Origin of the sequence: Micromonospora sp. NPDC049081, assembly GCF_040648835.1 — a bacterium.
Lineage (GTDB): Bacteria > Actinomycetota > Actinomycetes > Mycobacteriales > Micromonosporaceae > Micromonospora > Micromonospora antibiotica.
The window spans coordinates 374,232-431,733 of sequence record NZ_JBEZEK010000002.1; the positions used below are offsets into that span (position 1 = coordinate 374,232).

The window sequence follows — 57,502 nt, forward strand, 5'->3', positions numbered from 1 at the left end:
GACCCACCGACCCACCGACCCCGGATTACATCCGCTCTCGGTCCCTATCCCAATTCCTATCCCGGTCCCGGTGACCGGCACCGATCCCGCCGTCAGCCACTGATCCCGATCCCGACCCGTCGGTCGTCGGCGGTCGGAGCGGCCCCTTCTTTTCGTGGATGGTGTTCATCAATGCTCTGCATGGCCTGTCGGCCGGAGTGGCGATTCGTCTACGTCATCAGCTCGACAGGACGCCCATGAGACATCAGCGGGGACGGCTATAGGGGGATCGATCTGCCGATCTACCGCTCGCCGGCCGGCCCTCTGGTCTGCCTACCGGCCCTCCTCCGGCCCGCGCCGGCCCACCGGCCCGCGCCGGCCCACCGGCCCGCGCTGGCCTACCGACCCCCGCGCTGGCCTACCGACCCCCGCGCTGGCCCACCGACCCCCTTGCCGGCTGGCGGGGCTGGCCCGCCAGCCCGCCAGCCCTTGCCAGCCCGCTGGGCTACGTAACCGGAGGGTCCGGGCGAAGAGCCGACGGCGTCCGTAGGCACAGGCAATTCCGAGGGCGTGGGCCGTGACCGGCTGTGGGGCGGGCGGAACAAGCGCGGGATGAAGCAAGGGAGGCCGGGGCAGGGGAGGCCGGGGCAGGGGAGGGCGGGCGGAGCAGAGGGCAGGCTGGGGACGGGGAGGCGGGCAGGGGCGGTGACGGTGAGGATGCGGCCCGTGATGTGGGATCCCGCACGTGGTCATTGGCCCACCTCCGCAGGGTGTGGGAGCATGGCTGCATGACCGCCGCTGTCGTCCGCCGCTTCGTGGCCCGTCGCCACGTCGACTACGGCCGCGTGCGCAGCGCGATCTGTCCGGCCCACTGACGACGCCCGACTCATTCGTCTCGGGCGCGTGTTCCGCGCCGGCCGTTCCGACACCGTTGTCCTCGGCCCTTCCCGGGCCGGCTGCCGCCGCGAGCGCGCTCCCACCGAGGCACCGCAGAGACAACGGAGGACGCCGCGATGGCGGTCAGCAGCACCCCGGCCCGTCCCGGGACCCCGACGGCCACCGCCGTTCCCGCCACCCGTGCCCCCCGTCGTCCCCGTGGCGAGGGACAGTGGGCCCTCGGCCACCGTGAGCCGCTCAACCCCAACGAGCGGATCAAGAAGGACGACGACCCGCTGAACGTCCGGGCCCGGATCGAGAACATCTACGCCCACGGTGGTTTCGCCTCCATCGACCCACAGGACCTGCGCGGCCGGTTCCGCTGGTGGGGCCTCTACACCCAGCGCAAGGCCGGAATCGACGGCGGGCGCACCGCCGTGCTGGAGCCGCACGAGCTGGAGGACGAGTTCTTCATGCTCCGGGTCCGGGTCGACGGCGGCCAGCTCTCCCTGGCCCAGCTCCGGGTGATCGCCGACATCTCCCGGGAGTTCGCCCGGGACACCGCCGACATCACCGACCGGCAGAACATCCAGTACCACTGGATCCGCGTCGAGGACATGCCGGAGATCTGGCGTCGGCTGGAGTCGGTCGGCCTGCAGACCACCGAGGCGTGCGGGGACTGCCCCCGTATCGTGCTGGGCAGCCCGGTCGCCGGGGTCGCCGAGGACGAGGTGCTCGACCCGACCCCCGCGCTCGACGAGATCGTCAGCCGGTACGTCGGCGACAAGGCGTACTCGAACCTGCCCCGCAAGTTCAAGACCACGATCTCCTGGCTGGTCGACACCCCGTACGAGGCGAACGACATCGCCTTCCTCGGGGTGGAGCACCCGGAGCACGGCCCCGGCTTCGACGTCTGGGTCGGCGGCGGCCTGTCCACCAACCCGATGCTGGCCAAGCGGCTCGGCGTCTGGGTGCCGCTGGCCGAGGTGCCGGACGTCTGGGCGGGGGTGGTCGGCATCTTCCGCGACTACGGCTACCGCCGGCTGCGCAACCGGGCCCGGTTGAAGTTCCTGGTCGCCGACTGGGGCGTGGAGAAGTTCCGCGAGGTGCTGGAAAAGGAGTACCTGGGCCGTACCCTGCTCGACGGCCCGGCCCCGCAGCTGCCCGACAAGCCGGTCGACCACATCGGCGTGCACCGGCAGCGCGACGGGCTCAACTACGTCGGGGCCGCCCCGGTGGTCGGGCGGGTCTCCGGCGGGCAGTTGACCAAGCTCGCCGACGTGGTCGAGGCGCACGGCAGCGACCGGGTGCGGCTCACGCCGTACCAGAAGCTGCTGGTGCTGGACGTGCCGCCGGCGCGGACCGAGTCCCTGGTCGACGAGCTGCGCGGGATCGGCCTGGAGGCCCGGCCGTCGGCCTGGCGGCGCGGCACCATGGCCTGCACCGGCATCGAGTTCTGCAAGCTGGCCATCGTCGAGACCAAGGCGCGCGGCGAGGAGCTGGTGGCCCGGCTGGAGGAGCGGCTGCGCGACTTCGACGCCGACATCTCCATCCACCTCAACGGCTGCCCGAACGCCTGCGCGCGCACCCAGGTCGCCGACATCGGCCTCAAGGGGCAGCTGGTGGTCGGCCCGGACGGCCGGCAGGTGGAGGGCTTCCAGGTGCACCTCGGCGGCGGGTTGGGGATGGCCCAGGGCCAGACCGCCGGATTCGGCCGCAAGCTGCGTGGCCTGAAGACCACCGCCGACGAGCTTCCCGAGTACGTGGAACGACTGGCCCGCCGCTACCTGGCCGGCCGGACCGAGGGCGAGACGTTCGCCAACTGGGTGATCAGGGTCGACGAGGAGGAACTCCGATGAGCGAAACCCGATCCGCGCCGCTGTACTGCCCGTACTGCGGCGAAGAGGACCTGCGGCCGAACGAGGCCGGACACGGCGCCTGGGAGTGCCACGCCTGCGCCCGGGTCTTCACCGTGAAGTTCAACGGCCTGCTGAGTCGGGCGGTGGCCCGGTGACCCGCCTGCTGTCCGCCACGGGCCTGGGCCTGGTCGGTTCCGGCGGCCCGAAGCTGACCGATCCGGCCCGCCGTGACCCCGCCCGGCGTGACCCGGCCGAGTTGCGGGCGTTGGCCGAGCGGGCCGGCCGCGAGCTGGAGGGCGCCCCGGCGCTGGAGATCGCCCGCTGGGCGGCCGACACCTTCGGCGACCGGTTCTGCGTGACCAGTTCGATGGCCGACGCCGTGCTCGCCCACCTGGTGTCCCGGGTCGCCCCCGGGGTGGACGTGGTCTTCCTCGACACCGGGCTGCACTTCCCGGAGACGCTACGGGTCCGCGACGAGGTGGCCCGCCGCCTGCCGGTGAACGTGCGTTCGATCCGGCCCCGGCAGACCGTCGGCCAGCAGGACGGCGAGTACGGCCCCCGACTGTTCAACCGCTCCCCGGACGACTGCTGCCAGCTGCGCAAGGTGGAGCCGCTGGAGCGGGCCCTGTCCGGTTACGACGCCTGGGCCGCCGGGCTGCGCCGGGACGAGTCGCCGACCCGGGCGAACACGCCGGTGGTGACGTTCGACCCCCGGCGCGGCAAGGTCAAGGTGAACCCGATCGCCGCCTGGTCGCAGGCCGACGTGGACTCCTACATCTCCCGCTACGACATCCCGGTCAACGAGTTGCTCGGCCGGGGCTACGGCTCGATCGGCTGCTGGCCGTGCACCCGCCGGACCAAGGCGGGGGAGGACCCCCGGTCCGGCCGGTGGGCGATGTTCGAGAAGACCGAGTGCGGTCTGCACCTCTGACCGGCCCGGAGCGCGTTCCGGTGGCCGGCGTGGGACTCACCACGCCGGCCACCGGCCTGTCCGGTGCCGCCGTCGCGCCCGCCGTGGTGCGGCCCGGTGCCGCCGTCGCGTCCGGCGCGGCGCGGCCCGGCTCCGGGGTGCCGGTGGTGCTGGTGGCACACGGCAGCCGGGACCTGCGGGCGGCGGCGGCGACCCGGGCGTTGGCCGGTGCCGTCGAGGCCGCCCGGCCGGGCACCCCGGTGTTGCCCAGCTGGTTGGACCACACCGATCCGGGGCCGACGGAGGTGCTGCGGGGGCTGGCTGCCGCCGGTCACCGGACGGCGGTCGTGGTGCCGTTGCTGCTCACCGCCGCCTACCACCGTCGGGTGGACGTCCCGGCGGCGGTCACGGCGGCCCGGCAGGTCGGGCCCGGGCTGACGGTACGGGTGACCGACGTGCTCGGTCCGGCCGACGGGACGGTGGACGCGGGGCTGCTGGCCGGGCTGGCCGGCCGGTTGGCCGAGGCCCGACCCGGGCCGGTGGACGCGTTGGTGCTGGCGGCGGCGGGCACCCGGGATGCGCGGGCCCGTGGTTCGGTGGGGCGGGTCGCCGCCGCCCTGGCTGACAGTTTCGGGGTGCCCTGCACCGTGTCGTACGCCTCGGCTGCCCCGCCGACCGCCGACGTGGCGGTGACCCGGCTGCGCGGGGCGGGTGCCCGTCGGGTGGCGGTGGTGGCGTACTTCCTGGCCCCGGGGCTGTTCCACGACTCGGTGGTGGCGGCGGCCGACCGGGCGGGTGCGGTGGCCGTCAGCGGGCCGTTGGACGACTCGCCGGAGTTGGTCGACCTGGTGCTGCGCCGGGTCGACGCCGCCGCTGCGGAGTGATGTGCGTCACTGCCCCGACGCTACTTTCCGTGATTGCGCCGACACCGGCATTTCGGTCCGCTTGATCACGCAGAGTGTGGAAAGCAGAACGCCCCGGCGGGGTGTGAACCCGGCCGGGGCGAACAGCGTGTGATGGTTTTCAGGCGGAGTGAGCGCGCAGCACCCGGAGCCCGCCACGGCGCTTGACCGCGCGGCGCTCCTCCTCGCTCATCCCGCCCCAGACGCCGGCGTCCTGACCGGACTCCAGTGCCCACTGGAGGCACTGGTCGGTCACGGAGCAGCGCCGGCAGACGGCCTTGGCCTGCTCGACCTGAAGAACAGCCGGGCCGGACGTCCCGATCGGGAAGAACAGCTCCGGGTCCTCGTCGCGGCAGACGGCATTGTGACGCCAGTCCATGGCGGCAACACTCCTCATTCTGGATGGATGGCAGATAACGCTGGTGCTTTTCTTATTTGCGTCCGCAGTGCCGGTCGTCACGGTTCGCGTACGACTATTCAGCATTGCGTGAGCAGACTCGTTCAGCGCCTGGGCCTGCTGGAACTGCTCAACCGGCCGAGCATGTCCTGGCAATGTCCCGGTAACTCAAGTTCGCTTGTGAATACTTTCACGAACGAACGCGATGTCAAGGGGTGACGCTCGGAAAAACTCCGCTCGGTGAGCAAGCTCACGACCCTTTTGTCGGGTTCTCAGGCTTCCCTGTTACCCGGCGTACCACAGTCGAGGATCAATATAGTACAGTCCGCGTGACATTGCTGACATTTCCGGCACTCCTCCTCGGTGTGGCGGCCACCGCGCCGCGCGGTGTCCCGACCGCTCGACCTAGGGCGTTACCCGAGACCTAGCAGATTACTCTCAGTGCGCCGGAAACGGAGGTGAATCTGACTTTGTGTCGCTCGCCGAGGTAGTCCCCGTCCAGCTGGAAGGCCTGCGGACGGGCTGAGACCAGCGTGAACTCCTCCAGATCGTGCAACCGCAGCACCTGCTTGCCGCGCGGATCGGGGTGTCGGGACAGCAACTGAGTCACTGTCCGTGTCGTACTGGCGACGCGCAGCTGACGTAGCGCCAGCACGTCCAGCCCGAGATCGAACGACGCCTCCGGGTTCGGGTTGACCTCCCGGTCGCCCAGGTACGTCCACGGCGCGGTGTTCTGGATGATCACCGTGCCCAGCTCGCCCTCGGCCGGCTCCCCGGGCCGCTCCAGGCTGATCGCCGGATGCCGGCGGTGCGCACCGAGGAAGTAGTGACTGAGGGTGGAACGGAAGTAGAGCGACGGCGAGGACACCCGGCCCCGTCGCCGGGCCTGCTCCACCCGGTGGATCACCGCCGCGTCCAGGCCGAAGCCCGCGCAGAAGGTGAAGTAGCGGTCGTCGGCCCGCCCCAGCCCGATCGTGCGGGACCGGCCCAGCCGAAGCCCCTCCAGGATCATGCTGGTGCCGTCCGCCCACTCCCGGGGCAGCCCGAGGGCCCGGGCGAAGACGTTCGTCGAACCACCCGGCACGGTGGCCAGCGCCGGCAACCGCTCCGCCGGGGAGCCACCGGTGCGGATCGTCGGCGGATCGGCGGTCATCAGGCCGTTGACCACCTCGTTGACGGTGCCGTCACCACCGAGCGTGACCACCAGGTCGACGCCCTCCTGGGCGGCCTCCCGGGCCAGGTCGGTGGCGTGACCCCGACGACGGGTGTACCGCACCGACAGGTCTACTTGGCTGCGCAGCGCCCGGACCAGCACGTCCCGGCTGCGTTCGCTGGTGGTGGTGGCCTTCGGATTGACCACCAGGACGGCCCGCATGGCCGGCACTTTACGTGATCGGGCGGGGGTATCGTGGCCCGCGTGACGATCGACTCCGCGCCGGTTCCCGACACCCTGCGCTGGGCGGTACGCCTGCTGCGGGCCGAGGCCGTCGCGCTGGCGGCACTCGCCGGCTGGCTGGTCTGGGCCGACCTCACCGCCACCCGGACCGACCTGGTCTCGGCACTCTTCGTGACGGGGTTCGCCGTCGGCGGGGCGGCGGCGCTCTGGGCGTTGGGTGGGGCGCTGGCCTGCCGACGGGCCGGTGCCCGCGCCCCGGCGATGGTGCTGGAGTTGATGCTGCTGCCGGTCGGCTGGTTCATGATCTCCGGCGGGCTGGGCTGGCTCGGCGTGCCGCTGATGGTGCTCGGTCTCGGCGTCTGCGCGCTGCTGGTCAGCCCACCCACCACGAAGGCCCTGGGCTTCGGCTGACCAACCCGGTGACACCGCGCCCGGCGGCGGGCTCAGTAACCGGAGCGGCGGGTCAGCAGTGAGATGGTGGCCCGGCCGTCGGTCGACTCGGCCGCCGCCGCCGTGGTCAGCGCGGTGAGCACCTTCCAGGCGAACGAGGACTCGCCCGGGAGGGCGGCCCCGCGCACAATCGGCACCGTCACCTCGACGGTCAGCGCGTCCTCGGTGACCGCGAAGCGGCACTCCAACTCGGCGTCGCGGGTGGCGATGGCGAGCAGCATCGCGCACGCCTCGTCCACCGCGATGCGCAGGTCCTCGATCTCGTCGAGCGCGAACTGGAGACGGGCCGCGAGGCCCGCCGTGGCGGTGCGCAGTACGCCCAGGTAGCCGCCGTCGGCGGGCACGGTGAGGTGCACCACGTCGTCGTCGGTCGCTGGCTGGCCGGTCAGTTGAGTCACGCCTCATCCCCCCGGTCCGGGACTCTACCCGGCCGGGCATCCGGACGCGTGGCCGACGTCACCCCTACCGCGGCGAGCGCGCGCAGCGCCGCCCCGTCGAGCCGGTAGGGCACCCACTCGGTCATCGGCCCGGCCCCGATCGAGGCGTAGAACCGGGCGGCCGGGTTCCAGTCGATCATCCACCAGTCGAGCCGCTGGTAACCGCGTTCGACGCAGATCCCGGCGAGGGTGGCGAGCAGCGCCCGACCGGCCCCGGTGCCCCGGTGGGTCGGGCGGACGTACAGGTCCTCCAGGTAGATGCCGTGCACACCGGCCCAGGTGGAGAAGTTGAGGAACCACAGCGCGAAGCCGACCGGCTGGTCGTCGTCGTCCACGGCGACGTGCCCGAACAGGGCCGGTGCGGGGCCGAACAGCGCGGTGTCCAGCTGCGCCGTGGTGAGCCGGCACCGGTCGGCGGCCCGTTCGTAGTCGGCCAACTCGTGCACCATCGCGACGACGGCCGGCACGTCCTCAGGACGTGCCGGCCGTATCGTCGGTGCCGTGGCGGGCACGGTCACGCCTGCTTGGTCTCCCAGAAAATCTTGGAGATCTCGTCGATCTTCTGGAGCAGCTCGTCGGCCTTGGCCGGGTCGGTCGCACCCTTGGCGCCGGCCGCGCCGGCCGCCTTGGTGGCCTCGTTGAACAGCTGGTGCAGGTGCGGGTACTTCTCGAAGTGCGGCGGCTTGAAGTAGTCGGTCCACAGCACCCACAGGTGGTGCTTGACCAGGTCCGCGCGCTGCTCCTTGATCAGGATCGCCCGGGTACGGAACTCCGGGTCGGTGTTCGCCTGGTACTTCTCGCAGATCATTTTGACCGACTCGGCCTCGATCCGGGCCTGCGCCGGGTCGTACACGCCGCACGGCAGGTCGCAGTGCGCGCTGGCGGTCACACGGGGTGAAAGGATGCGGGCAAGTCGCATCAGGGTCCTCCATGGGATGTTTGCGATGATCCGAGCCGACACTACTCCTGAGCACGTCCCCGGCAGGGGCGGAGGGGAAACCTCGTGACGGTCGACGGGTCCGGTTCCCCCCCACGGCTGTCCGCCCCCCTCACCGCCGTGGGCGTGACCGGGCCGTCCATGTCGCCGACCCTGCGCCACGGCGACGCCGTCCTGGTCCGGCGGGGCGGTCGGCCGGTCCGCCCCGGTGACGTGGTGGTGGCCGTCTTCCGGAGCCGCCCGGAACTGCTGGTGGTCAAGCGTGCCGTCCGCCCCCAGGAGGGCGGCTGGTGGTTGCACGGTGACAACGCGCTGGTCACCGACGACTCCCGGGCGTACGGGGTGGCCGACGTGCTGGGCCGGGTGGTGCTGCGCTACTGGCCCCGCCCCGGCCGGCTGGCGACCACGCCGATATGACCCTCCTCACAACCCGGTACGGGTCGGCTGACTATGCTCGGGAGGTGCCCGGGTGACCCCCGTACCGCGTACCGCGTGTCGCCGCTCCGCCTCACCTCGCGCCCTCGCGCCGGCCGCTCCGTCTGCTCGACAGATCCTGGAGTCACCATGTCTGCGTCCACCGTGGATCCCGCTGATCCCGTCTTTCTGCTGCACCGGGGCGGCAAGCTCGCCGTCGCCCCGACGGTCCCGCTGAGCACCCGCGAGGACCTCTCCCTGGCGTACACCCCGGGGGTGGCCCGGGTGTGCGAGGCGATCGCCGCCGACCCGGCCCTGGCCGACGACTACACCTGGGTGTCGCACACCGTCGCGGTGGTCACCGACGGCTCCGCCGTCCTCGGGCTCGGCAACATCGGCGCACGTGCCTCGTTGCCGGTGATGGAGGGCAAGGCGGTGCTGTTCAAGCAGTTCGCCGACGTCGACGCGGTGCCGATCTGCCTGGACACCCAGGACGTCGACGAGATCGTGGCGACGGTGCGGGCCCTCGCCCCGTCGTTCGGCGGGATCAACCTGGAGGACATCAGCGCCCCACGCTGCTTCGAGGTGGAACGGCGGCTCGACGAGATGCTGCCCATCCCGGTCTTCCACGACGACCAGCACGGCACCGCGATCGTGGTGCTGGCGGCGCTGCGCAACGCGGCGACCCTGCTGCACCGCAAGCTCGGCGACCTGCGGGTGACGGTCAGCGGGGCCGGTGCCGCCGGGATCGCGGTCACCCACATGCTGGTCGCCGGGGGAGTGGACCCCGCACAGGTGGTGGTCTGCGACTCCCGGGGCGTCATCGGGCCGCACCGCACCGACCTGACCGCGACCAAGGCGCACCTCGCCGAGACCACCAACGCCGAGGGCCGCCGGGGGGACGTCGCCGAGGCGCTGCGCGGCGCGGACGTGCTGATCGGCGTCTCCGGCGGGCGGATCGCCGAGGCGGCGGTCGCCGGGATGGCCCCGGGCGGCATCGTCTTCGCGCTGGCCAACCCGACCCCCGAGGTCGACCCGGAGGTGGCCGCCCGGCACGCGGCGGTGGTCGCCACCGGGCGCAGCGACTACCCCAACCAGATCAACAACGTGCTCGCCTTCCCGGGGGTCTTCCGGGGCGCGCTGGACGCGCGGGCCACCCGGATCACCGACGGGATGAAGGTGGCCGCCGCCGACGCGATCGCCGGGGTGGTCGACGGGTCGCTCAGCGCGGACGCCATCGTGCCGTCGCCGCTCGACCCCCGGGTCGCCCCGGCCGTGGCGGCGGCGGTCGCCGAGGCGGCCCGCCACGACGGCGTCGCCCGCGCCTGAACCGACCGGTCGCGTGCCGCACGACGCGCCCCCGAGCAGGTGTGGAGGGTCCGGGCCGACGGCCCGGACCCTTCATGAACGATCGTTACGCTGTTACGGTGCGGATCATGCGTGCCGCCTATGCCTCCCGGTTCGACGCCGACAACCCGCTCACCGCGCTCACCGTCGGTGACCGTCCCGAGCCTGCTCACCCGGCCGACGACTGGGTGACGGTGCAGGTGCGGGCCAGCTCGCTCAACCACCACGACCTGTGGTCGCTACAGGGCGTGGGGCTCGCCGACGGTCAACTGCCGATGATCCTCGGCTGCGACGCGGCCGGCACCGACCCGGACGGCAACGAGGTGGTCATCTACCCGGTGCTGCCCACCCCCGGTGACCCGCGCGGGGTCTCCATCCTCTCCGAGCACTACCAGGGCACCCTCGCCGAGCGGGTGGCCGTACCCCGGATGAACCTGCTGCCGCTGCCGGCGGGCCTGTCGGCGACCGACGCGGCCTGCCTGCCGACCGCCTGGCTCACCGCCTGGCGGATGCTCACCACCCGGGGCCGGATCGCCGACGGCGAGGCGGTGCTGGTGCAGGGGGCCGGCGGGGGCGTCGCCACCGCGGCGGTCGCGCTCGGCCTGGCGCTCGGCAAGCGGGTGTACGCCACCAGCCGCGACGCCGCCAAGCGGGAACGCGTCGCCGCGCTGGGAGCGACCGCGGTGGAGCCCGGTGCCCGGCTGCCGGAGCGGGTCGACGTGGTCATCGAGACGGTCGGTGCGGCCACCTTCGACCACTCGTTGAAGTCGGCCGCTCCGATGGCCCGGATCGTGGTCGCCGGCGCGACCTCCGGCCACCTGCCGCCGGTGAACCTGCGCCGGGTCTTCGCCATGCAGCTGGAGATCCTCGGCACCTCCATGGGCACCCCGGACGAGCTGACCGAGCTGCTCGCCTTCTGCGCCGAACACGAGGTGCGCCCGGTGGTGGACAGCGTGGTCCCGTTCAGCCGGGTGGCCGACGCCTTCGCCCGGCTGCGCTCCGGCGAGGTCTTCGGCAAGGTCGTCGTCGACCACACCGCCTGACCGCCCGGCGGTGTCGGGCGGCCTGACTGCCTGACTGACGGGCGGTGCCGGGCTGCCCGACCGCCCGGCGGTGCCGGGCGGCCCGTGGGGCCGGCCGCCGGTCGGGCGACCGGCGCGGTCAGAGGCGGTCGTCGAGGACGGCGACGTCGCCCCGGGCCGCCGAGGCGGGAAGTCGACCCTTGGCGGCCTCGTCGCCGTAGAGGGACCAGCGGAGGAACTCGATCGTGGTGTCGGCGACCACCCGCAGGGCGGGGCCGTCACCGAGCAGCGCCCGACCATGGTCACCCCGGGGCAGGCTGAGCATCGCCTTGGGCCAGGGCACCGCGTCGTAGACGGCCTTGCCGGCGGCGTAGTCGACCACCTCGTCGGCCTCGCCGTGCACGAAGAGCTGCGGGGCGGCGGCCCCGGCGAAGGCGGTGCCCACGCCCAGCCCCGTCCCGGCGAGCACCACCCCGGCCTTGAGCCGCTCGTCACGGCCGGTGGTGAACAGACCGATGGTGGTCACCCCACCGGCCGAGTGGCCGGCCGCGCCCACCCGGTCGGTGGCGAGCCGGCCGCGCAGCGGGTCACCGGCCTTCACGTCCAGGGCCAGCACCTTGTCCAGCACGTACGACACGTCGGCGGGCTGGTTGAGCACGTCGAGGACACTGCCGTCGGTGCCCTTGCCGGTGTGCGGGAAGGTCGGCGCGGCCACCACGAAACCGGCCGCCGCCCAGCGGGTCAGCAGCACCTGGTAGTCGACCGGCCGCCCGTCCAGGCCGTGGCTGAACGCCACCACCGGGAACCGTCCGGTCGCCGCCGTCGCGTCGCGCCGGGCCGCCTCGCCGGCAGTGCCCCGGGCCGGATACCACAGGGTCACCGGCAGCGGGCGGTCGCCGCCCCGGTTGAGCTTGAGCTGTCGTACGCCGACCGCGAACGCCTCGGCCGGCGCGGTGCCGGCGGGGACCCGCGGTGCCGGCGCACTGGTCTTCTGGGGTTCCGGTGGGGCGACGGCGCGGTCGGGGGCCTGCGTCGAGCAGCCGGCCAGGCCGGCGGCGAGCAGCGCGGCGGTCAGCAGGACCGGGATGCGGCGACGGGACATGAACCCGATTGTGCCTCGCCCGCCGGGCCAACCGACCGGCTACGCCCACCCCGTCGGGACGGTCAGCCCGCCGACCCGCCCCGGCCCCGGCCGGTCAGGGCCCACCGGTCGTCGAGGGTGGTGACGCCGGGACGGGCGGTGCCGGTACGCAGCCGGCGGCCGGCGTCCCGGTCGTCGTAGAGGGTCCACCGGAGGAAGTCGGTGGTGGCGGCGAGGACCTCGGCGAAGCCGGGGCGGCCCGGGGTCAGGTATTCGCCGTGGCCCTGCCCGAGCACGCTGAGGAACCCCTTCGGGCCGGTCGCCCGCCGGTAACCGGCCTGACCGACGGTCAACGGCACCACCGGGTCGGCGGTGCCGTGCACGAAGAGCAGCGGGGCGGCCGGCCCGGCGAAGGCACCGGCCAGCCCGCCCCCGGCGATGATCACGCCGGAGCGCAGCCGGGCCGGGTGACCGGAGGTGAACATGCCGGCGGTGGTGAAGCCGCCCGCCGAGTGGCCGGTCGCGGCGAACCGGCCGACGTCCAGGTGCCCGGCCAGCGGGTCACCGGCGCGGGCGTCCAGCCGGACCAGGTGCCGGATCACCCGCCAGGCGTCGGCGGGCTGGTTGCGGACGTCGGCGCGGCTGAACCGGGCCGCCCACCGGTTGGTGTTCGGGTAGGTCGGCGCGGCCACCACGAAACCGGCGGCGGCCCACCGGGTGGCCAGCGCGGCGTGCAGCTCGGGCAGGCTGCGCAGGCCGTGGCTGTGCACCACCACCGGGAACCGGCCCGGGGCGACCCGGCCCCGCTCGGTCGGGTACCACAGCGTCACCGGCAGCGGGCGCGGCCCGGACGGGTCGACGGTGAGGGTGCGGACCGCGACCGGCAGGGCCTGCTCCGGGGCGTGCCGGGCCAGCGGTGGCGGTGCATCGGTGGCGGCGGTGGCCGGGCCGCAACCGGCGAGCAGCGCGGCCAGCACCACGGCGCACAGCCGCCTCACCCCCATGCCTGCACGGTAGGTGGTCGGTGGCCCGGTCCGGCCCCGCCGTCCGGACCGATGGTGGTCACCACCCCGGTCGGTCGGCCTCCACCGCTCAGCCCGCCTCCGCCAGCACCGCCCGGGTCTGCCGGGCGATCTCCCGCTCCTCGTCGGTGCCGACCACGCAGACGCTGACCTGCGCGCCGGTCGGGGAGATCACCCGGTCGCCGGTGCCGGTGTTGCGGTCGGGGTCGACGGCGATGCCGAGCCGCGCCAGCCCGGCCAGCGCGGCGGCCCGCACCTCGGGGGAGTGCTGGCCCACCCCGGCGGTGAAGGTGATCGCGTCCGCCCCGCCCAGCAGCGCGTGGTACGCCCCGACGTAGCCGGTGATCCGCCGGCAGTAGACGTCGAAGGCGAGGACCGCGGCGGGATCTCCGGCGGCCCGACGGGACTGCACCTCCCGCATGTCGTTGGCCCCGGTCAGCCCGAGCAGCCCGCTGCGGTGGTTGAGCAGGTCGTCGATCTCGTCGACCCCCATCCCGCCCTCCCGGCGCAGGTGGAAGATCACCGTCGGGTCGAGGTCCCCGCTGCGGGTGCCCATCACCAGCCCTTCCAGCGGGGACATCCCCATCGAGGTGGCCACGCTGCGTCCGCCGTCCACCGCGCAGGCGCTCGCCCCGTTGCCCAGGTGCAGGCTGATCGTGCGCAGCCGGTCGTACGGCCGGTCGAGCAGCTCGGCGGTGCGCCGCGACACGTACGCGTGGGAGGTGCCGTGGAAGCCGTACCGGCGGATGTCGTGGCGGCGGGCGGTGTCCAGGTCGATGGCGTACGTGGCGGCGGACTCGGGCAGGGTGTGGTGGAAGGCGGTGTCGAAGACCGCCGCCTGGGCGACGTCCGGCAGCAGTTCCCGGGTGACCTCGATGCCGGCCAGGTTGGCCGGGTTGTGCAGCGGTGCCAGCGGCACCAGCTCCCCGATCGCGGCGACGACCGCGTCGTCGATCCGCACCGGCGCGCTGAACCGTCGGCCGCCGTGCACCACCCGGTGCCCCACCGCGGTCAGCCCGGTCAGGTCGAGCCGGCCGAGGATGTCCCGGACGGCGGTGGCGTGGTCGGGCGGGCCGCCACCCGGCTCGCCGACCCGCTCCACGGTGCCGGAGTCGACGGTCGACCCTCCGGCGTAGAGCCGGTACTTCACCGACGACGACCCGCAGTTGAGCACCAGCACCCGGTCGGTCACGACCCCTCCTCCGACGATCCGGCCGCCTGGATGGCGGTGATCGCCACGGTGTTGACGATGTCGGCGACCTTCGCGCCCCGGGACAGGTCGTTGACCGGCCGGCGCAGGCCCTGCATCACCGGCCCGACGGCCACCGCCCCCGCCGACCGCTGCACCGCCTTGTACGTGTTGTTGCCGGTGTTGAGGTCCGGGAAGACGAACACGGTGGCCCGCCCGGCGACCGTGCTCTGGGGCAGCTTCGTCGCCGCGACCTGCGGGTCGATCGCCGCGTCGTACTGGATGGGTCCCTCGACCAGCAGGTCGGGCCGGCGCTCGCGGACCAGCCTGGTGGCGGCGGCGACCTTCTCCACGTCGGCCCCCGCGCCGGAGTCCCCGGTCGAGTAGGACAGCATCGCCACCCGGGGTTCGATGTCGAACCGGGCCGCCGTGTCGGCCGAGGAGATGGCGATGTCGGCGAGCTGGGCGGCGTCCGGGTCGGGGTTGACCGCGCAGTCGCCGTAGACCAGCACCCGGTCGGCGAGCAGCATGAAGAACACGCTCGACGCCACCGAGACGCCCGGCACGGTACGGATGATCTCGAAAGCGGGACGGATGGTGGCGGCCGTGGTGTGGGTGGCCCCGGAGACCATCCCGTCGGCGTGCCCGGTGGCCACCATCATGGTGCCGAAGTAGTTGGGTTGGGCCACGATGTCGTGGGCCAGTTCGGCGGTGACGCCCCGGTGGGCGCGCAGCTGCGCGTACCGGGTGGCGAACTCGTCCCGCCAGGCGCTGCCGGCCGGGTCGACCACCTCCGCGCCGGTCAGGTCGATGCCCAGCTCGCGGGTGCGGCGGGCCACGTCGTCGGGGCGGCCGAGCAGGGTCAGGTCGGCCACCCCCCGGCGGAGCAGGATCTCGGTGGCCCGCAGGATGCGCTCGTCGGAGCCCTCCGGCAGCACCAACCGGCGACGGTCGGCGCGGGCCCGGTCGATCAGGTCGTACTCGAACATCAGCGGGGTGACCCGCGCGGAGCGGGTCACCCGCAGCCGGCGGGCCAGGTCGACGGTGTCGACGTGGCGCTCGAACGCGCCGAGCGCGGCCTCCACCTTGCGCGGGTTGGCCGGGCCGGGCCGGCCCTCGATGTGACTAGACGCCTCGACCGTGTCGTAGCTGTCGCTGGTCACCGAGAGCACGGCGAAGCCGGTGTTGAGCCGTTCGACCAGGCGCATCACCCGGGGGTCGGGCTGCTCGCCGAGGGTGAGCACCACCCCGGCCAGCGAGACCTGCCCGGCGACGTGCGCGGTGCTCGCCGCGACCAGCAGGTCGGCCCGGTCACCCGGGGTGATCACCAGGGCCCCCTCGGTGAGGTGGTCGAGCAGGATCGGCACGTGCGCCGCGCCGACCACGTAGTCGAGCACGTCCCGGCTGAGGGCGGCGGCGTCCCCGGCCAGCAGGGTGGCGTCGAGCGCCGCCGCCACCTCGGCCACCGTCGGCGCCGACACGCTCGGCACCTCCGGGATGGCGTACGCGGGGACCGGCAGCTCCGGCAGGGTCAGCGCCCCGGTCACCCGGTTGGCGATCACCGCCAGCACCGTCGCGCCCAGGTCGGCCAGATCGTGGTACGCCCCCCGCGCCGCCGCCGTGACCGCCTCCGGCTGCTGCCCGAAGCCGTCCACCACGGGCACCACCACGCTGCCGAACTCGGTGGCCAACCGGGCGTTGAAGGCCAGTTCGCGGGGCCCGGCGGCGTCCCCGCCGTCGGCGAAGTCGCTGCCCACCACGATCACCGCCGGGCAGCGTCGTTCCACCGCCCGGTACCGCTCGACGAGCCGGGAGATCAGCTCCTCCCGCCGTCCGTCGGCGACCAGGGCCGACGCCTCGGCGTACGTGGTGCCGGTCAGTTCGTCGTCGGGCAGGTCGATCCGGTAGCGGTCGTGCAGCAGGGCGAGGATCGGGTCGGGGCCGGCGTCGGAGACCAGCGGCCGGAACACCCCGATCCGTTCGACCTGCCGGGAGAGGAGTTCCGCGAGGCCGAGGGCGATGGTCGACTTGCCGCCGCCGGACCCCACGCTGGTCAGGTAGACGCTGCGGGCCACGCCCCCACCCTAGGAGATCACGTCGTCCGCCGCCCGGGACCTTCGTCCCGTACCGGTGCCGCCAAGCGGTGCCGGCCGGTGCCCGCCAGCGGCCGTCGGTGCGACCCGAGTCTCATTCGTGGGACGCGCTAGGAGCTGAGTGATCCTCGTGCCTAAACTCGCATCCCATGACTGCCGACCCTCTGAGCAGGAAAAATGCTCCCTCCGAGAGATCGAAGCCTGAGGGCGCAATTGGCGGTCAGTCGGCTCAGGATCCACATCGTACCAACGGCGTGACGGGTCTCGATGGGCCGACCGTGACGATCAGCCGCGCCGACGGGCCCACCGCGACGATCGCCGCCGTGCCCCAGCTGACCCCCGTCTTCGTCGACCCCAGCGGCCGACGTCACTCCCGGCTGCGCTGGCTGGCGTACGCCCTCGGGTTGGTGGGCCTGATCTACACCGGGCTGGTGGGCGTCAGCTTCGCGGGCGGCATCGCGCCGCACGCGGTGCTCCCCTTCGTCGACGAGGTCGCGCAACCCGAACGGTCGCCGTCGCCCTCCCCGTCGCCCACGACGGGCACCCCGGCCGCCCCCGCCCCCACCGTGCCGCCGACCGTCGCCCCCCGCACGCCCGGGTCGGGAACACGGGCCGCCGTCCCGTTCACCCCGTCCACGGTCCGCCCCACCACCGGCACCGCCTCGCCGTCGCCGAGCGCCACCGGTTCGCCGAGCCGCAGCCCGGCCACCGCGTCGGCCTCACCCCGGCCCACCCGGCCCGTCCCGGAACCGACGACGCCGAACGCCCCGGACCCGACCGACGAACCACCGTCCCTGCCCGACCCGCTGCCCGGCGGCGTCGACGGCGTACGCCTCGATGGTTGAGCCGGCCGTCCGGTCGGGGCGCCGTCGCGTCGTCCGGTCCGCCAGGCGACGCCGGGCGGTGCCACCACCGAGCTGGATCCTGCTGGGTACGGTGCTGGCCCTGCTGGCCGGCGTGCTGCTCGTCGGCGCGTACGCCAACGCGTCCTTCGCCCCGGACCGCCGGGAGAGCACCGCCGGGCAACGGGAAGTGCCCACCTCGGTGGTGACCGGTGGCCCGATCATCAGCGCCAGCAGCGACATGGTCCGCTCCTACCGGCTGCCGCCGCGCACCATCGCGTTGACCTTCGACGACGGCCCCGACCCGGTCTGGACCCGGGAGGTGCTGCGGGTCCTGGACGCCCACCAGGTCAAGGGCACGTTCTTCGTGCTGGGCACCCAGGTCGCCCGGCACCCCGAGGTGGCCCGTGAGCTGGCCGACGGCGGTCACCAGCTCGGTGTGCACACCTTCACCCACCCCGACCTCGCCGAGCTGCCGGCGTGGCGGCAACGCCTGGAGTACGCCCAGACCCAGCTCGCCGTGGCCAGCGCCACCGGCCTGCGGACCTCGCTGGTCCGCTTCCCCTACTCCTCCCACCCGGGCGCCATCGACAACCGGGACTGGCCGGTGATGACCGCCGCCGGTGACCTGGGCTACCTGACGTTGCTCAACGACACCGACAGCCAGGACTGGTCGCTGCCCGGGGTGGACCGGATCGTCGACAACGCCACCCCCGACGACGGGGCCGGTGCGATCACCCTCTGGCACGACGCCGGTGGTGACCGGGCGCAGACCGTCGCCGCCCTCGACCGGTTCATTCCGATGATGAAGCAGCGGGGGTACCGGTTCGTCACCGCCACCGAGGGGTTGAACCTCGCCTTCGCCGCCGCCGGGGCGGACAACCGGGTGGACGCCGCCGTGCCCGCCACCGCCGCCGACCGGTGGCGCGGCCGGATGCTGATCTGGGCGGTGCAGGGCGCCGACAGCATGCTGACCGTGTTCGGCGGGCTCTTCGTCGTCGTCGGCCTGCTCACCGTGGGCCGCACGTTCGTGCTGTTCGTGCTGGCCGGGCGGCACGCCCGACGACGGCGGGCCAAGGGTTGGAGCTGGGGGCCGCCGGTCACCGCGCCGGTCTCGGTGATCGTCCCGGCGTACAACGAGAAGGAGGGGATCGCCGCCGCGGTCCGTTCCCTCGCCGGTGGCGACCACCCCGGCGGGATCGAGGTGGTGGTCGTCGACGACGGGTCCACCGACGGCACCGCCGACATCGTCGACGCGCTCGGCCTGCCCAACGTCCGGGTCGTCCGCAAGCCCAACGGCGGTAAACCCAGCGCCCTGAACACCGGCCTGGCGCTGGCCCGGCACGACCTGATCGTGATGGTCGACGGGGACACCGTGTTCGAGCCCGACGCCGTCCGCCGGCTGGTGCAACCCTTCGCCGACCCGCAGGTCGGCGCGGTGGCCGGCAACGTCAAGGTCGGCAACCGGCGCAGCCTGATCGCCAAGTGGCAGCACATCGAGTACGTCATCGGGTTCAACCTGGACCGGCGGCTCTACGAGACGCTGCGCTGCATGTCCACGGTGCCGGGCGCGATCGGCGGGTTCCGGCGGGAGGCGCTGCGCTACGCCGGGGGGATGACCGACGACACCCTGGCCGAGGACACCGACATCACCATCGCCCTGGGCCGGGCCGGCTGGAAGGTGGTCTACGAGGAGACCGCCCGCGCCTGGACGGAGGCCCCGGCGACCATCGGCCAACTGTGGAAGCAGCGTTACCGGTGGAGCTACGGCACCATGCAGGCGATGTGGAAGCACCGGCGTTCGGTCTTCGACCGGGGCGCGTCCGGCCGGTTCACCAGGCGCTGCCTGTTCTTCCTCAGCCTGTTCGGGGTGCTGCTGCCCCTGCTCGCGCCGGTGATCGACCTGCTGGCCCTGTACGGCCTGTTCTTCCTCGACCGTAAGGCCACGGCGGTGGCCTGGCTGGCCATGCTCGGGGTGCAGGCGGTCACCGCCGTGGTGGCGTTCCGGCTGGACCGGGAGAAGCTGGGGGTGCTGTGGGTGCTGCCCCTGCAACAGTTCGTCTACCGGCAGCTGATGTACCTGGTGATGGTCCAGGCGGTGGTCACCGCGCTGACCGGCGGTCGGCTGGGCTGGCAGAAGCTGCGCCGCACCGGCCTGGAACCGGCCGTCCGCAACGGCTGACCGCCGCCGGTCCCCGGTACGGGGGTGGGCCGTCCGCACCCCGCCGTTCCGCCCGCCCCGGGGCCGGCCCGGGGCGGCCCCGGTCAGTCCTCGTCGAGGTCGTCGAGGCGGGCCAGCCAGGTGGCGAAGCGCTCGATCGGCGTCTCGAACTCGGGGTTGAGGTCGACGAAGTCGCGCAGTCGTTCCCCGAGCCACTCCAGGGTCACCTGCTCGTCGCCGCGCCGCTGCACCAGTTCCTCGATGCCACGATCGGTGAAGTACACCGGGCTCCTCGTTCCTTGCTGACGGGCCCGGCCCGCCCCCCTGACAGGGGGGCGGGCCGGGTGGGTCGGAATGGGTCAGGGGCGGGGCAGGGCGGCGTCGATCAGCCCGGTCTGCTCCACCTCGTGCATCTTGGCCGAGCCGACCGCCGGGGCGGCGGCGGCGGGGCGGGAGATGCGACGCAGCCGGACGTCGGCCAGGTGCTCCAGCAGGTTGAGCGCGACGAAGCTCCACGCCCCCTGGTTGGCCGGCTCCTCCTGCACCCAGGCGAAGTCCTCCGCGTTCGGGTACGCCGCCAGCGCGTCGCGGATCTCCTGCACCGGCAGCGGGTATAGCTGCTCGATCCGGATGATCGCGGTGTCGGTGACGCCCCGCTCCTGCCGGGCGGAGAACAGGTCGTAGTAGACCTTGCCCGAGCAGAGCAGCACCCGCTTGACCTGCTCCCGCGCGGGTGCGGCGGTGTCGGCCAGCACCGTGGCGAAGGTGCCGGTGGTGAAGTCCTCCACCGGGCTGACGCAGAGCTTGTGCCGCAGCAGCGACTTGGGCGTGAACACCACCAGCGGCTTGCGCTTGGGCGACAGGGCCTGCCGGCGCAGCAGGTGGAAGTAGTTCGCCGGGGTGGTCGGGATCGCCACCCGCATGTTGTCCTCGGCGCACATCTGCAGGAACCGTTCGGGGCGACCGGAGGTGTGGTCCGGGCCCTGCCCCTCGTGGCCGTGCGGCAGCAGCAGGGTCACCGCGGAACGCTGGCCCCACTTCACCTCGCCGGAGGAGATGAACTCGTCGATCACCGACTGGGCGCCGTTGACGAAGTCACCGAACTGCGCCTCCCAGCAGACCAGCGCGTTGACGTTCTCCACCGAGTAGCCGTACTCGAAGCCCATCGCCGCGTACTCGCTCAGCAGCGAGTCGTGCACGAAGAACCGGGACCGCTCGCCGTCGGCGGTGAGCGTCTTGAGCGGCAGGTAGTCGTCGCCGGTCTTGGCGTCGACGATCGAGGCGTGCCGCTGGACGAAGGTGCCCCGGCGGGAGTCCTGACCGGCGAGCCGGACGGTGACCCCGTCGTGCAGCAGCGAGCCGAAGGCGATGATCTCGCCGTACCCCCAGTCGATGTTGCCCTCGGCGGACATCCTGGCCCGCCGGTCGAGCAACTGCTGGATGCGCTTGTGCGGGGTGAAGCCCTCGGGGAGGTTGACGTGCGCCTCGCCGATCGCCTTGACCACGGCGGCGTCGGTGGCGGTCGCCACCTGCGGCTCCGGCTCGTCCTCGCGGCTGGGCCGGCTGACCTGGCGCGGGGTGGTGGCGGCGTCGCGGGTGGCCTTGAAGACCCGCTCCAGCTGCGACTGGTAGTCGCGCAGCAGCTCCTCGGCGTCCTCGACGGTGATGTCGCCCCGGCCGATCAGCTCCTCGGTGTAGAGCTTGCGGACCGACCGCTTCGAGTCGATGATCTTGTACATCTGCGGGTTGGACATCGACGGGTCGTCGCCCTCGTTGTGCCCGCGCCGCCGGTAGCAGACCATGTCGATCACGACGTCCTTGTTGAACGCCTGCCGGTACTCGAAGGCCAGCCGGGCGACCCGGACCACGGTCTCCGGGTCGTCGCCGTTGACGTGGAAGATCGGCGCCTGGATCATCCGGGCCACGTCGGTGCTGTAGAGGCTGGACCGGCTGTACTCCGGGGCGGTGGTGAAGCCGACCTGGTTGTTGACCACCACGTGCACGGTCCCGCCGGTGCGGTAACCGCGCAGCTGGGACAGGTTGAGCGTCTCGGCGACGACCCCCTGGCCGGCGAACGCGGCGTCACCGTGCACCGCCAACGGCAGCACGGTGTAACCCTCCAGCTTGAGGTCGATCCGGTCCTGCTTGGCCCGGACGATGCCCTCCAGCACCGGGTCCACCGCCTCCAGGTGCGACGGGTTCGCCACCAACGACACCTTGACCGAGTGGTCGCCGGCCGGGGTGGTGAACTTGCCGTTCTGGCCCAGGTGGTATTTCACGTCGCCGGAGCCCTGGGTGGAGCGCGGGTCGAGGTGCCCCTCGAACTCCGAGAAGATCTTCTCGTACGGCTTGCCGACGATGTTGGCCAGCACGTTGAGCCGGCCCCGGTGCGCCATGCCGATGACGACCTCGTCCAGCCCGTCCTCGGCGGACGCCTCCAGCACCTCGCCGAGCAGTGGGATCAGCGACTCGCCGCCCTCCAGCGAGAACCGCTTCTGGCCGACGTACTTGGTCTGCAGGAACGTCTCGAACGCCTCGGCGGCGTTGAGCCGGTTGAGCACGTGCTTCTGCTCGTCGGCGGCCGGCTTCTCGTAGCGGCGCTCGATCCGTTCCTGGATCCAGCGGCGCTCCTCCGGGTCCTGGATGTGCATGTACTCGATGCCGAGCCGACGGCAGTACGAGTCGCGCAGCACGCCGAGGATCTCGCGCAGCTTCATCCGCTGCTTGCCGGCGAAGCCGTTGACCGGGAAGGTGCGGTCCAGGTCCCACAGGGTCAGCCCGTGCTGGAGGACGTCCAGGTCGGGGTGCTTGCGGATGGTGAATTCCAGCGGGTCGGTGTCGGCCATCAGGTGGCCCCGGACCCGGTAGGCGTGGATCAGCTCGTGCACCCGCGCGGTCTTGTTGATCTGGCCCTCGGAGTCGACGGCCACGTCCCGCATCCAGCGCACCGGCTCGTACGGGATGCGCAGCGAGGTGAAGACCTCGTCGTAGAAGCCGCGTTCGCCGAGCAGCAGCTCGTGCATGACCTTGAGGAACTCGCCGGACTGCGCGCCCTGGATGATCCGGTGGTCGTACGTGCTGGTCAGCGTGATGATCTTGCTGACCGCCAGCTCGGCCAGGGTCGCCTCGCTCATCCCCTGGTAGGGCGCGGGGTACTCCATCGCGCCGACCCCGATGATCGCGCTCTGCCCCTGCATCAGCCGGGGGATCGAGTGCACCGTGCCGATGCCGCCGGGGTTGGTCAGCGAGATCGTGGTGCCGCTGTGGTCCTCCATGGTCAGCTCGTTGCGACGGGCCCGCCGGACCACGTCCTCGTACGCCTGCCAGAACTGCCGGAAGTCCATCTGCTCGCAGCCCTTGATGGACGGCACCACCAGGTTGCGGGAGCCGTCGGGCTTGGTCAGGTCGATGGCGATGCCCAGGTTGACGTGCTCCGGGCGGACCATCGCCGGCTTGCCGTCGACCTCGGCGAAGGAGTTGTTCAGCTCCGGGTGCTCGACCACGGCCCGGACCAGCGCGTACCCGATCAGGTGGGTGAAGCTCACCTTGCCACCGCGCCCCCGGGCGAGGTGGTTGTTGATCACGATGCGGTTGTCGACCAGCAGCTTGGCCGGCACGGCGCGCACGCTGGTGGCGGTCGGCACGGACAGCGAGGCGTCCATGTTCTGCACGATCCGGGCGGCCACCCCGCGCAGCGGCGTGGTGCCCGCGGCGCTGGCCGCCGGTGCCTTCGCCGGGGCGGGCTTCTCGGTCGACGCCGGCTTGCCGGCGGACCTGGTGGCCGACTTCGTGGCGGTGGCCGGCTTGGGGGCGGTGGCCGGCTCCGTGGTCGCGGTCGGTGCGGCAGCGCCGGTCGGCTTCGCGGTCGTGGTCGGCTTCGCGCCGGCCGCCGGAGCCTTCGCTGCCGGTTCGGCCGTGGTGGCTGCGGCCGGCTCCGGCGCTGCGGCCGGTTGGGGCGACGCGGCCCTACCGTCGGCCGGGCGCGGTGTCGCGGCGCCCGGGGCCGGTCGGTAGTCGGTGAAGAAGTCGTGCCAGGCCGAGTCGACGCTTGATGGGTCGGCGAGGTAGCGCTGGTACATCTCCTCGACGATCCACTCGTTCGGGCCGAAACCCGCCAGTGGGTTCTCCTGCGAAGTCTGCTGGGTCGACACGGCCGGTAATCGCCTCTTTCACGCGGGTTTGTGTGTCACGCGGTGCCGCCGTCATGCGAAGTGTCGTGGGACGGAGACGAGTCCCAGGCTACGCCGTGAAAATACGATAGGCATTTCCGCCTCGGCCAGGTGGTCCTTTTCACAAAAATTGTAGGAAGTCAATCAGCTCTTCGTGTCCACCTGGCTCCGGACTGTTCTGATGATCCGGAGCAGAGCCGGCCGGTCACCCGCGCCGGGCGGGCTCCCTGCTCCCATCCGGGCCTCCCGGTTTCCATCCGGGCCTCCCGGCTGGGGGCACCGGGCGGAGACGGAACGACCCGGCGTGACGGTCGTCACGCCGGGCCGGGCCGGTCGGAGCGCGGTCGGTCAGGAGATGTCCCGCCGCCGCATGGTGAGCGTGCCGATCGCGCCGGCCACCACCGCGTACCCGATCAGGACCACCGCGCCCGCCCAGCGGGGCGGGTTGCCGGGGATCTCGGTCCCGCTGACCATCAGCGACGATGCCAGCGACGGCACCAGCACCTGGAGGTCGTTGATCCAGTCACCCCAGCGGGCGGCCAGGATGCTGATCGCGATGGCCGCGCCGACCGCGCCACCCAGGTAGAGCAGGATGCCGGTGACGGTGGCACCGATCTGGCTGCGGATCAGCACCCCGATCCCGACGCCGAGCACCGACCAGAGCAGATAGGCCAGGCCGTTGAGCGCGGTGGCCCGCCAGACCGCGCCGCTGCCGAGCTGGGAGCCCAGGTCGACGCTGCTCATCACCAGTGCCCCGAAGATCAGGTTGAACCCGGTGGTGACCAGCCAGAACAGCACGGCCAGGACGGCCGCGGCGGCCAGCTTGGCCAACATCACCGCGGTGCGGTGCGGCACGGTGAGGAAGGTGGTGGTGACCGTCTGGTGGAAGAACTCGCTGGTCACCACGATGATGCCGAGCAGCATCACGATCATCAGACCGAAGAACTGCCCGTTGGTGTAGACGTTGGCGGCCAGGCTGTCCACCGACTGCGCGGCCTGGATCTGGTCGGCCTGGTCGGCCGGCACGTCGCCGAAGTTGTTGTTGGCCAGCGCGTCGGTCTGCAACCAGTTGATCAGGGCGGTGAGTGCCCACAGCGGCACCGTGATCAGGCCGAAGATCCACCACGTGCTGGTGGTGCGGATCTTCAGCAGCTCGGATCGGACCAGGTTCATCGGATGCCCGCCTTCCCGGCCGTCAGCTCCAGGAAGACCCGTTCCAGGTCGGGTCGTTCCGGGGTCAGTTCGTGCAGCTCGACCTTCGCGGCCAGCGCGGCCCGACCGATCGCCGGGGCCTCCAGCCCGCTGACCAGCAGCACACCGTGCTCGTCGGTCTCCACCGTCGCGGACTGCTCACGCAGCGCCACGGTCAACTCCTCGGCCTGCGGGGTACGCACCCGCACCCGGCCGCCCTGCGCCATCGAGCCGAGCACCTGCTCCACCGGCCCCTGCCGGATCAGCTTGCCGGCCGCGATGATCACCACGTCGTCGGCGAGGAGCTGCATCTCGGACAGCAGGTGGCTGGAGACCAGCACCGTACGCCCCTCGTGGGCCAGCCCCTTGAGGAAGCCCCGCATCCAGCGGATGCCCTCCGGGTCCAGACCGTTGGCCGGCTCGTCGAGGATCAGCACCCGGGGGTTGCCGAGCATCGCGGCGGCGATACCGAGCCGCTGCTTCATGCCCAGCGAGTACCCCTTGAACTTGCGCTTCGCCGCCGGAGTGAGCCCGACCAGGGCCAGCGCCTCGTCGGCCCGGCTCTTCGGCAGGCCCGCCGCCGCACAGATCACCCGCAGGTGATTGATCCCGGTACGACCCTTGTGCGCGCTGGACGCCTCCAGCACCGCGCCCACGTGCCGCAGCGGGTCGGTCAGGTCGGCGTACCGCTGGCCGCCGATCGTCGCCGTGCCACCGCTCGGGGTGACCAGGTTCAGCAGCATCCGCAGAGTGGTCGTCTTACCCGCCCCGTTCGGGCCGAGGAAGCCGGTCACCCGGCCGGATTCGACCGTGAAGGACAGGTTGTCGACCGCCCGTACGTTCTTGTACTGCTTGGTCAGTCCGGACACGACGATCTGGCCGGTGCTGGGGCTCCACTGCCCGTCGGACATCGTTCTCCTCCCGTGCGGCGGCGCCTCGCGCGCCGCAGTCTGCGGCGTCGTTACGCAACGCGCCGCTGACCAGCCTGACTGGCCTGGTCAAGATATGCCATCAGCCCGGGTCGGTAAGTCGTGCTCCGTCTCAGGCAGGAGGCGGTCGTCCTCAGGGACGAGACACGGGCGGCAGCGCCACCCAGGTGGCGCGGGCCCGACCGAGCAACGCGCCGGCGCTGCCGTAGAGGCTGGTGTGCACCACCGCCAGCCGTCCCTCCGCGGTGATCACCTTACCGGTGACCACGCACTCCTCACCCGGTTCGGGCAGCGCGTCGAGCGCCACGGCGATCCGGCCCAGCACGTACGGCCGGCCGGGGGCGATCACCGCCCAGCCCCCGGGGCAGTCCAGCGCCGCCCAGGCGGTCGGTGCGGTCACCCGTCGGGGGGTACGCCACGACGCGGCGGTCCGGCCGTCGGGCAGCCGACCGGGAAAGATCCGCAGCCCGTCCGGGTGCTCCGGGCCGCAGACGTAACAGCCGGGGAAGGGGTGGTCGACCAGTCCCGGGTAGCCGGCCGAGGCGGCACGTGCGGTCACCGGGTCCACCGGGGCGACCGGGTCGGGCAGGTCGCCGGCCGGGCGTACCTCGGCGACCAGGTGCCCGTCGGGGTCGTACACGTCGCCGTCGGTGAGGGTGAGCGGGGTGTCCAGCGGCGGCGGACGACGCAGCGTCACCTCGACGGGCCGGTCCGTGTCGTACGCCCCGGCGAAGACCCCGGCGCTCCACCCGCCGTTGCCCGAACCGGGCGGGCCGTTGTACCGGGATTCGATGATCATCGCCACTCCGCACGTCGTCGTCCGCCCCGGACGGCCGGACGCCCGCAGGCAGCCTCGCACGCCCCGCCCGCACCACGGCACGCGCGCCGCCGGACCCGGGGCCCACCCGACTGCCGACCGGCACCCGGGCCGGCCCGGCGCCCCGCAGGTCACTGCGGGGCCGGCCCGCCGACCGGCGTTCACCGGATCGACACCCGTCAGGCGGGGGCCCGGCCACCCGGGGCACCTACACAGGTCCCATGGCTGTTCTGCATGCCGCTGGCGCACCCCTGACGACCAGTGGATACACCCTGCTGATCGCCGACGACCCGACCCAGGTCGCGGCAGCGCAACGCCTGCGCCACGAGGTGTTCGCCACCGAACTCGGCGCGACCCTGCGTCCGGATGCCGCCGGACTGGACACCGACGACCTCGACGCCCACTGCGACCACCTGATCGTCCGTGAGGAGCGCACCGGCGCGGTGGTCGGCACCTACCGGCTGCTGCCACCGGGCCGCACCGAACGTCGGTACGCCGCCGGGGAGTTCGACCTGACCGCGCTGGACCCGCTGCGTGACCTGCTGGTCGAGACCGGGCGTTCCTGCGTCCACCCGGACCACCGCTCCGGCGCGGTGATCAACCTGATGTGGGCCGGGCTGACCCGCTACCTGCACCTGCGCGGCTCCAACTGGCTGGGCGGCTGCGCCTCGGTGCCGGTCGACGACGGTGGCCGGGCCGCCGCGCAGGCGTGGGCGCTGGGCCGCGCCGGTCACCTGGCCCCGCCGCTGCTGCGGGTCCGCCCGCTGCGGCCCTGGTTCGCCGAGCCGGGCGCGGCGGCGGCGGAGACCGCCACCGGGGACTCCGCCGGGCGGGCACTGGTCCCGCCGCTGCTGCGCGGCTACCTGCGGCTGGGCGCGTGGATTGCCGGGGAGCCGGCGTACGACCCCGACTTCCGCTGCGCCGACTTCTACGTGCTGTTCGCACTCGACCGGATGAACCCGCGCTACCTGCGGCACTTCCTGGGCGGGGCGGCACGGTGAGCGCCGAACTGTGGCGGCCGACCGCCGGCTGCGGCCCGGACTGCCTGCCGGGGGCGCGGCGGGTGGAGGTGTCGCCCGGGCGGCAGGTGGCCCGACTGCTGGGCGTGCTCGGGATGCTGCTGGTCGGGGCCGTCCTGGTCGTACTGCTGCCGGTGCTGCCGACGGCGGGGCGGGCGGCGGCACTGCGGGGCTGGGCCCGGTGGACCGCCGGTGCGCTCGGGGTGCGGCTGGCGGTACGCGGGCGGCTGCCCCGGCGGCGGGCGCTGCTGGTCGCCAACCACGTCTCCTGGCTGGACATCCTCGCGGTGCTGACGGTCGCTCCGGCCCGGCTGCTGGCCAAGCGGGAGGTGCGGAACTGGCCGCTGCTCGGGCTGCTGGCCCGCGCCGGGGGCGCACTCTTCGTGGACCGGTCGCGACCCCGGGACCTGCCCCGCACGGTGGACCGGCTCGCGGCGACGCTGCGGGCCGGTCACCCGGTCGCGGTCTTCCCCGAGGGTACGACCTGGTGCGGCGTCGCTCCCTCGGCCGGCTGCCGACCGTCCCGGGGATTCCGGCCGGCGGTCTTCCAGGCGGCGATCGACGCCCGGGTCCCCGTGGTGCCGCTGCGGATCAGCTACCGCTCTGCTGCCACCGGGGCGACGACCACCGCCGCCGCCTTCCTCGGTGACGAGACCCTGTGGCGCTCGGTGCGTCGGGTGCTGGCCGCCCGGGACCTGGTGGTGCACGTCGCGGTGACCGCCGCCCTGCACCCGGCCCCCGGCGCGGACCGTCGGCTGCTGGCCCGGGCCGCCGAGTCGGCCGTGCACCTGCTCCCGCCCCGTCCGCCCGCCGGCCGTCCCACCCTCGCGCCCGTGCCCCTGGTCGGGTCGTCCGTGCCTGAGTCGGCGGTCGGGGAGAGGCTCGGCCTGGCCGCCTGACCGGCGGGGTCGGGAGGGGGTGCTGACTGCCGGCCCGACCGGGGGAAGGGGGAGGGTTCGCGACGCGGGAGAAAGGGGGCGCGGGAGGGTTCGCGACGGGAGGTGGAGAGGGACGGGTTCGCGACTCGCGACAGTCTTGTCCTATCGCGATGTATCGCGTTACGCTCTCCTCGTGAAGTGACGCGGCTACCGGCCGCGACCCACCCGAGGGAGGCGTCATGGCCAGCTGGACGGTCGACAAACCACAACGAATCACCATCGAGGAGCCGGTCACCCGGCTCGACGTCCGGCTGATCACCGGGCGGCTCAACGTGGTCGGCACCGACGGTCCGGTCCGGGTCGACGTCACCCGGATCAGCAGCCGACCCGTCATCGTCGAGCACCGCGACGGGGTGCTCCGGGTCGGCCACGAGCGCCACCCCCGCTGGCCCGGGGTGCTCTGGTGGCTCGGGCAGCTCGGTCGCCGGTTCCGCGCCGAGGTGTCCATCGCCGTCCCGGCCGACATCCTGGCCGACCTGCACCTGATCAGCGGGTCGCTGGTCGCCTCCGGGCTGGTCAACGACACCACCGTGAACGTCACCTCCGGGCAGGTCACCCTGATGGGCCTGGCCGGGCGTACCAACGCGCGGATCGTCTCCGGCCCGGTCGAGGCCCTCGGGGTCACCGGTGAGCTGACCCTCGACACGGTCTCCGGCGAGGTGACCCTCGCCGAGAGCGCGGCCGGCCGGGTGCACGCCAACACCGTCTCCGGGGCGATCACCTGCGACCTGGACAACCCCCGGCGCAGCGAGATCCGACTCACCACCATCTCCGGGCCGATCACCGTCCGGGTCCGCGAGGACAGCGACCTCTCCGTCCACCTGCACACCACCTCCGGGCGGATCACCAGCGGCTTCCCGCAGGTCGGCGGCGGCGTCGGGGTCGGCCCGGTCAAGGACAGCCACGGGGTGCTCGGGGCGGGCGAGGGTAAGCTCTGGGCGTCCGCGACGTCCGGCAGCATCGCGCTGCTCGCCCGGCCGGTGGACGCCGACCAGGAGGAGCTGCCGTGACCGCCGTGTTCAGTCACGGGCGGCTGCGCCTCTATCTGCTCCGGCTGCTCGACGACGGCCCCAAGCACGGCTACGAGCTGATCCGGCTGCTGGAGGAGCGTTTCCTCGGCCTGTACGCGCCCAGCGCCGGCACCATCTATCCCCGGCTGCAGCGGCTGGAGGCCGACGGCCTGGTCACCCACACCGCCGCCGGTGGCCGCAAGGTCTACGAGATCACCGAGGCCGGCCGGGCCGAGCTACGCCAGCGCGCCGCCGAGGTGACCACCCTGGAATCCGACATCACCGCCTCGGTGGAGGACCTGTCCGCGTTGGCCGGGGAGATCCAGACCGAGGTACGCGGCTCGGTGCGCGACCTCAAGCGCGAGCTGCGCGAGGCGACCCGGCAGGCCCGCTGGGACCTGCCGGCACCCGCCCCGACGCCCCGCCCGGCGGCCCCGGGGGAGTCCCCCCTGCTGGCCGATTTCGACAAGCGGCTGGCCGAGTTCACCGTCGAGGTCGGCTCGCTGGTCCGGGCCGGGCGGCTCAGCGACGTCCAGCTGCGTACCGCGATCCGGGTCCTCGACGGCGCGTTGGACGGGCTGCGCCGGCTGCTGCGCTGACCAACCGGGCCGGGGTGGCGGCCGTCCGGGCCGGGCTGGCGGCTTCACAGGGATTTTGCAGGAACCGTCCAGCACTGGCGCAGCGACATCACGGATGATGGCCAGCATGGCCGCTACCCAGACTGAGGCGCGACTGCTCGTCGTCGAGGACGACCCCAACATCCTCGAACTGCTCTCCGCCAGCCTCCGCTTCGCGGGGTTCGACGTGGCGACCGCCACCAGCGGCAGCGCGGCCCTGCACGCGGCCAAGGACCACCGCCCCGACCTGGTGGTGCTCGACGTGATGCTGCCCGACCTGGACGGCTTCGAGGTCATCCGGATGCTCCGGGAGGGCGGCACGCGTACCCCGGTGGTGTTCCTGACCGCCCGGGACGCCACCGACGACAAGATCCGGGGGCTCACCCTGGGCGGCGACGACTACGTCACCAAGCCGTTCAGCCTGGAGGAGCTGACCGCCCGCATCCGGGCGGTGCTGCGACGCACCGCGACCGGTGAGCAGGCCCCGTCCCGGCTCACCTTCGCCGACCTGGAGCTGGACGAGGAGACCCACGAGGTACACCGGGCCGGCCAGCGGGTGCAGCTCTCGCCGACCGAGTTCAAGCTGCTGCGTTACCTGATGCTCAACGCCAACCGGGTGCTGTCCAAGGCGCAGATCCTCGACCACGTGTGGAACTACGACTTCCGGGGCGACGACAACATCGTCGAGTCCTACATCTCCTATCTGCGCCGCAAGGTCGACAACACCCAGCCCCGCCTGATCCACACCCTGCGCGGCGTGGGCTACGTCCTGCGCAAGCCGGCGGCGTGAGCCCGCTCGACGAGGCGAAAGGGCGGATCCGGAGCGTTCCGCTGCGGGTCAAGCTGGTCGCGGCGGTCCTCACCCTGGTGGCCGTCGCCCTCGTGGTGATCAGCTCGCTGACCACGTACTTCCTGCGCGAGTACCTGATCGGGCAGGTCGACGGGGAGTTGCAGTCGGCAAGCGTCCAGGTCGGCCGGGAGCTGCCCAACCTGGAGAGCGGACGGGTCAGGGCCGCGCTGCCCACCGACTACGTCGTCGCGCTCGCCGACGAGGACACCTCCCGGTTCATCGGGTACGACCCGGCGCTCGAACCGGACGACCTTCCCCCGGTGCCGGCGGACCTGCCCGGGTTCCGGGCTGACGAGGGCGAACCGTTCACGGTCCGGTCCCAGGACGGCCGGGAACGGTGGCGGATGCTCTACCGGGAGCTGTCCGACGGCCGGGTCCTCGCCGTCGGGCAGCACCTCACCGACGTCGACCTGGCCGTCAAGCGGCTGATCTGGATAGACATGCTGGTCGGCGGGGCGGTGCTGATCCTGCTCGCCTCGATCGGCGCGGCCATCGTGCGGACCAGCCTGAAACCGCTCGTGGAGATCGAACGGACGGCGGCGGCGATCGCCGGCGGCGACCTCACCCGCCGGGTGCCCGACCCCGAGGAGGGGCAGGAGTGCGCCACCTCCGAGCTGGGCCGGCTCTCCCGGGCGTTGAACGCGATGCTGGCCCAGATCGAGGCCGCCTTCACCGCCCGCGCCGCCTCGGAGATGGCCGCCCGTACGGCCGAGGCCGGCGCCCGGGACGCGGCGCACGCCGCGCTGGCGTCGGAGGCCCGCGCCCGCCGGTCGGAGGAGCGGATGCGGCAGTTCGTCGCGGACGCCTCGCACGAACTGCGTACCCCGCTGACCACCATCCGGGGCTTCGCCGAGCTGTACCGGCAGGGCGCCGCCCGCGCCCCGGAGCAGACCGCCGACCTGCTGCGCCGCATCGAGGACGAGGCGGCCCGGATGGGGCTGCTGGTGGAGGACCTGCTGCTGCTCGCCCGGCTGGACCGGGAACGACCGCTGTCGCTGGCCCCGGTGGAGCTACCGGTGCTCGCCTCCGACGCGGTCGAGGCGGCCCGGGTGGTCGCTCCGCAACGGCGCATCGAGCTGGAGATCGCGTCGGGCTCCGGCCCGCTGGTGGTGCACGCCGACGACGCCCGGCTGCGGCAGGTGATCGGCAACCTGATGACCAACGCGCTGACCCACACCCCGCCGGAGGCGTCGGTGACCCTGCGACTGCGTTCCGAGGCCGGGAACCTGGCCGTGGTGGAGGTGGCCGACACCGGGCCGGGGCTCGCCCCGGAGCAGGCCGAGCGGGTCTTCGAGCGGTTCTACCGGGCCGACGCGGCCCGGACCCGCCGGGCCAGCGGGATCACCAGCACCGGGCTGGGGCTGGCCATCGTCGCCGCCCTGGTCACCGCGCACCAGGGCACGGTGGAGGTGGCCGAGACGCCCGGCGGCGGGGCGACCTTCCGGGTCCGGCTGCCGCTGCTGTCCGAGTCCGGCGGTGACGGTGAGTGATCCCACTCCGGGCCGGGAGTGGCTTTCAGAAAACTTCCAGGGGGATTCCAGGCTGGTGACAGTGGCACAGGGAAAACTAGTGGCATGACCGAGTTCGAGACCGACCCGCAGCGTCGGCCGGCTGCCACCGACGCCGAGCCGTCGCACCCCTCCGCCGAGCCGTCCCGCGTCGAGCGCGGCGAGTCCGACACCACCGCCTCTCCGGGCGGCACCGCCTCCCCTGGCACCACCGCCGCCGGCACCGCGGGGGCGCCGGCCGGCACATCCCACCACCCCGGATCGTCGTACGCGCCACCGTCGTCGCCGTACGCGCCGCCCGCCGCGAGCGCGTACCCGCAGTCGTCGTACCAGCCTGCGGCGGCCTCCGGTGACCAGGCGTACCGGCCCGGCTATCCGGCGTCCACCGGCTACCCGCAGGCGGGGCAGTACCCGTCGGCCGGTTACCCGCAGCCTGGCCAGCACCAGTCCGGCTGGGCCGGCGGCTACCCCGGCCAGCACCGCCCCGGCCAGCCGGGCGCGGCGGCGCAGTCCGCCGGTTATCCCGGTTCCGCCGTCGGCGGTCAGCCGGGTGCCGGTTACCCCGGCCAGCCCGGCGCGCAGTCGTCCGGGGGTTACCCGGGGCAGCCGTCCGCCGGCTACCCGGGTCAGCCCGGCCCCGGCGGGCCGCAGCAGCCCGGCCAGCCGGCCCCGCCGTGGGCGTCCGGCCCGGCGCCGCAGGCCGGCAGGGTGGCCAAGTTCGTCGGCGCGGGGGTGGCGGTCTTCGCCCTGATGCTCGGTTCGGGCGTGGCCGGCGGGGCGCTCGCCCTGGCGGTCGACGGCGACGGGGGCGGCATCACCCGCAACTACTCGGCCGCCCCCGTGATCAACAGCGCCGACCTGCCGAAGATCGCCGCCTCGGTGCAGGACAGCGTGGTCTCGATCATGACCGACAGCGGCGAGGGATCGGGCGTGGTCCTCAGCTCCGACGGTTTCGTGCTGACCAACAACCACGTGGTCGCGTCCGCCTCCGGCAAGACCGTCCGGGTGGTGTTCGCCAACGGCCAGTCCGCCCCCGCCGAGATCCGCGGCACCGACCCGAAGACCGACCTCGCGGTGGTCAAGACCAGCGGCCTGGACAACCTCAAGGCGGCGAAGTTCGGCGACAGCGACGCCATGCAGGTGGGCGACCAGGTGCTCGCCCTGGGCAGCCCGCTCGGTCTGCAGGGTTCGGTGACGGCCGGCATCCTCAGCGCCCGGGACCGCACCATCCAGGCCGGCAGCGGCGACAGCCCGCAGCAGGCCCCGCAGGGTGGCGCCAGCTCGATCTCCGGCCTGCTCCAGACCGACGCCCCGATCAACCCGGGCAACTCCGGCGGCGCGCTGGTCAACACCCGGGGCGAGGTGATCGGCATCAACACCGCCATCGCCACCGCCGGGCAGGGCAGCACCGGCAACATCGGGGTCGGCTTCGCCATCCCGAGCAACAAGGCCAAGAACGTCGCCGAGAAGCTCCAGCGGGGTGAGAAGGTCAGCCACCCGTCCCTCGGCGTCAGCGTCAACGCGGCCGAGGACGGCGGGGCCCTGGTGGCCGCCGTCACCGGGGGCAGCGCCGCCGAGAAGGCCGGCATCCAGCGGGGCGACGTGATCACCAGGTTCGGCGACAAGGTGATCAACGACTCCAACGATCTGGTCGGCGCGGTGCAGGCCGGCAAGGTCGGCGACCGGGTCCAGGTGACCTACAAGCGAAATGGTACGGAGGCGACTGCAACCGTGACGCTCGCCGAGACGTCATAGTCCTCAGACCTACCTCCTCCGGGCGGCGGGCGGCGGAGCCAAGGGGGTTGGCTCCACCGCCCGCCGCCGTACGCACCCCGGTCGGGCCCCACCCGACCGGGGTGCGTTTGGTTGTCCGGCCAGCGGGAAATCGCCGCCGATCCCGGGTCGGGACGAGGTTCCGTAGCGGGACAACGGGGGAGGATTCGTGGCCGTGACCCACCGTCCGTCGGAACGCCCACCGTCCGGGCCGCCACTGCGGATCGCGATGCTCGTTCCGCCCTGGCTGTCGGTGCCGCCGCCCGGGTACGGCGGGCTGGAGCAGGTGGTGCACGGGCTGGTCGACATGCTGGCCAGCCACGGCCACCAGGTGACCCTCTTCGGCGCGGGCCGGCAGCACGGCACCGCCGCCGACTTCGTCTCCACCATCGACGAGGTGCAGTACGACCGGCTCGGTGAGTCGCTGCCGGAGCTCGCCCACCTGGCGCGGGCCAACCAGTTGATCTCTGCCGCCGACTTCGACGTGATCCACGACCACACCACGATCGGGCCGCTGGTCGCCGGCCGGCGTGCGGTGCCCACCGTGGCGACCGTGCACGGCAACCCGGTCGGCGAGTACGGCGCGGTGCTCAGCGACACCGACCACGGGGTGGGCCTGGTGGCGATCTCCCACGCCCAACGGCGGGCCAACCCCGGCCTGCCCTGGGTCGGCACGGTGCACAACGCCCTCAACGCCCGGGACGTGCCGACCAAGCGGCAACCCGGCCGGGGCCCGGTGCTCTGGCTGGCCCGGTTCAGCCCGGACAAGGGCCCCGACACGGCGATCCGGGCCTGCCGGGCGGCCGGCCTGCCGCTCACCCTGGCCGGCAAGTGCAACGAGCCGGCCGAGCGCCACTACTTCGCCGAGGTGGTCCAGCCGATGCTGGGCGACGACGTCGACGTGATCATGAACGCCGACCGGGAGGCGACCCTGCGGTTACTGGTCGACGCCCGCTGCCTGATCATGCCGATCCAGTGGGAGGAACCGTTCGGCATGGTGATGGTGGAGGCCATGGCGACCGGCACACCGGTGGTGGCGCTACGCCGGGGCGCGGTGCCGGAGGTGGTGGTCGACGGGGTGACCGGACTGGTCCGCGACCGGGCCGAGGAGCTGCCGGCGGCCCTGCGCGAGGTGGTCCGGCTCGACCCGGCGGCCTGCACCGCCCACGTGGCCGACAACTTCTCCACCGGGCGGATGGCGCGCGGCTACGAGGCGATCTACCGGGCCGTGGCACTCGGCGTGGCCCCGCCCGTGCGCCGGCCCGTCGCACTGCGTACCCGCTGAGCGGGGTGCGGGGCGGTGCAGCGGACGGTGGTTCCGGTGCCGGCGTAGGGCGTCAGACGGCGGTCGCGGCCAGTTTCCGGGCGGCGGCTTCGAGTTGCCGGCCGTACGCCGCGGTGATGCCACCCTCGTCGATCCGGCGGGTGACCTTCTCACGGAGCGCGGTCGCCTGCGCGGGCACGTCGGCCTGGCCCTCGGCGGCGGACCGGGTCAGGTTGGCGAGCACGTTACGCAGGTCCAGGCCGACGTCCTCGCGGACCTCGCCGGTGCGGACCCCGTCGTCGATCAGCTGACGCATCCGGTCGGCCGCCTCGGTCAACCCGCCGCCGCCCTGCCCGCCGTCGGGGGTGGTGGTGGGCTGTGGGCGGGGCGGTGTGGGCGTCGTGGTGGCCCGCCGGGGCGCCGGCTGCGCGGTGGGGTCCGCCGGTGGCTGGGTGCGCGGCGGCGACGGCTCCGTCGCCGGGGCCTCGGTCTGCCGGGCGACCGGCGGGGTGGTGTGGGTCCCCGGCTCCAGCAGCGGGGCGAGCAGGAGGACCGCCGCGACGGTGAACACCACCAGCGCGCCCACCGCCACCAACGGCCGCCGCGACGGCGGCAGCTCCGGCTCCGGCTCGTCGGGCCCGGTCGCCGCACGACCGTTCCCCGTGCCGCCGCCACCTGCGCCACCGTTGGCCGTGCCACCTGCGCCACCCGCGCCGTTGTTCGCCGCGCCGTAGGCGGTGTGCCGGCCGTCCGCCGCGCCGGGGCCCGGCGGTCCGCCTGCGGGGGACCGGTCGCCGGACCCCGCCCCGGCCAGCTCGGCCCCCGGGATGCCGGTGCCGGCCGCACCGCCAGGACCCGCGCCGACGCCGGAAGCCGCACCGACGCCGGCCACTGCGCCCACGCCCGACGCCGCGCCGCCGCCGCCCGCCGCGCCGACGCCCGACGCCGCGCCCGGCGTGCCGGCCAGTGCGGGCAGGGTGACCGTGGGGGAGAGCATGGTGGCCGCCTGCGGATCACCGGGCAGCAGCTGGTCCCGCAGCGCGGTGGCGACCTGGTGCGCGGTCGGCCGCTCGTGCGGGTCCCGGGCCAGGCAGCGCAGGCAGACGTCCACCACCACCGGAGGCAGCCCCGGTACGCCGTCCAGCGACGGCGGTGTCTCGTCGACGATCGCGTCGGCGAGCTGTTCCCAGGTCTCCGCCGGGTACGGCGGATGGCCGGTCAGCGTCTCGTAGAGCAGTACGCCCAGGGAGTAGACGTCGGTCGACGGCTGGGCCGGTGCCCCGTCCAGGCGTTCCGGGGCCACGTACGCCGGGGTGCCGAAGGTGCCCCCGTCCTCGTCGTCGTCGGGGGTGCCGACCTGGGTGGCGATGCCGAAGTCGAGCACCTTCGCCCCGACCCGGGTCATCATCACGTTCGCCGGGGTGATGTCCCGGTGCACGATGCCCAGCCGGTGCGCCGCCGCCAACGCCTCGGCGACCTGGGCGCCCACCTCGACCGCCTCCGGCCAGGGCAGCGGACCCTCGCTCAGCCGGTGCTCCAGCTCCTCGCCGGTGAGCAGCTCCATCACCACGAACGAGGTGATCTCGCCGTCCGGGGCGAGCGCCTCGCCGTAGTCGTGCACCGCGGTCACGTGCGGGTGGACCAGTTGGGCGGCCGACCGGGCCTCCTCGCGGACCATGTCCCGGAAGCGGGCGTCGGCGGCCAGCGACGGCGCGAGCACCTTGACCGCGACGACCCGGTCCAGCACCTCGTCGCGGGCCCGCCAGATCACCGACATCCCGCCGGCCCCGATCCTGTCGAGGAGCCGGTACCTGCGGGCCAGCAACCTACCGGCGTTCAGGGCTGCCATCAGTGTTCGCACCTGCCTGGGGTTCGGGGTGGTGTCAGGTTGCGCGAATGTGTCCCCCCTGTCAACGGTTGTCCATTTGTCCGGTGACCCTCCGCAGTGGCGGTTTCGCCCACCGCCACCGGTTCCCGATCGACGCCGGTGACCAGCGGCTGCGCCGCAGGCACGGGCGGTGGCGTGCCAGGATGAACGACATGAGTGGCGGTCCGGTGGCGTTCGTGCTCGGCGGCGGGGGAGTGCTCGGCGCGGTCGAGGTGGGCATGCTGCGTGCCCTGTTCCGGGCCCGGATCCGCCCCGACGTCGTCCTCGGCACCTCGATCGGCGCGGTCAACGGCGCGTTGGTCGCCGCCGACCCGTCCGAGGCGGTCACCGACCGGCTGGTCCGGCTGTGGGCGTCCCCGGAGGCGAGCGAGGTGTACGGCGACTCGGTCGCCCGGCAACTGCGCCGCTTCGCCGCCCGTACCCACCTGCACTCGCCCCGGCCGCTGCGCAAGCTGCTGGAGGGGGAGCTGGGCGCGGACACCACCTTCGCCGACCTGAAGGTGCCGTTCCGCTGCTGCGCGGCCAACATCGAGCGGGCCGCCGAACACTGGTTCCACACCGGACCGCTGGTGCCGGCGGTGCTCGCCTCCGCCTCCGTACCGGGGCTGCTGCCGCCGGCACAGATCGACGGCCAGCATTACATTGACGGCGGGATCGTCAACTCCATCCCGATCGGCGAGGCGGTCGCGGTCGGCGCGACGCAGATCTTCGTCCTCCAGGTGGGGCGGATCGAGCGGGAGCTGACGCCGCCCCGCCGACCGTGGGAGATCGCCCAGGTCGCATTCGAGATCGCCCGCCGGCACCGGTTCGCCCGGGAGATGGCGGCCCTGCCCGAGGGGGTGCAGGTGCACGTGCTGCCGACCGGCGGGCTGGAACCACGCGACGACAGCCCGTGGGCGTACCGGGACATGGCGGCGGTGGGTCGGCGGATCAGCCGCGCCTACACCGCCTCCCGGCACTACCTGGCGAGCCTGGACCGCTGATGCCGCTGCCCCCTCGGTGGGTACGCCGGCTGTTGTTCGCACCCGGGGTGATCCTGCTCGCGGTCACGGTGCTGACCACGGTGCCGGTCTGGGCGCTGCTCGCGCTGGCCGCGTCGCCGTTCGTGCCGGGCCGGTTGCGCCCGCTGCGGCTGCTCTGGATCGGGTGCGTCTACCTGGTCTGGGACGCCGCCGCACTGGTCGCCCTCTTCGTGCTGTGGCTGGCCTCCGGATTCGGCCGGTGGAAGCGCACGCCGTCCTTCCAGCGGGCACACTACGTGCTCGCCGGCTGGTTCCTGCGGGTGCTGTTCTGGCAGGCCCGGTGGACGCTGCGGCTGAGCATCGACGTGGTCGGCACCGACCCGGACACCGCCCTGCCGGGCCGGCCGGAGCTCGTGCTCTGCCGGCACGCCGGCCCGGGTGACTCGTTCATCCTGATCCACTCCCTGGTCAACTGGTTCCGGCGGGAGCCCCGGATCGTGCTCAAGGAGGCGCTCCAGTGGGACCCGGCGATCGACGTGCTGCTCAACCGCCTGCCCAACCGGTTCATCGCCGCCGGTGACGGCCGGGACGCGGCGGTCCGGCAGATCGGCCACCTCGCCACCGGACTGGACGACGACGACGCCTTCGTGATCTTCCCGGAGGGCGGCAACTTCACCCCCGGCCGACGCGTACGGGCCATCGACCGGCTCCGCGCGCTCGGGCTGGAGCGGATGGCGGTGCGCGCCGAGCGGATGCAGCACGTGCTCGCCCCGCAGCCCGGCGGGGTGCTCGCCGCCCTGGACGCCGCACCCGAGGCCGGCGTGATCTTCGTGGCGCACACCGGCCTGGACCGGATGCTCACCGTCGCCGACGTGTGGCGGGAGCTGCCCATGGACAAACGGATCGTGATGCGGTTCTGGTCGGTGCCGCCCGAGGACGTCCCGACCGGCCGGCAGGAGCGGATCGACTGGCTCTTCGACTGGTGGGACCGGATCGACAGGTGGATCGCCGCCAACCGGGACGGCGTGACCGCTGGATGAACGCACCGTGACGGTCGACCGGTTCGCCGCCGATCCCACGTAGGGTGCGCAGGTGGACCAGATCTGCGTGGTGACGACGGTGGTGGACTCGCGCTCCGTCGCGGACCTGATGGCGGCTGCCGCGGTGGCCGGGCGGCTGGCCGCCTGCGCCCAGGTCGGCGGCCAGGTCGACAGCACGTACTGGTGGCGGGCCGGGGTGGAGACCAGCACCGAATGGTCGGTGCAGTTCAAGACCGCCCCGGACCGGGCCACCGCGCTGGTCGGCCAGATCCGGGCCAACCATCCCTACGAGGTGCCCGAGATCCTGGTCACCCGGGTGGACAGCGGCGACCCGGCGTACGCGCTCTGGGTGCACGAGAACACCCGTACCTAGGTACGGGCACTCTGGCCAGGGGTTGCCGCCCACCGGCAGGATGGCCGGGTGCAGAACACCGGTTACCCCTGCCCCCGCTGCGGTGCGCCCGCCGAACTGACCCGCGGGTGCGTCGGTTGCGGGTTCGGGCCGTACCCGCCCGCCGCCGAGGTGGTCCGGCTGGACCGGGAGATCGTTTCGCTCGGCCGGGAGGTGGAGCGGGCCCGGGAGGCGTACCAGGGGCTCGGCGCGCGCCTGCTCGCGGCGCAGCGCCAGCGGGCGGAACTGGCGGCCCGGATCCGCCGGGAGATCCCCGCGCCGGTCCCGGTCGGTGCGGCGGTCCGCGTACCCGCGCCGGCCGGACGTCCCGTTCCGCCGGCCGTTCGTCCGGCAGGCCACCCGGTCGTCCCGGCCGCGCGCCCGGTCGTCCCGGTGCGTCCCGGCGGTGTCGTCGGGTCCGGCGGGTCCGTGCCGCCGGCCGGGTTCGGACCCCCACCCGTGGGTACGCCGGGCCGCCCGGAGACCTCGACCCGGACGATCCAGTGGCTGCTGTTCGTCCTCGGTGGCCTGCTGCTGGGCACGGCGGCGGTGGTCTTCACCGCGGTCGCCTGGGCGGCGGTGGGGGTGGCGGGCCGGGCGCTGATCCTGGCCGGGTTCACCGCGCTCGCCCTGGCGGTGCCGTTGGTGGCGAAGTGGCGCGGCCTGCGCGGCACCGCCGAGACGTTCGCGGCGGTGGGCCTGCTGCTGGTGGTCCTCGACGGGTACGCCGCCTGGTCGGTGAACCTGCTCGGCACCGCCGACTGGTCGGGCACCCGGTACGCCGCCCTGGTCACCGGGCTCAGCGCGGCGGTCGCCACCGGGTACGCCCTGCTCAGCCGGCTCACCGTGCCGTGGTTCGCGGCGCTGTTCGTCGTCCAGCCGGTGCTGCCGCTGGCGGTGGCGCAGTCCCGGCCCGAGGCCACCGGTTGGACGCTGACGTTCCTGGGGGTGGCGCTGCTCGACCTCGCGGTGGTGGTCGCGCTGCGCCGCCGCTCGCCGGCCCCGCTCGCCGTTCCGACCGGCCCGGTCCCGACCGGCGCGGCTCCGCTCGCCGTTCCGACCGGCCCGGTTCCGACCGGCCCGGTCCCGGCGGCCACCGGGTCGGCAGCGAACCGCCCGGTGCCGGCCGGGCCTGATCCCGCCGCTCCGCCACTGGCCGGAGCGGTGCCACCCGGGGCGGCTCCGGCCGCTGCGGGTCCCGGGGAAGCGGTGGTGGTGCCCGCCGGGGGGGCGGGCGCCACCACCGTCCCGGCGGACGGGGGACCGGCGGCCGGCGGGGGGCCGGTCGCCGGACCGCCCGGTTCCACCGCTGTGCTCGCCGGCCGGGTGCTCGGTTGGCTCGGCTTCGGTGCCGCGACGACGGTCGCCGCGAGCTGCGCGCTGGTGCCGCTGGTGCTCGGCCGGGCCGGCGGTCAGCCGCTGCTGGCCGGCCTGCCGATGCTGCTCGTCGGCCTGGTCCTGGCCGGTGCGGCCCGGGTCGCGGGTGCCGGGGTGTTCCGCCAGCTCACCACCGGGCTGCTGGTGCCGTTGCTCGCCGTCGCGGTGCTGCGGCCGGTGGCCGAACTGCGGGCCGGGTTCCTGCTGCTCGCCGTCGGCCTGGTGGCGGCCGCTCTGGCCGGTGGCGTGAGGCTGCTGCCGCAGCGGCACCGCACCGGCCCCCGGGTCGGCGCGCTGCTGGTGGCGGCCGGTGCGGCCCAGGTCACCGTGCTCGCCACCGGTTCCCTCGCGGCGCTCGCGGTGGGCCGGTCGCTGCCCGCCTGGCAGGGGGCCGCCGCGGGTCCCGCTCTCGCGTGGGGCTGGCAGCTCCCGCTCACCGCCCTGCTCACCGTCGGCGCCGGCCTCCTGCTGCTGTCGAGGACGGCCCGTCCGGTGATCGTGCTACTGGGCGTGGTGGTCACCGCCGCCGCGCTGCCGGCGGTGACCACCACACCGTGGCCGGCCACCCTCGCGGTCGACCTGGTCGTCGGGGCGGCACTGCTGCCGGTGGCGGTGCTGCGGTGCCGTCGTGCCGCGACGGTGCTCGTCGGTGCGGCCGGTGCCGCCGTGCTGCTCGGGCACGGCCTGCTGGTGGCGGCGGCCGAACCGGTGGGGCTGCTGGCGGCACTCGGGGTGGTGCTGGTCGTCGGGCTGGCGGTGGCGCTGTCCCCCCGCCCGGGGAACGCCGTCGCGGCCCGGGTCGCCGGGGTCGCCCTGACGGTCGCCCTGCTCACCGTGCCGGCCGGCGCTGCGGTCGCGCTGCGGGCCGCCGGGTCGCCGGCCTGGTGGCAGCTGCGGGTCGGGTTCGCCGCCGCCGTGCTGCTGCTGGTCCCGCTGCTCGCGCTCCGTCGTCGCCGCCCCGACCTCGACGGGTACGCCGGCACCGCGCTCGCCGTGGCGCTGGCCGCCGTGGTCACGCCGACCGTCGTACCGGGTGGGGAGTCGTCGGCCCTCTATGCCGCGGCGGCGCTCGGCGTGCTGGTGCTGGCCGAACGGCGTACCGCTGCGGTGACGACCGGCCGGGTGGTCGGCGTCGGCCTGGCCGGGCTGGCCCTGGTCGCCGCCGCTCCGATGACCCTCACCGCGCTGGTCGCCCCCTACGGTGACCCGGTCCGACCCTGGTCGGGGGCGCCGACCGGGGACGGCCCGTCGGGTGCCCCGGCGGTCGGTGTGGCGCTGCTGGTCCTCGCCCTCACCGCCGCGCTGTTCGTCCACCGGTACACCGGCCGCCGGTCCGGGTCGGCCGTGGCCGCGCTGCCGTTCGGGGCGGCGGCGCTGCCCGTGCTGCTGCTCGTCGGCCCCGCACCCTGGCCGGTGGTGCCGGCGGTGGTCCTGCTCGTCGGCAGCGCGGCGCTGCTCACCGCCGCGCTCGCCGGCCCGGTTCGGACCGCCGCCGTCGCCACGGCCACCCCGCCTGCGGCGGTCCCGGGTGGGCCCGGTCCCGGCGCGGCACCGACTGCGGGTGGGCCACCGGTGGACCACCGGCGTGGCGGGGAACTGCTGGTGCCGGTCACCACCCCGATCGGTCTGCTGTGGACGTTCTTCGGCCTGGTCGGGCTGCTCGCCACCCGGGCCGGTACGTTGGCCGCGCTGGCCCTGCTGGTGATCGTGACGGCGGTGATCGGTGCGGTCGGCAGGCGGCCCGGGGTACGGCTGCTCGGCTGCCTGACCACGGTCGCGGCGGCCACCTCCTTCGCGTTGACCGCGCCCCTGGCCGCCGGCCTGCCGACCCGGACGGCCGGGTTCCCGGTGCTCGTGGTGGCGGTGGCGGTGCTGCTCGGCGCACCCCTGCTGGCCCGGCGCGGGTCGCTCACCGTACGGGCGTTGGAGGCCGCCGCGCTGGCGGTGGCCGTGCTCGCCCTGCTGCTCACCGTCGGTGCGATCCGACACGCGGCGGTGATCTGCGTGCTCTGGGGGGCCGCCGTGGCGCTGCGGGTGCTGTACCCGGGGCAGTCGGCCGGCCAACGGTGGGTCTTCGGGGCGGTGGCCGGTGGCAGTGAACTGCTCGGCGCGTGGCTGCTGCTGATCAGCGGCGAGGTGGTGCTGCTGGAGGCGTACACCCTGCCGGTGGCCGGGCTGACGTTGGTGGCCGGCCTGCTGGCGCTGCGCAGCCGGCCCGGGTTGACCAGTTGGCTGGCCCTCGGCCCCGGGCTCGCCGCCGCTCTGCTGCCCAGCCTGGTGTCGGTGCTGGTGGCGGCGGACCCGCAGCCCTGGCGGCGGCTGCTGCTGGGCGGTGCCGCGCTGGGCGTGGTGCTGGTCGGCGCGGTCCGGCGCTGGCAGGCGCCGGTGGTGCTCGGCGGCGGCAGCCTCGTCCTGCTCGCGCTGCACGAACTGGTCCGGGGCTGGGACCTGCTGCCCCGCTGGATCTACCTGGCCGTCGGCGGGCTGGCGTTGATCACGCTCGCGGCCACCTACGAGCGGCGTCGGCGGGATGTGAGCCGGCTGCGGGCGGCGGTGGGCCGGATGGGCTGAGCCGCCCACCGGTAGGGTCGTGCCAAGGCAGCGCCTGCGCACCGCCGAGCCGGCGCGCAGGTGCCGACCGGGCCGGCGGTGGCGGCCCGGCAGAGCGACGAGATCCTCCGGAGCGCGCGATGAGATTCGAGATCAGCAAGGTGCTGGACGCCATCGAGGGGCGGGTCTGCACCGATCCGTCCCTGGCCCGAGCGGTGCTGGACCTGGCCGAGGTGATCCGCTACCAGGATCTCGACGGTGGTCGTCCGGCCAGCCTGCTGCGGCTCGGCATGGTGATCGACGCGCTCTCCCGCGAGCTGGCCGAGGACAGCGTCCCGGTCTATGCGATCGTGCACCGGGCGCTGCTCTCCGACGCCGACCTCACCTCCAACGAGCGGATGGTGGTCCGCCGGTGGGCCGACGACGGCCTGGTCGAGGTGCTCGACAACCCGGGTGACCGGATGCTGGAGGTGGCCGACCTGCTCGGCCTGCCGGTGGTCAGCCGGGTCCGGTTCGACGGGCTACGCGGCCGGTTCCCGTGGCTGGTGGAACAGCCGGGGCGGGTGGTCGCCCCGGTGCCCGGTGCCGGCGGCCCGGCCTTCGTCGCGCACGTCGGCGGCGGGCACACCCCGGTCGAGGGGGACCGTTCCCCGGTCGGTGGGCAGTTGCTGGCCCGACAGTGGCGGTGCCCGGAACCGGGCTGCGCGCTCTTCGGCGGCGGTGGGGGCGGCGGGGCGTTCGCCGACCTGGCCCGGGTGGACCGTGCCCCGGCCGGCCAGCCGCCGCCGGCCCTGCGGCAGGGTGTGCCGACCTGCCCCCGGCACGGTGCCCGGCTCTCCGACGCCGGGCCGCGCCCGCGCAGCGAGGTGCTGGCGATCCGGATCGGTGGCCTGATCCGTCGCCGCTTCGTCCTTACCGAGGACCAGCCGGTGACGGTCGGCCGGGCACCCGAGGAGCCCGGTGGCGTGATGCTCGGCCAGTGGCTCAACGACGAGACGCGACGGTGGATCAGCCGGGCACACGTCCGGTTCGAGCTGCGGGTCGGCGAGGTGATCGTCACCGACGTGAGCACCAACGGCTCCGGCATCCGGCCGAACGGCTCGATGGCCGAGGCGGAGCGGGTCCCGCTGGCACCGAAGCAGTCCCGGGTGCTCGGCGGCGCGGACATGGTGGAGCTGTACCCGGGGGTGCAGGTCGGTCGGGCCCGGGAACTGCCCACCGGCGCGGCGTTCACCCCGACCTCGGTGATGGCCGAGGCACCCACCATGGCGATGCGGCTGCCCCGCAACTGACCGGTGTCGCCCTGACCGGCCGGTCGCGCAGACCGGCCGGTCGTCGGCTCACATGCCACCGGCGGGCCGCCACGGTGACCGGTGTGCCGCCACGGCAAGGTGTGCCACCACGGGGGCGTCGACCCGACACCCGCCGTGGGTACGCGGCTCAGCCGGCCAGCACCGCGGCGAGCTGCGCCACCGCGTGGTCGATCTCGTCGGCGGTGATCACCAACGGCGGGGCCAGCCGGATCGTCGAGCCGTGGGTGTCCTTGGCGAGCACGCCCCGCTCCATCAGCCGCTCACACGCCTGCCGGCCGGTCATCAGCGTAGGGTCGATGTCCACCCCGGCCCACAGCCCACGCACCCGTACCGCCACCAGACCCTTGCCGAGCAGCCCCTCCAGCCCGGCCCGCAGCCGTTCGCCCAGCTCGGTGGAGCGGCGCTGGAAGTCGCCGGTGGCCAGCAGCCGGACCACCTCGGTGGCGACCGCGCAGGCGAGCGGGTTGCCGCCGAAGGTCGAGCCGTGCTGGCCCGGCTTGAGCACCCCGAGCACGTCCGCGTTCCCGGCCACCGCGGAGACCGGCACGATGCCGCCGCCGAGCGCCTTGCCCAGCAGGTACAGGTCCGGCACGACACCCTCGTGCTCGCAGGCGAAGGTGCGCCCGGTGCGACCCAGACCGGACTGGATCTCGTCGGCGACGAACAGCACGTTGCGGTCGGTACAGACCCGACGTACGCCCGGCAGGTAACCGTCCGGCGGCAGCACCACGCCCTGCTCGCCCTGGATCGGCTCCAGCAGCACCGCGACGGTGTTCTCGTCGATCGCCGCCTCCAACGCCGCCAGGTCGCCGTAGGGCACCACGGTGAACCCGGGCGTGTACGGCCCGAAGTCGGCGCGGGCGTCGTCGTCGGTGGAGAAACTGACGATGGTGGTGGTCCGGCCGTGGAAGTTCCCGTCGGCCACGATGATGTTGGCCTGCCCCGGGGCGACCCCCTTGACCTGGTAGCCCCACTTGCGGGCCACCTTGATGCCGGTCTCCACCGCCTCGGCGCCGGTGTTCATCGGCAGCACCAGGTCCTTGCCGCAGAGCGCGGCCAGCTCCCGGCAGAAGTCGGCGAACTGGTCGTGGATGAACGCCCGGCTGGTGAGGGTGAGCCGGTCGAGCTGCTCGTGGGCGGCCCGGATCAGGGTGGGGTGCCGGTGGCCGAAGTTCAGCGCCGAATAGCCGGCCAGGCAGTCCAGGTAGCGACGGCCGTCCACGTCGGTGAGCCAGGCGCCCTCGGCGGAGGAGATCACCACCGGCAGCGGGTGGTAGTTGTGCGCGGTGTACCGCTCCGCGTCCCGGACGGCGGACGGGGTCCGCAGCATGTCCTCGATCACTGGCTCGCCTTTCCCTGACGGAGTCGCAACGTGCAGCACTTCGGTCCGCCGCCGGCCTTGCGCAGCTCGGACAGGTCGACACCGATGGTCTGGTAACCCCGGTCGCGCAGCTTGGCGGCCAGCCCGGTGGCCTGGGCGGGCAGCACCACATGCCGGCCGTCGCCGACCGCGTTGAGGCCGAGCACCTCGGCGTCGGCCATGGTGGCGTGGACGGCGTCCGGGAAGAGCCGGCGCAGCACCGCCCGGCTGCCGGGGGAGAACGCCTCCGGCAGGTACGCCACGGTCCGCTCGTCGAGCACGGTCAGCGCGGTGTCCAGGTGGTAGAAGCGCGGGTCGACCAGTTGCAGGGTGACCACCGGGTGACCGAAGACCTCCTGCAACTGGGCGTGTGAGGCGTGCGCGGTGCGGAACCCGGTGCCGGCGAGCAGGTGGTCGCCGACCAGCAGCACGTCCCCCTCGCCCTCGTTGACGTGCTTCGGGTCGTACACCTCGAAGCCGGCGGCCTCGAACCAGGCCCGGTAGGCGGGGGCCTCGTCGGCGCGCTGCGGGTCGCGGAACTGCACCGCCATCGCCCGGTCCCCGATGACCGTGCCACCGTTGGCGGCGAAGACCATGTCGGGCAGGCCGGCGACCGGGTCGATCAACTCGACGGTGTGGCCGAGGTCGAGGTAGGTGCGGCGCAGCTGCTCCCACTGCCGGATCGCCAGCGCGGTGTCGACCGGTGCGGTCGGGTCCATCCACGGGTTGATGGCGTAGTCGACGGCGAAGTACGTCGGCCGGCACATCAGGAAGCGCTGGCTGGTGGCGTCCATCGTCATTGTCCTGCTCCTGGGGTCGGGCGCGCCCGGCCTCCGTGGCCCACGGGCTGGCGCCGTGGCTCAACGGTATGTGCCCCGGGGGTGCGGCAACCACCGCCGAGACTTGCGTACGACAGCGGTTCGTTGCGTGTGGTCCGACCGCGACGGCGATCCGTTGCGTGGCAGCGCACAGCGAAGGGGCCGTCACCCCGGCGGGAGTGACGGCCCCTGTGCGCATCGGTGGCGGCGAACCGCTGCCCCCGAACGAGTGGGTGCCCGGCTGGTGAACCACCAGACTGGTCGGGCGGTGCCGGCGAACCGGCTGGTCCAACGTCGCCGGCGAACCGCCGGCGAGATCAAATGTGCCCTCAGAACCGGTCCACAAACTGTGAGTCAAGCCACTCCCGGAACCGGGCCACCCAGTCGCCGTCGGTGGTCGGCCAGTCGAACTGGCCGGTGAAGGCGAGCACGCCCAGCACCACCGCGGCCAGGCCGACCAACACGCCGACCAGCGCGTCCGTCGTGCCGGCCACGTGCCGACGGCGGGTCGCGATCAGGCCCAGCACCGAGAAGACCGCGCCGACCGCGCCGAGCGCGATGCCGTACCCGGCCAGGGAACCGGTGAGCACGAACGCCGCGCCCACCACCGACACGATCAGACCGAGGGTGGCGAGCAGGCTCGTCCTCGGCTTCGGACCGGCCACCACCGGCGGCTCCGGGCGGACCTCGTCGGCGGCCACCCGGTCCCGGTCGGTGGTCGGGGTGGGGACGCCGGCCGGTGCGGCGGGTGCCGTCCGGTCGGCGGGCGTCGTCCGGTCCCGGTCGGTCGGGCGGTCCGCGTCCACCGGGCGCGGCGCGGTGCGTACCGGGCCGGCGTCGGCGACCCGGATCGGGTCGGTCGGCGTCCGGGGCTCCTCATCGACCGTGCCGGGTCGGGCGGCGGCGCTGCGGCTGCCGTCGACGGCGCTGCGGGCGGTCGCCGCCCGCGCCAGCGCGCCGCGCTCGGCCGCCCGCCGCTCCGCATCCGGGTCGGGCCCGCCCGCGTCGACGCGGCCGTCGACGCCACGCCGGGTGGCGTCCGCACGCTCGGCGCTGCGTCGTGCCACGTCGGCGTCGCGCTCACCGTCGGTGGCCAGCGACCCGCTGCGGTACGTCGCCCGCTCGGCGTCCCGGTCCGTCACCACCGGCTGGTCGTCGCGCGCGTCGACCACCCCGTCACCGTTGCTGTCCTGCGCCGTACGACGACGCAGGAGCGAAGGAACGTTCACCACCACACCTCCTTGTCGATGCGTGGAGCCCTCGGAAGGGTCGGTGGCCGCCACGCGGGAACGACCTGGATGTACCCCGCACGTCCATCGACCACACACCACCGCGCCGGACCGGGCCGTGTCATGTCGGCCGACCGGGCCGTGCCGAGCCGTGTCGGGCTGGGCCGTGCCGGGCTTGGGCCGTGTCGGGCTGGGCTTGGACCGTGCCGTGCCGTGCTGGGCCGGGGCGGTGCGGGCCGGGGCGGGCACCGGCGTCGGTGGGGTACGGGCGCCTGACTACCCTTGGTGCCCGTGCCAGAGGGACACACCATCCACCGGCTGGCGGCCCGGCACGCCGAGCTGTTCGCCGGCGACAAGGTCACCGCCGGCAGCCCGCAGGGCCGCTTCGCCGACGGTGCCGCCCTGATCTCCGGCACCGTCCTGCACGGCACCGAGGCGTACGGCAAGCACCTGCTGCACCACCACGCCGACGAGCGCACCCTGCACGTCCACCTGGGCCTGTACGGCAGGTTCACCGACGGTGACGGCGAGCCGCCCGTACCGGTGGGGCAGGTCCGGTTGCGGCTGGCCAGCGACCGGCACTGGCTCGACCTGCGCGGACCCGCCGCCTGTGAACTGCTCACCCCGCCCGAGGTGGCGGCGTTGCGCGGCCGGCTCGGCCCGGACCCGCTGCGCGCCGACGCCGACCCCGACCGGGCGTACGCCCGGATCGGCCGCAGCCCGACCCCGCTGGCCGCGCTGCTGCTCGACCAGTCGGTGGTCGCCGGCACCGGGCTGATCTTCGTGACCGAGGCGCTGTTCCGGGCCGGGCTGCGGCCGACGCTGCCCGGCCGGCAGCTCACCCCGGCCGGCTGGGCGGCGCTCTGGGCCGACCTGGTGGCGCTGATGACCCTGGCGGTGACGCGCGGCCGGATCGACACCGTCCGCGACGCCCACCTGCCCGAGGCGATGGGCCGCCCCGCCCGGGTCGACCGGCACGGCGGCGAGGTGTACGTCTACCGCCGCGACGGCACCCCGTGTCACGTCTGCGGCGGCCCGGTCAGTCGGGGCGGGCTGGCCGGCCGCAACCTCTACTGGTGCGCCACCTGTCAACCCTGAGTACGGGCGACGCCTACGTGCCGTCGACCAGCCAGCGGGCCACCTCGACCTGGTTGGTGAAGACCGTCTCGCCGTCCAGGCTCCAGGCGAGGCAGTGCGCGATGGTCCAGCCGACCACCCGGTCCCGGTCGAGGCCGAGCGCGCCGGTGACCCGGTCCAGCCGACGCCGTACCGCCTCGGGGGAGTGCCCCAGCTCGACGCCGCGCACGATCGGCACCACCGCGAACTCCCGCTCGCCCAGCAGCGGCTTCGGGTCGATCACCAGCCACGGTTCCCGGGTGGCCCGCAGCACGTTGCCGGCGTGCAGGTCCTGATTGACCAGCACCTGCTCGCCCTGGCTGTCGACCAGCCGGTCGAGCTGGTCGAGCGCTGCGTCGACCAGCCGCCGCTCGTAGGGCCGGCCGGCCCGGTCCCACTTCTCCGGCAGCCGGTGCCGCCAGCCGGTCGCCTCCTCGGCGAGCGGGATGAACGGCCCGGCCACCCGCCGCCACAACCGGGGCAGCAGGCCGGCCACCACGTCCACCGCCTCGTCGGCGGGCAGCTCGTGCAGCGGTGAGCCGGGCCGGCACCGCTCCACCAGCAGCGCCCGCCGCTGCGGGTCGTGGGCGAGCAGCCGGACCGCCGCCTCGCCGTCCCAGTGCGCCAACGCGTCGGCCTCGTGCCGGCTGTCCGGGTCCGGGTACTGCAACTTCAGCACCGCCGGGGTGCCGTCGGGCAGGTCGGCGGGCATCGCCAGCGAGGCGAACGCGTACGGGAAGGGCGGGCCGAGCCGCAGCGACCACTGTTGCGCGCACTCGTCCCGCCACCGGGCCAGCGTGGCCAGCCACTCCCGCCCCTCCGGCGTCTGCCGCACCCACGACAACCCCGCCGGAATCTCCACCCGCCCATTGTGCGGATCGGGGAGAGTTGTCGCTGCCCTGGCGACAACTCTCCACAATGTTCCGCCGTGCTGTGCGGCACGCCGCTGCGGGACGGAGGAGTAGTGCGGCGGGGTGGTCGGCGTGGGTGCGGTACGTGGGGGGCTTCAGCGGTCGAGGGCGTCGACGGCCTTGCGGGCGGCGATCAGCACCGGGTCCCAGACCGGCGCGTACGGCGGGGCGTAGCCGAGGTCGAGGGCGGTCATCTCGTCCACCGTCATCTCGTTCCACAGCGCCACAGCCAGCGCGTCGATCCGCTTCGCCGCCTCGGAACGGCCGACGATCTGTGCGCCGAGCAGCCGACCGGTGGGCCGTTCGGCGATCAGCTTGACCGTCATCGCCTGGGCCCCCGGGTAGTAACCGGCCCGGTTCGTCGACTCGGCGATCACCGAGACGAACGCGAACCCGGCCGCCGTGGCGTCCCGCTCCCGCAGCCCGGTACGCCCCACCTCCAGGTCGCACACCTTCGTCACGGCGGTGCCGATCACCCCGGGGAAGGTGGCGTACCCGCCGCCGATGTTGATCCCGGCGACCCGGCCCTGCTTGTTGGCGTGGGTACCGAGCGGGATGTGCACCGACATGCCGGTGACCCGGTGCAGGGTCTCCACGCAGTCGCCGGCCGCCCAGACGCCGGGCACCCCGGCGACCCGCATCCGCCGGTCCACCCGTACCCCGCCGGTGGGGCCGAGCGGGAAACCGGCGGCGGCGGCGAGCGCCGTGTTGGGGCGTACGCCCAGGCCGAGAACCACGACGTCGGCCGGCACCGGGCCGGCGGAGGTGACCACCGCGGACACCCGGCCGTCGCGCTGCTCGACCCCGCTGACCGTGACACCGGTACGGATCTCGACGCCCAGCCCGCGCATCGCCTCGGCGACCAGCCCGGCCATGTCCTCGTCGACGGTGGCCATCGGTTGCTCGCCCCGCTCGACCAGGGTGACGGCGAGCCCGCGTTGGATCAGCGCCTCGGCCATCTCCACCCCGATGTAGCCGCCGCCGACCACCACCGCCCGGGTCGGCGTCGGGTCGGCGTCCAGCCAGGCCCGCAGCGCCGCCGCGTCGTCCAGGGTCTGGATGCCGAAGATGCCGTCGACGTCGTCGTCCGCCCAGTCGGGCAGGTTCGGGACGGAGCCGGTGGCGTACACCAGGGTGTCGAACGGTTCGCGGACCTCGCCGCCGTCGTCGAGCCGGCGGGCGGTGACCTCCCTGCGGTCGAGGTCGATGCCGGTGACCTCGGTACGCAGCCGTACGTCGATGGCGAAGTCGTCGCGGAAGGTGGCCGGATCGCGGGCGATCAACGCGTCCCGCTCCTGCACCAGTCCACTGATCCAGTACGGGATGCCGCACGCCGAGTACGACGTGAAATGCCCCCGCTCGAACGCCACGATCTCCAGGTCGTCGACGCCGCGGCGGCGGCGGGCCTGGGAGGCCGCCGCCATCCCGGCGGCGTCCCCACCGACGACGATCAGCCGCTCCGTCACGACGCCCAGTCTTCCACGCGCCGGCCGCCCCCGGGCCGGTCAGCCACGGGTCTGCCGGGCGACCTCGGTGACCACGTCCTCCAGCCGGCCCGACCGGGCGAACACGGCCCGCTGCCGGGCCGCCCCGGTGCCGTGCCGGCGCAGCGTGGCCAGCAGCTCGGTCACCTCGGCCAGGTCGTCGTGCGCCTCCAGGGCCGGGCGGACCCGCTCGACGAGCCGGTCGACCAGTTCCCAGGCCGGGCGCAGCTCACCGTTGGTCAGGTCGACGCCGTCGCCCTCCAACCCGTCGTGGGCGGCCCGCCAGTGCGCGGCCACCAGCAGGTGGTGGTCGGTGTTCACCGACGGGCGGCCCGCCGCCACGTCGTCCATGGCGGTGGCGACCAGCGCCCGGACCAGCCCCGCCACCAGCACCGCGTCGTCGACCGACGGGCAGACGTCACCGATGCGGACCTCCACCGTCGGGTACTTCGCCGACAGCCGGGCGTACCAGTAGAGCATCCCCTCGTCGAGCATCACCCCGCTGGCGATCAACTGCCGGATCAGCCGCTCGTAGTGCTCGTACGACTCCAGGTAGGGGGTGGGCGCGACCGACGGCCAGCGTTCCCACTCGACGGAACGCCAGCTCGCGTAGCCGGTGTCGACCCCCTCGGAGAAGGGCGAGTTGGTGGTCATCGCGTGCAGCACCGGCAGCCACGGCCGGATGTGATTGAGCACCTGCACACCGGTGTCCGGGTCCGGGACACCCACGTGCACGTGCATGCCGTTGTTGCCGGGGCCGGGCACCAGCAGCCGGAACCGTTCGATCATCCGGTCGAAGCGGGGCTTGTCCACCACCGGCGGCACCGGTCCCGCCACCGGGCCGGTGCCGATGGCCAGCACCCGGACGCCGGCCCGCTCGGCGGCGTCGGCCAACGCGCCGCGCAGCACACCCAGCGAGTGCCGGATCGAGCCCAGGTCCAACCCGGGTGGGCTGCCGATCTCGATCTGGCTGGTCTGGAACTCCCGCTCCACCTGCCCGCGCAGCTCGGCCGGCACCTGCGCCATGACCAGGTCGACGGCGGGCACCGCGGCACCGGTGTGCGGATCGACCAGGAGGAACTCCTCCTCCACGCCCACCGTCAGCCGGTCGGGCCCGGTCCGCTCCGGAGCCACCGCCCCGGCCGCCACCCCACTGGTCATCGCCATCACCGTCCGTCCCGTCCCGCCGCGGCGGGTTCGCCACGGTGCTGTCCGGCCCATTACCCGCAGTGTCCGGCGGAGAAAACGCGACACGGCGCGTCGTCGCGTCGGATGCTTACCATGACCCGGTCCCGCCGACCGGTGCCGTGCCGCACCCCCGCCCCGACCTGGAGCGGGCCGGGGCGGGAACGTGAGGGAGGTCAGGTGACCCCGACGACGGTGCCCCAGTCGGCGCCCCCGACCCCGGCGCGGCGGCCCGGCCACCCGCCCCGGCCGGCCGGGCGGGACTGGCGGCGGCAGGTGCCCCGGATGTTCGCGGCGCTGCTGTGGTTCATCGCCGCGATCTGCGCGCTGGCGGCGGTGAGCAGCGCGGCCAACGCCGAGTTCCAGCCGGTCCGGACTACCATCGACACGCTGCTGGTGCCGGCGCCGGCCAACCTGGCGTACGCGGTGTTCCTCGGCACCCTCGCCGCGGCGGTGCTGCGCCGTAAGCGGCTGGCGTACTGGGTGCTGGTCGTCTACTTCATCCTCAGCCTGGTCGTCGGGGTGCTGACCGGCCTGGTGCTGGTGACCGTCGGCGCGGACCAGCTCACCGACGACGCCGGCCGGCGGCTGTTCACCCTGATCGACGCCGTCGGTGTCTGGGTGGGCATCGGGTTCGCCGCCGCCGCCCTGACCCTGCTGCTGACCGCCCGGCGGGAGTTCTACGCCCGGGTCCGCAGCGGCAGCACCCGCCGCGCCCTCGGGGTGTTCTTCGGTCTCGCCGCGGCTGCCGTCGGGCTCGGTTACCTGCTGCTCACCGCCGTGCCCGGCAGCCTGCGCAGCTTGCTGGACCGGGTCGGGTACGCCATCGAGAAGGTCTTCGGCGGGGCGATCACCCTGGACGTCACCCGGCAGGGCCAGGCCCCCGGCTGGGTCAACCTGCTGCTCGGCGGGATGGGCGCGGTCGCCTTCCTGGCCGGCCTGTTCACCCTGCTGCGTTCCCAGCGCGCCGCCGCCGTGCTGCACCCCGACGAGGAGCAGCGGATCCGGGAACTGCTGGCCCGCTACGGCGACCGGGACTCGCTCGGCTACTTCGCCACCCGACGGGACAAGGCGGCGATCTTCTCAGCCAGCGGGAAGGCGGCGCTGACCTACCGGGTGGTCAACGGGGTGAGCCTGGCCAGCGGCGACCCGGTCGGCGACCCGGAGGCGTGGGGTCCGGCCATCACCGCCTGGCTGGACCAGGCCCGGGAGTACGCCTGGACCCCGGCGGTGATGGGGGCCAGCGAGGCCGGCGCGCGGGCCTACCACCGGCACGGGTTGAAGGTGCTGCAACTGGGCGACGAGGCGATCCTGCTGGCCCGGGAGTTCGACCTGGGCGGGCGGGACATGCGCCCGGTCCGGCAGGCGGTGCACCGGGTCGAGCGGGCCGGTCACACCGCGCTGGTCCGCCGGCACCACGAGATCCCGCCGGACGAGCTGGCCGACCTCGCCGCCCTGGCCACCCGCTGGCGGGACACCGAGCACGAGCGCGGCTTCTCGATGGCGCTGGGCCGGCTCGGTGACCCGGCCGACGGTGACTGCGTGCTGGTGGAGGCCCGCGACGGCACCGGCCGGGTGCGGGCGCTGCTGTCGTTGAGCCCGTGGGGCACCGACGGCCTGTCGCTGGACCTGATGCGTCGGGACCGCACCGCCGAGAACGGGGTCACCGAGTTCATGGTGGCCGCGCTGCTCGGTGCGGCCCCCCGGCTGGGTGTCGAGCGGGTGTCGCTGAACTTCGCCGTGTTCCGGTCGGTGTTCGAGCAGGGCGCCCGGATCGGCGCCGGCCCGGTGATCCGGCTGTGGCGGCGTACGCTGCTGTTCTTCTCCCGCTGGTGGCAGTTGGAGTCGCTGTACCTGTCCAATGCCAAGTACCAGCCGCACTGGACGCCCCGCTACCTGTGCTTCGGCGAGCGGCGGGAGTTGGCCCGGGTGGGGTTGGCCGCCGCCGTCGCGGAGGGCTTCGTGGCGTTGCCCGGCGGCCGGCCGTCCCCGCTGTACGGGGCACCCCCGGCCGGTGGCGGGGTGGGGTTCGTGCCGCCGGACGCGGTCACGGTGCACGCGGTCAGCCCCGAACCGGCCCGCGAGCAGCAGCCCGAGCAGGTGCGGGTCCGGCGGGCGAAGCTGGACCGGCTACGGGCGCAGGGCGTCGAGGCGTACCCGGTGGGGTGGCCGCGTACCGACGGGTGTGCGGCGGTGCGGGCGCGGCACGCCGGGCTGGCCCCGGACACCGGCACCGGGGAGACCGTGTCGGTGGCCGGGCGGGTGCTGCTGGTCCGCGACCACGGCCGGGTCTGCTTCGTCACCATCCGGGACGGCAGTGGCGACCTGCAACTGGTGCTGGAGAAGGAGCTGCCCCGGTGGCGGGCCACCGTCGACATCGGCGACCACGTCGGCGCGACCGGCGAGGTGTACGCCACCCGGCGCGGCGAGGTGTCGGTCCGGGTGGCCGACTGGCAGCTCACCGCCAAGTGCCTGCGCCCGCTGCCCGACAAGCACCACGGCCTGGCCGACCCGGAGGCGCGGGTCCGCCGCCGCTACCTGGACCTGGCGACCAGCCCGCAGGCCCGGGAGCTGCTGCGGGCCCGCAGCGCCACCCTCACCAGCCTGCGCCGGACCCTGGTGGACCGGGACTTCCTGGAGGTGGAGACGCCGATCCTGCAACGGGTGCACGGCGGAGCGAACGCCCGCCCGTTCGTCACCCACAGCAACGCCTACGACCTGCGGTTGACCCTGCGGATCGCCCCGGAGCTGTACCTCAAGCGGCTCGCCGTGGGCGGCGTCGAGCGGGTGTACGAGCTGGGCCGGGTGTTCCGCAACGAAGGTGTCGACTTCAGCCACAACCCGGAGTTCACCGTGCTGGAGGCGTACCAGGCGTACGCCGACTACCACGACATGCGGGAGCTGGCCAGGGAGCTGATCGTCGCGGCGGCGGTGGCGGTGCACGGGGCTCCACTGGCCCGTCGACCGGGCACCGGTGAGCTGATCGACATCGGCGGGCCGTGGCCGGTCCACACGGTGCACGGGGCGGTCTCCGCCGCGCTGGGCGAGGAGGTGACCGTCGACACCGACGTCGCCACCCTGCGCCGGCTCGCCGACACGGCCCAGGTGCCGTACGACCCGGGGTGGGAGCGCGCCGAGCTGCTGCTGGAGCTGTACGAGCGGCTGGTCGAGGCGCGTACCGACGTGCCCACGTTCTACCTGGACTTCCCGACCGACGTGTCGCCGTTGACCCGGCAGCACCGGTCCGATCCCCGGTTGGCCGAGCGGTGGGACCTGGTGGCGTTCGGGATGGAGCTGGGCACCGCGTACTCGGAGCTGGTCGACCCGACCGAGCAGCGGCGGCGGTTGACCGCCCAGTCGTTGAAGGCGGCCGGTGGTGACCCGGAGGCGATGGAGCTGGACGAGGACTTCCTCACCGCCCTGGAGTACGCGATGCCGCCGACCGGTGGCCTGGGGTTGGGCGTGGACCGGTTGGTGATGTTGCTGACCGGCCGGTCCATCCGGGAGACCCTGCCGTTCCCGATGGTCCGCGAGTCCTCGTGAACCGCCCCCACCGTGACCCGGACCCGGCGGCCCGCCGTGGGGGCGGCGGGCACCGGATCGCCCGGACCGGGGCGGCGGTGGCGCTGGTGGTGGCGGCGGTCTGTTACGCCTCCTGGCTGCTCGCCCCGGTGCTCAACCCGGGGCTGCGGCCGGTGCAGAGCTACCTGAGTGAACTGGCCGCCCGGGACCAGCCGTACCACCTGGTCTTCCAGCTCGGCGACGTGACGACCGGGCTGTGCGCGACGGCGGCCGGGTTGCTGCTGGCCCGGGTGGTCCGGGAGGTGCCCCGGCCGGCCTGGTGGGGGCTGCTGGTGTTCGGTGTCGCCACCGCCGTCGACGGAGGGTACACCTCGATGGACTGCGCCCCCTCGATCGACGACCGCTGCGCCCGGCTGGAGGAGGCGGGCGAGTTGTCCTGGCGGCACCAGGCCCACACGGTCACCTCGTCGGTGGCGGTGGCCGGCGCACTGCTCAGCCTGGTGGCGGTCCTCGCCGTGCTGCGGGGCCCGGTCCGCCGCCGGGCCGGGCTGGTGGTGGCGGTGGTGCTGGCGGTCGGCACGGTCGGCACGCTGGTCGCCACCCTGCACCCCGAGTGGGGGTTGGGCCTGTGGCAGCGGGTCCAGCTCACCGGGCTGTCCGGCTGGCTGCTGCTCACCGCCGCCGTCGCCCGCCGGGGCCCCGGCCCGGAGCGCCCCCGGTGACCGGCCCGCCTGCCCCCGATCGGCCTGCCCCCGATCGGCCTGCCCCCGACCGGCCCACCGCCGACGACGCGGCGGCTACCGGTCGGGCCGGCGGGCCGGGGGTGCTGCTCTGCCCGGGGATGGGGGAGGGGGCGGCGACCTGGGACCGGATGGTGCCGCCGCTGACCGCCGCCGGCTGCCGGGTGCGCCGGCTGGACCGGCCGGACGACACCCGGGTGCCCACCCTCACCGCCGA

At 73.9% G+C, this 57,502-nt stretch carries 48 protein-coding genes (1 of these 48 running past the window's edge); 27 read left to right on the forward strand and 21 right to left on the reverse strand.

What is annotated here, in order from left to right; translation table 11 throughout:
* Positions 1-992: 992 nt before the first annotated feature.
* The 4 genes from AB0B63_RS05525 (at position 993) to AB0B63_RS05540 (ending at position 4,508) form a co-directional block, all read left to right on the forward strand.
* Positions 993-2,714, forward strand: coding sequence for a nitrite/sulfite reductase (locus tag AB0B63_RS05525; protein WP_219464517.1), 1,722 nt, complete (start codon positions 993-995; stop codon positions 2,712-2,714).
* On the forward strand, positions 2,711-2,869 hold the full coding sequence (locus AB0B63_RS05530; RefSeq protein ID WP_208568333.1) for an IS1 family transposase: 159 nt from the start codon (positions 2,711-2,713) through the stop codon (positions 2,867-2,869). Before AB0B63_RS05525 ends, AB0B63_RS05530 begins: the two co-directional genes overlap by 4 nt.
* Positions 2,866-3,645: a phosphoadenylyl-sulfate reductase gene (locus tag AB0B63_RS05535; protein ID WP_208568334.1), complete on the forward strand. Its 780-nt coding sequence runs from the start codon at positions 2,866-2,868 to the stop codon at positions 3,643-3,645. Before AB0B63_RS05530 ends, AB0B63_RS05535 begins: the two co-directional genes overlap by 4 nt.
* Positions 3,646-3,788: 143 nt before the next feature.
* Complete coding sequence (locus tag AB0B63_RS05540; RefSeq protein ID WP_357015156.1) at positions 3,789-4,508, forward strand: CbiX/SirB N-terminal domain-containing protein; 720 nt, start codon at positions 3,789-3,791, stop codon at positions 4,506-4,508.
* Between the two features lie 139 nt (positions 4,509-4,647).
* Here the strand turns inward: AB0B63_RS05540 and AB0B63_RS05545 are convergent, their stop codons facing one another.
* Positions 4,648-4,905, reverse strand: a complete 258-nt coding sequence (locus AB0B63_RS05545; RefSeq protein WP_067311984.1) for a WhiB family transcriptional regulator — start codon at positions 4,903-4,905, stop codon at positions 4,648-4,650.
* Between the two features lie 442 nt (positions 4,906-5,347).
* Positions 5,348-6,298 carry a diacylglycerol kinase family protein gene (locus AB0B63_RS05550; RefSeq protein WP_208568335.1) on the reverse strand — a complete coding sequence of 317 codons (951 nt, stop codon included), beginning with the start codon at positions 6,296-6,298 and terminating at the stop codon, positions 5,348-5,350.
* Positions 6,299-6,340: 42 nt separating this feature from the next.
* On the opposite strand from AB0B63_RS05550, the gene AB0B63_RS05555 reads away from it, so the two are divergent.
* Positions 6,341-6,730, forward strand: coding sequence for a hypothetical protein (locus AB0B63_RS05555; protein WP_357014813.1), 390 nt, complete (start codon positions 6,341-6,343; stop codon positions 6,728-6,730).
* A 32-nt stretch (positions 6,731-6,762) separates the two neighbouring features.
* Here the strand turns inward: AB0B63_RS05555 and AB0B63_RS05560 are convergent, their stop codons facing one another.
* From AB0B63_RS05560 to sodN, 3 genes are all read right to left on the reverse strand, one after another.
* Entirely contained in the window at positions 6,763-7,167 is a 405-nt protein-coding gene (locus AB0B63_RS05560; RefSeq protein ID WP_357014815.1) for an ATP-binding protein, read from the reverse strand.
* Positions 7,164-7,655 carry a GNAT family N-acetyltransferase gene (locus AB0B63_RS05565; RefSeq protein ID WP_219470335.1) on the reverse strand — a complete coding sequence of 164 codons (492 nt, stop codon included), beginning with the start codon at positions 7,653-7,655 and terminating at the stop codon, positions 7,164-7,166. Before AB0B63_RS05565 ends, AB0B63_RS05560 begins: the two co-directional genes overlap by 4 nt.
* A 65-nt stretch (positions 7,656-7,720) precedes the next feature.
* A complete protein-coding gene (gene sodN, locus AB0B63_RS05570; RefSeq protein WP_091241196.1) occupies positions 7,721-8,125 on the reverse strand; it encodes a superoxide dismutase, Ni in 405 nt (134 codons plus the stop codon).
* An 84-nt stretch (positions 8,126-8,209) separates the two neighbouring features.
* On the opposite strand from sodN, the gene AB0B63_RS05575 reads away from it, so the two are divergent.
* From AB0B63_RS05575 to AB0B63_RS05585, 3 genes are all read left to right on the forward strand, one after another.
* Positions 8,210-8,560 (forward strand): S24/S26 family peptidase, encoded by a 351-nt coding sequence (locus AB0B63_RS05575; protein ID WP_307799415.1) that lies wholly within the window; start codon positions 8,210-8,212, stop codon positions 8,558-8,560.
* A 147-nt stretch (positions 8,561-8,707) separates the two neighbouring features.
* Positions 8,708-9,886: an NADP-dependent malic enzyme gene (locus AB0B63_RS05580; RefSeq protein ID WP_357014818.1), complete on the forward strand. Its 1,179-nt coding sequence runs from the start codon at positions 8,708-8,710 to the stop codon at positions 9,884-9,886.
* Positions 9,887-9,984: 98 nt separating this feature from the next.
* Complete coding sequence (locus tag AB0B63_RS05585; RefSeq protein ID WP_208568339.1) at positions 9,985-10,947, forward strand: zinc-binding dehydrogenase; 963 nt, start codon at positions 9,985-9,987, stop codon at positions 10,945-10,947.
* 118 nt (positions 10,948-11,065) lie between these two features.
* On the opposite strand, the gene AB0B63_RS05590 is transcribed toward AB0B63_RS05585, so the two are convergent.
* The 4 genes from AB0B63_RS05590 to pta all read right to left on the reverse strand — a co-directional run bounded on the left by AB0B63_RS05590 (position 11,066) and on the right by pta (position 16,293).
* The gene (locus tag AB0B63_RS05590) at positions 11,066-12,028 is read right to left on the reverse strand and encodes a chlorophyllase (RefSeq protein ID WP_357014821.1); all 963 of its coding nucleotides are present in this window, start codon (positions 12,026-12,028) and stop codon (positions 11,066-11,068) included.
* A gap of 62 nt (positions 12,029-12,090) precedes the next feature.
* Entirely contained in the window at positions 12,091-13,011 is a 921-nt protein-coding gene (locus AB0B63_RS05595) for an alpha/beta hydrolase (RefSeq protein ID WP_357014823.1), read from the reverse strand.
* 88 nt (positions 13,012-13,099) lie between these two features.
* A complete protein-coding gene (locus AB0B63_RS05600; protein WP_357014825.1) occupies positions 13,100-14,221 on the reverse strand; it encodes an acetate kinase in 1,122 nt (373 codons plus the stop codon).
* Positions 14,218-16,293, reverse strand: coding sequence for a phosphate acetyltransferase (gene pta, locus AB0B63_RS05605; RefSeq protein ID WP_357014827.1), 2,076 nt, complete (start codon positions 16,291-16,293; stop codon positions 14,218-14,220). Before pta ends, AB0B63_RS05600 begins: the two co-directional genes overlap by 4 nt.
* A gap of 272 nt (positions 16,294-16,565) precedes the next feature.
* Between pta and AB0B63_RS05610 the strand changes: the two genes are divergently transcribed.
* Both AB0B63_RS05610 and AB0B63_RS05615 read left to right on the forward strand, forming a co-directional pair.
* On the forward strand, positions 16,566-17,156 hold the full coding sequence (locus tag AB0B63_RS05610; RefSeq protein WP_357014829.1) for a hypothetical protein: 591 nt from the start codon (positions 16,566-16,568) through the stop codon (positions 17,154-17,156).
* Positions 17,149-19,335 (forward strand): glycosyltransferase, encoded by a 2,187-nt coding sequence (locus AB0B63_RS05615; RefSeq protein ID WP_357014832.1) that lies wholly within the window; start codon positions 17,149-17,151, stop codon positions 19,333-19,335. The genes AB0B63_RS05610 and AB0B63_RS05615 overlap by 8 nt, the downstream gene beginning before the upstream one ends.
* Before the next feature lie 83 nt (positions 19,336-19,418).
* On the opposite strand, the gene AB0B63_RS05620 is transcribed toward AB0B63_RS05615, so the two are convergent.
* From AB0B63_RS05620 to AB0B63_RS05640, 5 genes are all read right to left on the reverse strand, one after another.
* Positions 19,419-19,598 (reverse strand): DUF6104 family protein, encoded by a 180-nt coding sequence (locus tag AB0B63_RS05620; protein ID WP_091241170.1) that lies wholly within the window; start codon positions 19,596-19,598, stop codon positions 19,419-19,421.
* 75 nt (positions 19,599-19,673) lie between these two features.
* Positions 19,674-23,465 (reverse strand): multifunctional oxoglutarate decarboxylase/oxoglutarate dehydrogenase thiamine pyrophosphate-binding subunit/dihydrolipoyllysine-residue succinyltransferase subunit, encoded by a 3,792-nt coding sequence (locus AB0B63_RS05625; RefSeq protein WP_357014834.1) that lies wholly within the window; start codon positions 23,463-23,465, stop codon positions 19,674-19,676.
* Between the two features lie 366 nt (positions 23,466-23,831).
* Positions 23,832-24,656: an ABC transporter permease gene (locus AB0B63_RS05630; RefSeq protein WP_208568347.1), complete on the reverse strand. Its 825-nt coding sequence runs from the start codon at positions 24,654-24,656 to the stop codon at positions 23,832-23,834.
* A complete protein-coding gene (locus tag AB0B63_RS05635) occupies positions 24,653-25,585 on the reverse strand; it encodes an ABC transporter ATP-binding protein (protein ID WP_219464502.1) in 933 nt (310 codons plus the stop codon). The genes AB0B63_RS05630 and AB0B63_RS05635 overlap by 4 nt, the downstream gene beginning before the upstream one ends.
* A 151-nt stretch (positions 25,586-25,736) precedes the next feature.
* Positions 25,737-26,402 carry a hypothetical protein gene (locus AB0B63_RS05640; RefSeq protein WP_357014837.1) on the reverse strand — a complete coding sequence of 222 codons (666 nt, stop codon included), beginning with the start codon at positions 26,400-26,402 and terminating at the stop codon, positions 25,737-25,739.
* Positions 26,403-26,641: 239 nt separating this feature from the next.
* On the opposite strand from AB0B63_RS05640, the gene AB0B63_RS05645 reads away from it, so the two are divergent.
* The 8 genes from AB0B63_RS05645 to AB0B63_RS05680 all read left to right on the forward strand — a co-directional run bounded on the left by AB0B63_RS05645 (position 26,642) and on the right by AB0B63_RS05680 (position 35,420).
* Positions 26,642-27,421, forward strand: coding sequence for a GNAT family N-acyltransferase (locus tag AB0B63_RS05645; RefSeq protein ID WP_208568350.1), 780 nt, complete (start codon positions 26,642-26,644; stop codon positions 27,419-27,421).
* Positions 27,418-28,338, forward strand: a complete 921-nt coding sequence (locus AB0B63_RS05650; protein ID WP_357014841.1) for a lysophospholipid acyltransferase family protein — start codon at positions 27,418-27,420, stop codon at positions 28,336-28,338. The genes AB0B63_RS05645 and AB0B63_RS05650 overlap by 4 nt, the downstream gene beginning before the upstream one ends.
* Positions 28,339-28,556: 218 nt before the next feature.
* Positions 28,557-29,387, forward strand: coding sequence for a DUF4097 family beta strand repeat-containing protein (locus tag AB0B63_RS05655; RefSeq protein ID WP_357014844.1), 831 nt, complete (start codon positions 28,557-28,559; stop codon positions 29,385-29,387).
* A complete protein-coding gene (locus tag AB0B63_RS05660; protein ID WP_208568353.1) occupies positions 29,384-29,986 on the forward strand; it encodes a PadR family transcriptional regulator in 603 nt (200 codons plus the stop codon). The genes AB0B63_RS05655 and AB0B63_RS05660 overlap by 4 nt, the downstream gene beginning before the upstream one ends.
* Positions 29,987-30,092: 106 nt before the next feature.
* On the forward strand, positions 30,093-30,794 hold the full coding sequence (locus AB0B63_RS05665) for a response regulator transcription factor (RefSeq protein WP_091068807.1): 702 nt from the start codon (positions 30,093-30,095) through the stop codon (positions 30,792-30,794).
* Entirely contained in the window at positions 30,791-32,344 is a 1,554-nt protein-coding gene (locus AB0B63_RS05670) for a HAMP domain-containing sensor histidine kinase (RefSeq protein WP_357014847.1), read from the forward strand. Before AB0B63_RS05665 ends, AB0B63_RS05670 begins: the two co-directional genes overlap by 4 nt.
* Positions 32,345-32,428: 84 nt before the next feature.
* Entirely contained in the window at positions 32,429-34,117 is a 1,689-nt protein-coding gene (locus tag AB0B63_RS05675; protein ID WP_357014850.1) for a trypsin-like peptidase domain-containing protein, read from the forward strand.
* A 247-nt stretch (positions 34,118-34,364) separates the two neighbouring features.
* Complete coding sequence (locus AB0B63_RS05680) at positions 34,365-35,420, forward strand: glycosyltransferase family 4 protein (protein ID WP_357015159.1); 1,056 nt, start codon at positions 34,365-34,367, stop codon at positions 35,418-35,420.
* 52 nt (positions 35,421-35,472) lie between these two features.
* Here the strand turns inward: AB0B63_RS05680 and AB0B63_RS05685 are convergent, their stop codons facing one another.
* On the reverse strand, positions 35,473-37,248 hold the full coding sequence (locus AB0B63_RS05685; RefSeq protein WP_357014852.1) for a serine/threonine-protein kinase: 1,776 nt from the start codon (positions 37,246-37,248) through the stop codon (positions 35,473-35,475).
* Between the two features lie 191 nt (positions 37,249-37,439).
* On the opposite strand from AB0B63_RS05685, the gene AB0B63_RS05690 reads away from it, so the two are divergent.
* From AB0B63_RS05690 to AB0B63_RS05710, 5 genes are all read left to right on the forward strand, one after another.
* Complete coding sequence (locus AB0B63_RS05690; protein WP_357015161.1) at positions 37,440-38,270, forward strand: patatin-like phospholipase family protein; 831 nt, start codon at positions 37,440-37,442, stop codon at positions 38,268-38,270.
* Positions 38,270-39,289 carry a 1-acyl-sn-glycerol-3-phosphate acyltransferase gene (locus AB0B63_RS05695; protein ID WP_357014855.1) on the forward strand — a complete coding sequence of 340 codons (1,020 nt, stop codon included), beginning with the start codon at positions 38,270-38,272 and terminating at the stop codon, positions 39,287-39,289. The genes AB0B63_RS05690 and AB0B63_RS05695 overlap by 1 nt, the downstream gene beginning before the upstream one ends.
* Before the next feature lie 52 nt (positions 39,290-39,341).
* Positions 39,342-39,662, forward strand: a complete 321-nt coding sequence (gene cutA / locus AB0B63_RS05700; RefSeq protein ID WP_208568358.1) for a divalent-cation tolerance protein CutA — start codon at positions 39,342-39,344, stop codon at positions 39,660-39,662.
* A gap of 48 nt (positions 39,663-39,710) precedes the next feature.
* Positions 39,711-43,628, forward strand: a complete 3,918-nt coding sequence (locus tag AB0B63_RS05705) for a hypothetical protein (protein WP_357014857.1) — start codon at positions 39,711-39,713, stop codon at positions 43,626-43,628.
* A gap of 119 nt (positions 43,629-43,747) precedes the next feature.
* Positions 43,748-44,899 carry an FHA domain-containing protein gene (locus AB0B63_RS05710; protein WP_357014860.1) on the forward strand — a complete coding sequence of 384 codons (1,152 nt, stop codon included), beginning with the start codon at positions 43,748-43,750 and terminating at the stop codon, positions 44,897-44,899.
* Positions 44,900-45,047: 148 nt separating this feature from the next.
* Here the strand turns inward: AB0B63_RS05710 and rocD are convergent, their stop codons facing one another.
* The 3 genes from rocD to AB0B63_RS05725 all read right to left on the reverse strand — a co-directional run bounded on the left by rocD (position 45,048) and on the right by AB0B63_RS05725 (position 48,327).
* Positions 45,048-46,262: an ornithine--oxo-acid transaminase gene (rocD, locus tag AB0B63_RS05715; protein ID WP_357014863.1), complete on the reverse strand. Its 1,215-nt coding sequence runs from the start codon at positions 46,260-46,262 to the stop codon at positions 45,048-45,050.
* The gene (gene ddaH, locus AB0B63_RS05720) at positions 46,259-47,074 is read right to left on the reverse strand and encodes a dimethylargininase (RefSeq protein WP_208568495.1); all 816 of its coding nucleotides are present in this window, start codon (positions 47,072-47,074) and stop codon (positions 46,259-46,261) included. Before ddaH ends, rocD begins: the two co-directional genes overlap by 4 nt.
* A 353-nt stretch (positions 47,075-47,427) precedes the next feature.
* Complete coding sequence (locus AB0B63_RS05725) at positions 47,428-48,327, reverse strand: thrombospondin (RefSeq protein ID WP_357014865.1); 900 nt, start codon at positions 48,325-48,327, stop codon at positions 47,428-47,430.
* A 291-nt stretch (positions 48,328-48,618) separates the two neighbouring features.
* On the opposite strand from AB0B63_RS05725, the gene AB0B63_RS05730 reads away from it, so the two are divergent.
* Positions 48,619-49,425: a DNA-formamidopyrimidine glycosylase family protein gene (locus AB0B63_RS05730; RefSeq protein WP_357014867.1), complete on the forward strand. Its 807-nt coding sequence runs from the start codon at positions 48,619-48,621 to the stop codon at positions 49,423-49,425.
* 13 nt (positions 49,426-49,438) lie between these two features.
* Here AB0B63_RS05730 and AB0B63_RS05735 read toward each other — a convergent pair whose 3' ends face one another.
* From AB0B63_RS05735 to AB0B63_RS05745, 3 genes are all read right to left on the reverse strand, one after another.
* Positions 49,439-50,305 carry an aminoglycoside phosphotransferase family protein gene (locus AB0B63_RS05735; protein WP_357014869.1) on the reverse strand — a complete coding sequence of 289 codons (867 nt, stop codon included), beginning with the start codon at positions 50,303-50,305 and terminating at the stop codon, positions 49,439-49,441.
* Positions 50,306-50,449: 144 nt separating this feature from the next.
* Entirely contained in the window at positions 50,450-51,820 is a 1,371-nt protein-coding gene (locus AB0B63_RS05740; protein WP_357014872.1) for an FAD-dependent oxidoreductase, read from the reverse strand.
* A gap of 39 nt (positions 51,821-51,859) precedes the next feature.
* The gene (locus tag AB0B63_RS05745; RefSeq protein ID WP_357014875.1) at positions 51,860-52,999 is read right to left on the reverse strand and encodes a glutamate--cysteine ligase; all 1,140 of its coding nucleotides are present in this window, start codon (positions 52,997-52,999) and stop codon (positions 51,860-51,862) included.
* Between the two features lie 204 nt (positions 53,000-53,203).
* Here AB0B63_RS05745 and lysX point away from each other — a divergent pair, with 204 nt between their 5' ends.
* The 3 genes in view from lysX to AB0B63_RS05760 are tightly spaced (each overlapping or abutting the next) and all read left to right on the forward strand, a layout consistent with a single transcriptional unit that may run on beyond the window.
* Positions 53,204-56,566 (forward strand): bifunctional lysylphosphatidylglycerol synthetase/lysine--tRNA ligase LysX, encoded by a 3,363-nt coding sequence (lysX, locus tag AB0B63_RS05750; protein ID WP_357014877.1) that lies wholly within the window; start codon positions 53,204-53,206, stop codon positions 56,564-56,566.
* Positions 56,563-57,267: a DUF998 domain-containing protein gene (locus AB0B63_RS05755; protein ID WP_357014879.1), complete on the forward strand. Its 705-nt coding sequence runs from the start codon at positions 56,563-56,565 to the stop codon at positions 57,265-57,267. Before lysX ends, AB0B63_RS05755 begins: the two co-directional genes overlap by 4 nt.
* A protein-coding gene (locus AB0B63_RS05760; protein ID WP_357014882.1) for an alpha/beta hydrolase crosses the window boundary here: on the forward strand, positions 57,264-57,502 show its 5' portion. Its footprint extends 646 nt past the window's final position; only the first 239 of its 885 coding nucleotides appear in the window; the start codon lies at positions 57,264-57,266; its stop codon lies off the right edge, out of view. Before AB0B63_RS05755 ends, AB0B63_RS05760 begins: the two co-directional genes overlap by 4 nt.

Excerpts from the sequence above, each read along its gene's own strand:
- AB0B63_RS05685 (WP_357014852.1), bottom strand. The coding sequence starts at position 37,248 with ATGGCAGCCCTGAACGCCGGTAGGTTGCTGGCCCGCAGGTACCGGCTC.
- AB0B63_RS05680 (WP_357015159.1), top strand. The coding sequence starts at position 34,365 with ATGCTCGTTCCGCCCTGGCTGTCGGTGCCGCCGCCCGGGTACGGCGGG.
- ddaH (WP_208568495.1), bottom strand. The coding sequence starts at position 47,074 with ATGGACGCCACCAGCCAGCGCTTCCTGATGTGCCGGCCGACGTACTTC.
- AB0B63_RS05630 (WP_208568347.1), bottom strand. The coding sequence starts at position 24,656 with ATGAACCTGGTCCGATCCGAGCTGCTGAAGATCCGCACCACCAGCACG.
- AB0B63_RS05525 (WP_219464517.1), top strand. The coding sequence starts at position 993 with ATGGCGGTCAGCAGCACCCCGGCCCGTCCCGGGACCCCGACGGCCACC.
- sodN (WP_091241196.1), bottom strand. The coding sequence starts at position 8,125 with ATGCGACTTGCCCGCATCCTTTCACCCCGTGTGACCGCCAGCGCGCAC.
- AB0B63_RS05710 (WP_357014860.1), top strand. The coding sequence starts at position 43,748 with ATGAGATTCGAGATCAGCAAGGTGCTGGACGCCATCGAGGGGCGGGTC.
- AB0B63_RS05615 (WP_357014832.1), top strand. The coding sequence starts at position 17,149 with ATGGTTGAGCCGGCCGTCCGGTCGGGGCGCCGTCGCGTCGTCCGGTCC.
- AB0B63_RS05645 (WP_208568350.1), top strand. The coding sequence starts at position 26,642 with ATGGCTGTTCTGCATGCCGCTGGCGCACCCCTGACGACCAGTGGATAC.
- AB0B63_RS05690 (WP_357015161.1), top strand. The coding sequence starts at position 37,440 with ATGAGTGGCGGTCCGGTGGCGTTCGTGCTCGGCGGCGGGGGAGTGCTC.
- AB0B63_RS05550 (WP_208568335.1), bottom strand. The coding sequence starts at position 6,298 with ATGCGGGCCGTCCTGGTGGTCAATCCGAAGGCCACCACCACCAGCGAA.
- AB0B63_RS05745 (WP_357014875.1), bottom strand. The coding sequence starts at position 52,999 with ATGACCAGTGGGGTGGCGGCCGGGGCGGTGGCTCCGGAGCGGACCGGG.
- AB0B63_RS05665 (WP_091068807.1), top strand. The coding sequence starts at position 30,093 with ATGGCCGCTACCCAGACTGAGGCGCGACTGCTCGTCGTCGAGGACGAC.
- AB0B63_RS05565 (WP_219470335.1), bottom strand. The coding sequence starts at position 7,655 with ATGGTGCACGAGTTGGCCGACTACGAACGGGCCGCCGACCGGTGCCGG.
- AB0B63_RS05655 (WP_357014844.1), top strand. The coding sequence starts at position 28,557 with ATGGCCAGCTGGACGGTCGACAAACCACAACGAATCACCATCGAGGAG.
- AB0B63_RS05635 (WP_219464502.1), bottom strand. The coding sequence starts at position 25,585 with ATGTCCGACGGGCAGTGGAGCCCCAGCACCGGCCAGATCGTCGTGTCC.
- AB0B63_RS05695 (WP_357014855.1), top strand. The coding sequence starts at position 38,270 with ATGCCGCTGCCCCCTCGGTGGGTACGCCGGCTGTTGTTCGCACCCGGG.
- AB0B63_RS05530 (WP_208568333.1), top strand. The coding sequence starts at position 2,711 with ATGAGCGAAACCCGATCCGCGCCGCTGTACTGCCCGTACTGCGGCGAA.
- AB0B63_RS05675 (WP_357014850.1), top strand. The coding sequence starts at position 32,429 with ATGACCGAGTTCGAGACCGACCCGCAGCGTCGGCCGGCTGCCACCGAC.
- AB0B63_RS05580 (WP_357014818.1), top strand. The coding sequence starts at position 8,708 with ATGTCTGCGTCCACCGTGGATCCCGCTGATCCCGTCTTTCTGCTGCAC.
- AB0B63_RS05590 (WP_357014821.1), bottom strand. The coding sequence starts at position 12,028 with ATGTCCCGTCGCCGCATCCCGGTCCTGCTGACCGCCGCGCTGCTCGCC.
- AB0B63_RS05545 (WP_067311984.1), bottom strand. The coding sequence starts at position 4,905 with ATGGACTGGCGTCACAATGCCGTCTGCCGCGACGAGGACCCGGAGCTG.
- AB0B63_RS05595 (WP_357014823.1), bottom strand. The coding sequence starts at position 13,011 with ATGGGGGTGAGGCGGCTGTGCGCCGTGGTGCTGGCCGCGCTGCTCGCC.
- AB0B63_RS05640 (WP_357014837.1), bottom strand. The coding sequence starts at position 26,402 with ATGATCATCGAATCCCGGTACAACGGCCCGCCCGGTTCGGGCAACGGC.